Raw genomic sequence first — 57,671 nt, 5'->3', positions numbered from 1 at the left:
ATTCTTCAAAACGAGATTAAGGCGCTAAGCGATCCACGCTCCAACCCGCGTCTGCGTGGCTGTAGATGAAGCGGTCGTGCAAGCGATGTTCGCCGCCTTGCCAAAACTCCATACTTTCCGGTTTGATACGAAATCCACCCCAGAAACTCGGAACCGGAATTTCCCCTTTGGCGAACTTCTGTTTCAGCTCCAAGTATTTACCTTCCAACACACCGCGCGCAGAAATTCGACTGCTTTGATGGCTAGCAATCGCAGCGATTTGGCTCTCTTTAGGGCGAGAGGTAAAGTACTTCATGTTCTCCAGCGCCGTGAGTTTTTCCGCCGTGCCGGTAATGTGCACCTGACGTTCAAGCGGATGCCAAGGGAAATGCAAACTCACTTTGTTGTTGTGCTGAATGTGCTGCGCTTTACGGCTGCCTAAGTTGGTGTAAAACACAAAGCCGTCTTTATCGACGTTTTTCAGCAACACGATTCGTTGAAATGGTTGGCCGGTTTCATCGACCGTTGCCACCGTCATTGCTGTTGGGTCTGTTAATTTGGCATCAATCGCCTGCTGCAACCAAAAATTGAACTGGTCAATCGGGTCTGCAAGTAAGTCCTTTCTGCGTAAACCACCTTGAATGTACTCGCGGCGAATATCTGAAAGATCCATTTCTACTCCTCATTATTTTTTGCCGATTGTGCGCTTATACGCCTCAGAACTCAAGCCACAAGCGGACAAAAGGGTGCCTCACCAACGGCATAGAAAAAGGGAGCCACCGCTCCCTTTTCTCATTCCACTTTCGAGAAGATGGGGAAGTTAAATCCCGATATCCTCTTCATCGAGTTTCGATGACATCTGAATCTCATATTGATTAAACGTAAACACAGACGGGCCATGTACGCGTTTGGTTGTCACCCGTTCCTCGCCATATTGAATGCTGACATGGGTAAAGACTTTGCCTTTGGCTTCCACCGTGTTGCTTTCTAGCATCTGCTCAAACTCTTCGTTGAGCAGCTCCAGCGCCATTTTGACTTTTTCCATATGTTCAGAGGCATTCTGTTTCTGCTCATCGATGCTGAGCTCTTCTTCCTCCGTCCGTTCAGCTTTCGGGCGTTTTTTAAATTCCAGCTCACGACGAATCACATCCATCGTTTCTTCTTGTGCTTGTTTGTACTGATCTTTGTGTTTGGCGATACGCTCTTTGTAGCCACTAAAACGCGCAAACGCTTCGATGTTCGTCGCCGTATCTCCTTCTACCCCAAGATTGAGGCAGACAATCTTCCCGCCCACTTTGGCAGTGCCGCCACTGAGCGTGCCTTGCTTCTCAGAGCCATCCAGCACTATTAAATCGCCACCACAGCGCAATTCATTGCTCATGCTGTGCACGGCTAACTGAACGTTTTCTGCGGCTTGTAGCGTCGCATACTGCGCGTAGTTGGCTTTGATGCTGCCGCCCGATTTAACCACGCAACTTTTATCGTCCCCTTCAGACACGGTATGACCGATGATGCCTTTGCCCACTTCAATGTCACCCTGCGCCTGCACATCGGCCGATTCAACAAAGCCTCCAATGGTGACCGAACCGGTCGCACGCACAATCATGCCGGGTTCCACGTCACCCGCGATCACCACACAGCCTTTGAATTTTACGTGTCCCGTCGCCACGCTGACGTTGTTCAGACACAGCGCGTTATCGACATCAATGGTTTTGCCTTTGATGATTGGCATGCCAGATTGGTTGGCCAACAGCAGATTAGGATCGTGAGGAGAAATACTGGTGCCTTTGCCAGCCAACAGCGCCGAATCGTTGCCCGGTTTCGGCTCTATGACTTTGCCTTGCACGGTAAAGCCCGGCTCCCCTTTGGTTGCAGGTTTACGCCGCATGACTTCTTCATTGACGCCGACAGTGATGGTTTCGCCAAGGTTACGCATGTCGATTTTTTCATGGCTCTTACGCTCTTTGGGCGCGAGAACGCGTTTGGTCACGTCGTCCACCAGCGCAATAAATTGCGCATCCTGCCCTTGCACCGCCTCTTTGCCTTGGGCGACGGGCTGGGTAAAAGTTTCGCCGGGTTTGAGCGTGTTACTCATCAACAGCACTTTCTTGAGCGCCAGTTTGTTGATGCCTTTGATCACGTGCGATTGCGCCAATGCATGCACCAGCTCACTGCCGTAAAGGCCGCGTCCGCCATATGCCCCGGTGACCACCATGCTGGCCAGCATGTCCTGTTCACTCAACACCACTTCCACGCTGGCATTGCGCATTTCAGCGACCACGATGCCTTCGTAGACCTCTCCCTTTGACTCTTTGGCGCAGTTCACAAAGCGAGTCACTTCGCTGTCGAGCACCAAATACTTACGCGCGCCAATCTCGGCCAACGCTTCAACTAATCCGGCCGCCGAAAAAGATTTATCGACCGATTTATCTGAAGGCAGTTTGGCCATGACGCTTTTTTTGTTCTCAGAGAGAGCAATCAAATCCTTCCACATACTGCGTCACCTTACGGCATTCCTGTCGTTTACAACACAGTGTATAAAAAATGATACGGAGTCGAAATAATTCGATGTTCAAATTAAGGCTTGCATCACTTCTGGAACCAAAGTCTAGGTCGCGAATCAGGTTTTACAGTGTAAATGGTTAGGGAATGGATGACGGGAAAGGATGCGAACCGCTAAATACATACACGGCATGCACGCACTTGCCACCATTGGAATAGTGCAGCGACTCGCATAACTCAGACGCCAACAGGATACCTCGACCGTATGTGAAGTCGGCATCGACGCTGCGCTGCTGCTGACAATCAAACCCTCTGCCACTGTGTTCCAAGGTAAATTCAATCCGCGAACGGCTCGGCTGATAATCGACATCCAATCGAATCCAATGTGCATCATCGAGCGCGTTGAGTTTCTCTTCGCGCACTTGGTAGTAACGAATGAAGCCATCGGGATCGTCTTTGATGTCCGATTTCAGCGCCAGTAAGCCATGTTCAATCGCATTGGAAAACAGCTCCGACAAAATCGAACACAACAGATCCAAATGCGCACCGCCCAGCACAATGCCTTTAAGAAAGGTGCGCACTTCATTCATCACCACCACCTCACGCAACACTGAAGCTGGGAAACTGAGCGTACTTTTGACCGGCAACTTGCTCAACAGTAATGGCGGCGTCAATTGCACTGGGCTGATGTTGGTAATGGGAAACGTCATGGTCAAAATGGAGAGATCGTCGCTGGTGCCAGCTTTGGCAAATCGCTGCACTTCATCGTACAGCGTGGGAATCAGCTCGCCCTGCGGCACGCGGCCAAGCAGCGTTTCTAAACGTGCCTCACCATACAATTCACCAGCGGCATTTTCTGCTTCCGTGATGCCATCGGTATAACACACAATCCGCTGCCCCGGCTCCAATTTGACCTGCTGAATATCACTTTCAAATTCATGAACGTTGAGCACGCCAAGCGGCATGTGCGACGAGACTAAGCGTTTAATGATTTGGCCGGACTCATCCAACACATACCCTTCGGGTAAACCGCCGCCCCACCACGAGACTTCAAATCCATTGGCTCGCACTTCAAACACGCTCGCGGCCAACATCATGCCGGTCGGCAGGAAACTTTCCAGGGAGCGATTGAGCTCCGTGACGATTTCCCCCAGCGATAATCCCCGAGCAGCGGTCGAAAAGAAGGTGCGCGTGGCCGGAATGGTTGAGATGGCCGCTGGTAAACCACTGCCTGTCGCATCAGCAATCATCACATACACGCCGCCATAGGGTCGACTGGCCACCACAATCAGATCGCCATTGAAAATGGTGGAGGGGGTTGAAATGTATTCGATGCCAAAAATGTGCTCGACCTGCGCGCTCATCTCTTCCATCAAATTGGAGAAAATCGATTCGGAGATCGCGTAGTCGTATTGAACCTGTTCACGAAAGTGTTGCAGTTGATCGCGCTGCTCCGTCACCTCGTTGTGCATTTTCACCACTCGATAATGCGCCTGCACTTTGGCAATCAACACACTGCGTTCTACCGGTTTGAGAATGAAATCATCCCCCAGCGACAAGCAGCGTTCAAACGAGTCGTGATCATCCAGAACGGTGAGAAAGATGATGGGAATATAGTTGTCCGGAAATGCACGGCGAATGTCTTGCGCAGTGGCAAAACCATCTTTGATCGGCATCATCACATCCAGCAGAATCAAATCGGGCAGCGATGTCATCTGCTGCATCGCCTCGACCACGCCTTGTCCGTTTTCAAATACATCAATGTGTTCTGCCACATGTGCCAACATAAACCGGCACAGCTCTCGATTGGTGGCATGATCGTCGATCACCATCACTCGCATAGGGGTCGCCTCACGCTCTATTCAATGGAGAACTTCTTATCGAAGCGAGAAATCATCAGCACTTTCCTGACTTGCGGCAGCGTGTTGATGATGCGAATCATGCCATCTGGCTGTTCGAGGTAATTTTTCATGTTCAACAACATCCCCAAGGCCGCACTATCAATGTAGTTCACTTTGCGCATGTCGACGGTGTAACGGTGGTCAAAGCGTTTGGCATAACTGCTGCGAAAATCCTGCACCAAATTAAAACAGAACGAGCCTTCCACCGAGATAGTCACGTGCTTGTTCTCATTGTCGATATTGGTTTCAATGCCCATAGTTTCTCCTTAGAACAGCTCCACTTCACCTTCGTCCATGCAGCTCTGATTGGCCGCTGGCGCGCTGCGTTGGGACGAACGCTCCTCCAGCTGTTGAATTTGTGCCGTGACCGCTTCCAGCGCCTGTGTGTTGTGGCGCAGCATACTCAGCAAGCTAATGGCCTCTTCCAAGTAATTGAGTGAATCCTGCGCATAATCCCCTTGCTGAACCACGATGTCGGCAAATTGCAGCGAACGCACACCATCGCCAACGTGTTTAACCAACACTTGCCCCAGCTCTTGCATTTTTTGCACTTCACGCTCAATTTCGGTGTTCACCTGTTGTACCCCATGCAGCATGTCATCCACTTTGCCTTTGGAGGCTTCAACGTGTGACATATCAATGGATGCCATTTCACCCACAGTTTTATTGGCTTCTTTCACCGTTTGCTGCGCAATCTGAATCTCTTTTTCGATTTGGCTGTTGAGCGCTTCCGCTTTCACCGACAGGTTACGAACCTCTTGGGCCACCACCGCAAATCCGCGCCCAGCCTCACCTGCGCGCGCCGCTTCAATGGCGGCATTCAGCGCCAACAGATTGGTTTGCTCAGACAAGCCCCGCACCTGATCAAGCAACTGAAACACCACGTCCAACTTGAGTGACATGTCGCGAATGCTGTTGACGGCTGAGGTGCTCTTTTCCGACACATTCAACAGCGTAGAAACAAATTCATTGATGATGGCTTCGGTGCGCGGCAGCACCGTGGTTAAGCTATATTCACTGTTTTGGTTGGCCAGTAGGTTATTCACCAACGTACTGGAAATCGCCGATTGCTGTTCACTGACGGTTTGCAGGCCGAAAAAGCTCTCGTTGAGCAGTTCGACGGATTCATCGACGATGCGATGCTGCTTTTCCAACGGTTCGCGCACGCGTTCGATATTCAGGCTCACCACCGATTCAAGCCGTTCGCTGGACTGATGCGCTTGATTTGATGGCGGCTGTGATGTCTGGACGGCCCCGTTAGTTTGGCGCACCGAGGCTGCCGCAGGGGTGGCGTCAACCGTTTGCCTCGCCGACAACACTAACCAAGGCAATGCCGCTGCGACCATCGCGCCGAGCATGAACCACACGCTCTGTGCCAGCATCGCCAAACCGCCTAACACCACCACTTGGGCAAGCAGAATCAAGCCTTTTCTATTGCGTGTTTTTGTCTCTTTCATATCCGCTCCTGGGCACCACATCCAACGTCATTTTTTGTGCATTTGTATTTGTTCACAGATCCATTGCGGCACCGCATTGAGCGCGCGCACATCGAGCGCGCCGCCGAGCTCGACCGCCACTCTCGGCATGCCCCACACCACACTGCTCTTTTCATCTTGCGCCACCGTCGGAGCCCCTTGTTGGCGCATTCGCAACATGCCTCGCGCGCCATCTTGTCCCATGCCGGTCAGAATCACGCCGATGGCGCGATCGCCCGCCACTTCTGCCACCGAATCAAACATCACATCCACGGACGGTTTGTGGCGATTGACCGGGCCGCGGTCATCCAATTCGGCATAAAACTGCGCGCCGCGTTTGACCACCACCATGTGGCGATCGCCCGGCGCCAAATACGCGTGTCCTGCCAACAGTAACGTGTGCCCGCTGGTGACTTCCTGCACGTTGATGGCACTGTGATCATCCAAGCGTTTGGCAAATGATGGCGTAAACATGGCACTGATGTGTTGCGTGATCACAATCGGTGGCAACGTGGCGGGCAGCGCCGACAGCACACTTTTCACCGCTTCCGTCCCCCCGGTTGAAGCGCCAATCGCGAGCAGTTGGATACGCGTCTCCCCCGCCGTGAACGGCAACGGAGGCGCCGAAACCGCTTTGGTGGCAGTGGCGACATTTGCACCCGCCGCCATTTTGATTTTCTCGTTGACCAACGTTTTGTAATTGACCATGTCGGCGGTGTTGTCGACCGACGGCTTGGGGAAATAGTCAACAGCGCCAAGCTCCAAGGCGGCTAATGTGGCGTCTGCACCATGCTGCGCCAAGGTGGAAATCATCACCACCGGCATCGGACGTAGACGCATCAAATTGCGCAGAAATTGCACCCCATTCATCTTGGGCATTTCAATATCCAACGTCAGCACATCCGGGTTGTGGCGTTTGATCAGTTCACGCGCTTGATAGGGATCTTCAGCGCCTGCGACCACGTCAAGATCCGGATCCGAATCAATCAATTGCATCAGCAGCGCGCGAAACACCGGCGAATCATCCACGACCAACACTTTGATCTTTTTGCTCATTCAAACAGCTCCACTGGGGTCAACTCGGCATGTGTGGCTTGATCGAGTTGATGCGAATAACGCGCTTCATGACGTCGAATGGCCGTCACCTCAGCGCATGGAATACGCTTAATCCACACCTTGCCGCTTTTGGGATCAAACAGGACACGTCGCGGCTCAGACCCACCCAAATCCTGTGCTTGTACGCTGAGGTGCTCGCGTTTGACGTAATCGAGCACAAACTCCACGTTCTTAATCCCAATCAACGATTGAAAGCCCATCAATTGGGCACCACCAAACAACTTCACTTTCAAGCCGCGCCGGTCAGCCCCCATGTTAATCAGTTGGTTGATCAGCAGCTCCATCGCATAACAGCCATAGCGCGAAGCCGTCGAGAGAATCTCGTTGGGCTTCCAATGATGCAGTTGCGCGCTGGTATCAAACGGCAGCAAAAAGTGATTCATGCCACCCACGCCCGCTTTTTCATCCCAGATACACGCCGACACACACGAACCCAGCCCAGTACAAATGATCTCCTCTTGCGCTGTGGCATAAACACCGCCCGGCAGCACTTTAACCCACGGCATGTTGGGTTTTAAATTGGGAAAACGATCGTATTTCACGTTCTCCATTTTGATCGTCGAGGTGGCTGGGCTATCCATCGTGCTGCGCTACATCTTGACGTAAATCGTCTGGCCTAAATGGTGGAACATCGAACTGCAACGCCCCAAGCTTTCAGAATGACCCAGAAACAATACGCCGCCAGGTTTGAGTCGATCGTGAAACCGCGTGATCAACAGCTCTTGTGTCGGTTTGTCGAAGTAGATCATCACATTCCGGCACAAGATCAGATCGAATTCATCGCGCATCGGCCAGTGATCGACCAAATTTAACTGATGAAACTGCACAAATTGTTGTAACTTGCGCGCCACTTTGATCTTGCCAGCTTGGTCACCTTTCCCGCGTAGAAAACAGGGCTTGAGGTACGGCTTCGGAATGCTCGCCAGCGCGTCTTGCGAATAGATGCCGCGACGCGCGTGATCCAGCACTTGTGTATCGAGGTCTGTCGCCCAGATGTTAACGGATTCCGCAAAGTCGAACGTCCCCGACATCAGCAAAGATGCCGCCACGCTATACGGCTCCTCGCCCGTCGAGCAGCCCGCCGACCAAATGTTGATGTTGTGATTGCCCAAGCTGCGCCACCCCTCCACCACCACTTTTTCGAGGAATTCAAAATGATGATATTCGCGAAAAAATTGGGTCTTATTGGTGGTCAGCGTATTAATAAAGTGAATGCATTCCTGCTCATCGTGTTCAATCAACGCACGATATTCCGCAAAGCGGTTCAAGCCTCGGCGGCGCATCTGACGGCTGATGCGCCCGTAAACCATGGCTCGCTTGCGGTCAGACAGATAAATGCCAACCCGTTTGTGCATAAACCACTGGATGAACTTGAAATCTTTGTCCGTCAGTTCAAATTCTTGTTCATTCAAAGCCAACATCGCTGAGTCCCTTGTTAAAACTCTTCCCACTCATCACCATCGTCGTTCAAATCGAGCCTAGCATTCGCCACTTTGCCCGGTGAACGCAGGTCGCTAACATTGCTGCGTTTCGATTGCTTGGGCACTTCGGGTGCGGTCGACTTGCGTGTTTCAAACGTGGTGATGTTGCTGTCGGTGGTAAAGAAGTTCATCAGATTCAACAGCTCTTTGCCTTCGTCTTTCAGTGATTGGCTGGCCGCAGAAATCTCTTCCACCAACGACGCGTTCTGTTGCGTCATCTCATCCATTGCCGTCACTGCACGGTTGATCTCATCAATCCCGGTCGATTGTTCGATGCTGGACGACGCGATTTGGCCGATTAAATGCGACACTTTGCTGACTGCTTCTACGATCTCATTCAAGGTGGATCCCGATTCGTTCACCAAGCGCGATCCTTCGTCCACTTTCTCCACGCTGTCTTTGATCAAGCCTTTGATCTCTTTTGCTGCTGCCGCACTGCGCTGTGCAAGGTTGCGAACTTCGCCCGCGACCACGGCAAAACCACGGCCTTGTTCACCAGCGCGCGCCGCTTCAACCGCAGCATTCAGCGCCAACAAATTGGTTTGGAACGCGATTTCGTCAATCACACCAATGATGTCCGCAATTTTCTTGCTGGCGGTGTTGATTTCACCCATGGCGTTAATCGCCTGCCCAACCACTTCGCCTCCTCGCGTCGCTTTTTTCGCGGCATCGGTGGACACGCCGTTGGCGTCTTTTGCGTTGTCGGCATTCTGGCGCACTGTCGCAGTCATCTGTTCCATGCTGGCCGCCGTTTGCTCCAGATTGGAGGCTTGCGCTTCAACACGTTGGCTCAAGTCGTTGTTGCCTTCGGCAATTTCAGTCGATGCCGTTGCCACCCGCGCCGAGGATTTGGTGATCTTGTCAACCATGGCGCGTATGTTGGTGATGGACGTATTCACCGCTTCCGCCAACCGGCCAAATTCACCCTGATGTTCGTGCGGCATCTGGTTGTTGAGGTTACCCTCGGCGACCTGACTCATGACATCAATGCACTGCCCCAGCGGCTCCACTAAGGTATCCAGCAGGTTGTTAATGCCATCACCGAGTTCGCGCATAAAGCCGTTGTAAACTGAGGTATCAATGCGTTCGTGCAGCTCGCCATCAATCGCTTTTTGAATCAGGCTTTCCACCTGACGCTGACCATCACGCTGCTCGGTGATATCCACCCATTGCAGCGCCGGGCCAATATAGTTGCCTTTGCCATCACGCATCGCGATGCAAGTGAGGTTAAATTCTAATGAGCCCACTTTGATGTTCGAACTGAACGGCAGCCGATCCGGATTGCTGATGATGCTGCGCTGATGGGACGGATTTTTGTGGAAGGTGTCGATGCTGCGTCCAACCAGTTTGCTGACTTCAAAACCCGGAAACGCCTGCGCCAATTCGCTTTCTCGACTACGCAACAATGCCGCCAGCGACGGGTTGAGGTACTGAATGATGCCTTCTTGGTCGGCCATCATCAGGTTAGTGGTCATGCCCTCTACGGCCGACGCCAAACGGCCAATTTCGGTCTCTTTGGCCCGCTCTTCGGTGACATCGCGCCACTCCAGCGTGTTGCCAATGTAGGCGCCGCTGATGTCGAAAATCGCCGCGACGTTGAGCTCGATTTTCAACGGGCCAATCGTAATGTCGGTGCTGTAAGGTAAGTTATTGGGATCGCTGAGTAATTTGCGCTGATGCGCTGGATTACGGTGAAACTCATCGATGCAGCGTCCCATCAACCATTCCGACGACGCAGTAAAGCCCGACCATACCGTGCGCAGCGTCATTTCATGCTTGCGAAACAGCGTCAGTGTCTCTGTGTTGATATAAGTGATGTTGAAATCGCGGTCGATCATCACCATCGCCGTCTGCGCCTGATCAATCGCCGCCCGCAGACGCGCCACTTCATTTTCCTGCTGACGCAGCGCAGTCACGTCTTGCCATTCCAGCGTGTTACCGATGTAAATGCCGTTTTGGTCGATAATCGCCCCGACGTTGAGTTCAATCTTGACTCCTTTGATATCGATGGTCGTCACGTACGGCAAGTTGGCGGGCGTGGAGAGCATCTGGCGTTGATGCGCTGGATTGCCGTGAAAATTATCGATGCAGTAACCCATCAAAAATTCTTCATCGGCGCGAAAATTGGGCCACACCGATTTGAACAAACTTTCATGTTGCTGAAGCAAATTCATCGACTGCTTATTGAGATAGGTAATTTTAAAATCCCGGTCGATCATCATCAGTGCGGTCTGCGCCGCATTGAGCGCGGAGAGAAGCTGCTGATTGGAAATTCCCTTCTCGGCCTCGTTTTCAAACTCATCAAGCAATGAGTCGGCCGCAGGTGCGACATAGTGCTGTTCTTTTTGGGGGTTGCGATTCCAAAATGCCATGAGTGTTCCCTCACATGATTGCTTCTTCAATGGTGTGGTGATTGAGTTCTGCCACGTCAAACAGCGACTCAATATCAATCAAAATCAAATGACCGCTTTTGACGGCGGCAATGCCTTTAATAAACTGTTGTTTTGCTGCGCTCGATAAATGTGGGGCTGGTTTGATCTGCTCCGGATGCAGTTCGTACACTTCCGCGACCCCATCCACAATCAGCCCCAGCGGGCGTTTCTGACTGTCGTTGAGTACCACCACCACGGTGGTGGCCGTGATCTGTGCAGGCGACAGATGAAAACGCATGCGTAAATCGACAATCGGGACGTATTCCCCGCGAATATCCAGCACGCCGATCATGTAGTCTGGCGAATTGGGTACCGAGCGCACGTCATTCCAGCCGCGGACTTCGCGCACATCGAGAATCGACACGCCGTACTCATCCTCGTCCAAGACAAAACTGAGAAACTCTTGCGCCGCCATCACGCCTCCTCGCCCAGAATTCGGGCAATATCCAGCAGTGAATCGGTATCGAGCAGCGACATCACTTCCTCGCCAACGTTCAGTAATCCTTGGAGATACGGCGCCACGGACGTCTCGCCAATGGCGGGAAATAAGTCGTTATCGCCTTGACCAATCACATCGCTGACCGCATCGACCACCAACCCCATCAGCCGAGAGTGATCGCCCACATCACTGCGCAGCACCAGCACCACCGTCGTCGGTAAATAGTCATTGGTGCCTAAGCCAAAACGCAGGCGCAAATCCATGATCGGCACAATCATGCCGCGCAGATTGATCACGCCTTTCACAAAATGGGGGGAACGGGGAATCGGCGTGGGATGCTCCCACACGCGGATCTCTTCCACGTCGCGAATCGCGACGCCATAGAGTTCATTGGCTAAGCGAAAGCTGAGAAAATCGGCGCCACGTGACGAATCATCGTGGCTGGCCATCAGTGCAGCATGCACCATCGATTCATGTTGAAGTGGGTGTGCGTGTTCGATATCCATTCGTCGCTCTCCTTCACAACTAGGCGGCCATGCCTTTTTGGCCACCGAGACTGCGGCGTTTCATATACGTGGTGATCAATCCCTGAATGTCCAAAATCAGCGACACAGAGCCATCGCCCAAAATGGTGGCGCCAGAAATACCGGCCACCTTGGCGTAATTCGATTCGAGACTTTTGATCACCACTTGTTGTTGATCGAGTAGTTCATCGACCAGCAGCCCAACCCGATTGCCCGCGGCTTCAACAAAGCAAAGTAGCCGTCTGCCGAGCGCGCCACTGCTGCCCATTTCCAGTTCATCTTGCAAACGTAAAATGGGGATGTTCTCGTCCCGCAGGCGATACAACTCAACGCCGCCGGACGCTAACTTGACGCATGATGGATTGATTTGAATCGATTCCACGATGGTCAGCAGAGGAATGATGTAGACTTCGCTGCCGACACGCACCAGTTGGCCATCGAGAATGGCGAGCGTGAGCGGCAAACTAATGGTGAAGTGACTGCCCTTACCAAGGCTTGATTCCACTTCAATGTGGCCACCCAGCTCTTCAATGTTGCGTTTCACCACGTCCATGCCGACGCCGCGACCGGAAATGTCAGAAACTTGATCGGCGGTCGAAAAACCGGGCGCGAAAATTAGGTTGAGCACTTGTTTATCTGATATTTCATCCCGGCGGGAGTCGGCCGGTAACACCCCTTTTTCAACCGCTTTGCGCCATACGCGATCGCAGTCAATGCCCGCACCATCGTCTTTCACTTCGATGATGATGGAGCCGCCCTGATGATAGGCGTCGAGTTCGATCAGCCCCATTTCCGGTTTGCCCGCATCCAAACGTTGCTGCGGGCGCTCAATCCCATGGTCAATGCCATTGCGCACCAAATGCACCAATGGGTCGACAATGCGTTCGAGCACGGTTTTATCCAGTTCGGTATTCTCACCTTGGATCTGCAAATCGACTTTCTTTTCCAGACGACCGCACAAATCGCGCACCAAGCGAGGAAAGCGGCTAAACGCAAAGCTCATCGGCAACATGCGAATGTTGAGCACGTTTTCTTGCAGGTCTTTGCTGTTTTGCAATAGCTGCGCGAGCCCCGCTTGCAGTTTTTCCAGTTTATCCATCGAGAAGTCGTTGCCGATTTCAGTCAGCATCGATTGGGTGATGACCAACTCCCCAACAAGGTTAATCAGGCTGTCGACCTTATCGATATCGACCCGAATCGACGTCACGCTCGACTCCGATTTCGCCGCTTTCACGGGCGCTTTCTCTTTGCTTTCCTGACTTTGCGTTTCGGGGCGTTTTGTTTCACTCGGGGAAGTATCGTGGCATCGCCCATCGTCCATACTGGCTTTGGGCAGATTGGCGTCATGTGAAGGCGCAGCATGGCCGGTTTGAATGGGCGCTGCTGCCGAATGGTCAACTGTGTCGCTCGCCTTCGCGCTCACGGCTGGCGCCAACGATGCGCTCACCTCATCTGCACCAAGGGATGAGTCAACGGGCGTTCGCGTCAGAAGCAAATCACACTCATCTTCCACCCATTCGAAGATTTCACGAATAGCCGCCTCTTCCACCGCCCCATCGAGACGTGCTCGCCACGCGAGGTAGCAAAGCTCGGCTTCCATTTCGAGCAACTCCGGCAGTGCAGAGGCATCGGCTTCAATCTCACATTGCGGGTCAAGCTCATGCAGCTCGCGCAAAATACGCAGCGGATCGTTGCCGCTAAAAAACAGTTCTTGATGAGGCACAAAGCTCACCATCCAAGGGCCTAAGGCCTCATCGCACGCCTCATCCGAAGTTTGGTCACTCACCGGTTGCGCCGCCGCGTCAGGGGCAGCAACGGCCTGAAGTAACGCAGCAAGCTGATGACTTACCGAGGCTTTCAAGTCAACATCGACATCCGATCCGGTTTCGTGTCCTTCCAACATATCTCGAATCACGTCGCAGCTTTTCAGCAGCACATCCACGCTTTGCGCTGACAATTGTGTTTCCTGATTGCGAACTTTGTCGAGATACGCTTCGACCGAATGAGTGAACTCACTGATATCAAGCAAATTGAAGGTCGCGGCCCCGCCCTTGATGGAGTGAGCGGCGCGAAAAATGGTGTTAATGGTTTCGTGATCTCCCTCTTGTGGGTCAAGATGGAGTAGCACATTTTCCAGCACTTCAAGATTTTCACGACATTCTTCGTAAAACATCTTACGCAGCTGTTCCATGTCTAAAGCCATATTCAGTCCTGCCAATTGACGTTATCGAGTTTCAACACTTCCAAGTCGAAGCAAAAATTACAGCACGCGTTTTAGAGTTTTTAGTAACGTGTCCGGGTTAAACGGTTTGACGAGCCAGCCGGTTGCGCCCGCCAGTTTGCCTTCTTGTTTTTTCTCCATGCTGGTTTCTGTGGTCAGCATGAGGATGGGAATAAATTTGTATTGTGGGTTACCGCGAATCGCTTTGACCAATTCAAAGCCGCCCATGTTGGGCATGTTGACATCGGAAATCACCACATCAAATTTGGTGCTCTGCGCTTTGGTCAGGGCTTCGCGACCATCATTGGCAGTTTCGACGTCATACCCTGCATCCTTAAGGGTGTGGCTAACCATCTGACGAATAGAAATGGAGTCATCTACAGCGAGAATTTTTGTCATTACGTCTTCCTTGTTGCATCTTGAGATTCCATAAACCAGCGCTCTAGGCCCAGCACATCGATGCCTTCCTGTAACGCTTCAGAGATGTTTTCTAAACGGATGTCGCGCTCTGCCAAACGTGCAGACTCAACAAACGAGACCAGAAGCTGAATGCCCGCTGCGTCCACACGTGACACATGCGTGGCATCAATGACCAAAGGGGTGGCTTGTTGCAGCCATTCTTGATATTGGACTTTGCAATCAACCACATTGCTGATGTCCAGACTCTCATTTAAGGTGAACACAAGCCGAATTCCTTGTCATTGTGCGCTAATGAAGGTTCCTTTTTTTCTTTTGTGAGTGTAGAAAGGAATGCTTAATTAGCAAATTACATAATAGGGATTCATTTTGCTGGTCAATACAACTTTTGAGTTAGACGAGAAGATAAGACACTTAATCTAAAGGATTTTTTTTGGCGGTGACCAAAAAGGAAAAGCCCTACGAAAGTGAAGTAATACATAGGACTTTTTTGACATGGAAGCGCGGAGGGAAGCATTTACACTGTAAATCAACCTCACTCAAACCGATCTCATTGCGACGTTTTACACTGTAAATTTGTCAGTAACTTAGCGAGTGATTCACGAATTCTGGCTTCGATTTGTTTTCGGCCCGAACCATCAAATGCATTGGCACATTCTTGCCAAGTGTGTCGTTGCAAGACTTTGGCAATCAATACATCCGGCACCGCTAACCATTGTTCTGCGCTTAAACTCAGTAAAAGTTGTTCAATCCACGCGGCAACGCTTTCATAGTTTGCGCCGCCATTGGCGTAGTGCTGCAATAACGTCAGCGGGATGGTCGTTGTGACTGGCGTTTTGGCGTGGCTCATTAACTGACGCACCAATGCAGGCGTTAAGGTTCGTAACGTCTCACTGAGTTCATAGCTCAAATGAATCGGGAATTGCGCCGTCGCCTCTTCCACCCAAGGTTGTGAATGATGTTGAATCATCAACAGGGAGTGGCAGCCGCTGGCTTGGTCGCGCTGCGAGCCGATTTTGACGGCGAAAAATTGGTTGTGTTGCCAAAAGCGAACCAGTTCAGAGGTGGCGCCAAAGCTGGTGGCGTAGTAATCGGCAGGATGACTCGCCACAAAGTGCGATAACAACGACGAACCGACACCGCGCTGCTGTAACTGAGGATGGATGGCAATGCGCATGATCCGCAAACACGTTTGCTGGGCGGCGACGGCCATGCCCAGTTGATTGGCTAACGTCACCGGTGCAAGATGACCTTTAGGGCGACGTTGTCCGCGCTGAATCTGTTCAATCAATGTGTCATCCAATCCCCCTTCCCGCACCGCCAATATGCAGCCAATTACGCGCTCGTCGGCGCGCGCAACGAACACGCACATCGCATCGTCTCCCAGAAGGTGCAGCACATCATTGGGCGATGTTTGATAATGGGCGTTCACCAGCAAGGCAAAGATGTCAGCCAGCAAAGCGGGTTGTTGAAGTAACTCAACTTGGGGAATGGCTTGATAGCGCAGTGACGTCAGGTTGAGATCACGGGGCAACAATGCAACATCAGAATCAAGTAAGAACGCGCGCCGATGCCATGCTTCCAGCGAATCATCAGGGCTCCAGCGTATCGGATGGTCAAGGTGCAACGTGCGCATCTGCGGTCGCTGCTGTTGCAACCACTGTTGGAACTTCAACGTGAATCCTCGCCCACACCCTTCATAGCCGTGGATGGTGGTCGAGAACACCGCGCGGTGATAACGCTCAGCAAAAGTCATCAACATGGGTAACGGCAGCGCTGCCGCTTCATCAACCAATAACACATCACATTCTGGCTGATGCAAGATAATCTCATCCGGCGCCATAAAACGCAGTTGCGATGCCTGATAATGCAGCGCATCTTTGGATGCCTGCGCCAACGGAAGACATCGCGCGGCGTGCTGAAATAGCGGCGCAACGTTGGCCAGTGTGGGAGCCGTCACGATGATGTTCAGCGAGCGGGACTGCATCAATTGCGCCGCAGCGATCCCTAACGCACTGCTTTTACCTCGCCCGCGATCAGCTGTCAGCACCAGCGGTCGTTTACGGTGCCCTTCCACCACGCGGACGACCAGTGCAATCGCCTCGGCTTGCTGAGCAAAGGCATCTTCAGGCGCAGCCACGTCGACCTTCGGCAAAGACGGCAGCGTGGTTGGAGTAACTTGCAGTAATTCTGCAAGCGCGGCGGCCAGCCATTGCTGAGCCGGATTTTCGCTCGCCACTTGGTCGCCAATCAGCAGCAAGAGACCACCGCCGGTCAAGGTTCCCAACGCAGCGCTAAAGCTGTTGGCATCAAATCCCTCGCTGACATCGCAAATCAGCCATTGGCATTCACGCCCCAAGAGATACTGGCCTTTATTGAATGCCACTGGCGTTACGCCCGCACGAGCCTTGCCGCCCAATTGAAACACTGTGCTATCGCTCGCGAGCTGCTGCATCAACGCATCCACAACGGCGTGTTGCCATTCCAGCGTTCCTTGTAGACGCACACCGAAACGGCCATTGCACGTAACGGCTAAATGCTGAAGCTGATCAAAAAATTGCAAAATAGTTGCGGTTGGATTTGCCATAAAAAACCGTGAGTTGTTGCCATTGCACCATGGTAGCACACGCGTGCACCTGCGCCATATTCCGTCCTGATTAGCCTGCACGCGGTTGCACCAAATTCGTCATTTGAAGGCTAAAATCTTTTTCCATAACGACAAATTATATTTGCTTTATTGCGCTTCTCATTTCACTAATGATGCATGCGAAATCCAGCGTGGTGCTGGCCTTTAGGAATCAAAATACAATGAAAAATTTCATCAAAGGATTGGTACTCGCTGCAGTGGTCGCTTCTAGCCAAGTGAATGCAGAGACAAAAACGCTGAATGTCTACGCTTGGGGAGGTTACCTGCCCGAAGCATCACTGAAGAAATTTGAGCAGCAAGAAGGCGTCACCATTAACTATTCAACCTTTGAGAACAATGAGTCAATGTACACCAAACTCAAACTTCTGAAAGGCGGCGGTTATGACGTGGTGTTTGCATCAGCTTACTTTATCGAAAAGATGGGCCGTGAAGGCCTGTTGGCTGAACTCGACCACGCACAAATCCCCAACATGAAAGATACGATGCCTTCCCTACTCGGCCAGGCGCACGATCCACAAAACAAATATTCGCTGCCGTATATCTGGGGCGTTACCGGTCTGAGCTACAACGAAGCCATGATTCCGGAAGGCATTACCCAGTGGAAAGATTTGTGGAACAGCAAATACGCACAGCAAGTGATGTTGATTGACGACATTCGCGATGTATTTGGTATGGCACTGAAACTCAACGGCTACAGCATCAACACCAAGAACGAGAAAGAAATTGAGCAAGCGTATCAGTCGCTGGCGGCGCTGAAAGATAACGTGCTGCTCTACAACTCAGACGCACCGCACGTGCCGTATGTGTCCGGCGAAGCGTCACTGGGCATGCAATGGAATGGCAATGCGTATCAAGGCCAACAAGAAATGCCAGAGCTGAAATTCGTGATGCCGGCGGAAGGCGCGGTTTTGTGGATGGACAATTTCACGATTCCATCAGGTAGCGAGCACAAAGCGTTGGCGCACAAGTTCATTAACTTTATGTACCAACCTGAAAACCAAGCGGAGATCGTGAACAGCCTTGGCTACGCCTCAGCGACCAAAAGTGGTCGCGCGTTACTGCCTGAAGCGCTGCGCAATAACGCCACCATCTTCCCTGCAGAAGAGGACATGGCGAAGGGTGAATTCATCAATGATGTTGGCCCCCAAGCACTGGCCATTTATGAGAAGTACTGGCAGCGCCTAAGAAACCAATAATTGCGATAAGCAGTAAAAAACCACCGGCATAGCAGGTGGTTTAGGAATAGAAAATACAAAGCCCGCGAATGCGGGCTTTTTGTTTAACTCAGTTTTTGTTCGACAAAGGCAAGAATTTCTTTCATCAGCGCGTCATCGACTTTTTTCAGATTCAGCGCCAAATTGGACCCTTTGCGCGAGTAACTGACGCGCCCTTTGACCAAATCGACTTTGTTGCTGACCGCGCGTTTTGGCGGTACCAACTCCGCAATCCACTGTTCAATCGTCTCAGTCACCTCTTTGGTGATACGAGCCACGCCTTGTGATTGGCAGCGCTGCCACACCAAACCTTCCGCCTGATGGCACTTATTGAGCAACTCCGTTTGTTGCTCGGCGCTCAAATCGTTGAACTGCTTGTGCAGCTTCACGATGGTCGGACGGCCCAGTTCAACCACATTCGGGTACGCTTGCAGCAGCTCAAGGGGCAATGCCGCAGCTTTCAACGCGCCGCTCACCAACGCTTCGCTGCATTGGAACATTTTCGCGAGCGCTTTTTGATCTTCCGCTTCACCGCTATCGAGTTTGGCCTGCATTTCGCGCCCTTTCTCGTACAGCGACAACGGTTTATGTGCGTTCGCGACATCCGACAGGAATTTCGCATGTTCGCCATTGATGTTGTCAGCGACGTAAACCAGGAACTCCTGATTGGCCAAAATACACGATTTACGACGACGGCTGCCATCAAGCACTTCGATTTTGCCATCGGCCGTTTTGCGGCCCACAGCTGGGTATTGCTGACCGCGTTCACGCAGTGTGCTCAGCACGTCCGACAGTGCGTGTTCGTTGAGAAAGGCTTGTTCACGGGCATTTTCCGCAAACACCGTGGTACGTGTCGCCACCTCTGCGGCCGGAATACGCACCAGTTCAAACGTCACCAGCTCTTCACCAGCCACAGACAGCTCAATCACTTGCGCTTGGGCCTTCGCGGCCGCCTGCGCTTCCTGTGGGGTTGACGCACGACGCTTGTCCGCTTTGCCAAAAAGTTTTGCGTTCAGATCCGACGTTTTAATTGCCATGTGTTACTTACCCCTGATTAAGTGAAGTCCAGTGTGAATGAAGTACGCGTTCCAGTTCCAGCGCGCTCTTTTGTACCGCATCTTGCGCGGTGGCCAAGGTTTTCTTACCCCCTTCAAAATCGCTGGTGGTTAAGTCAAACACGGTACTGTAGGTGTCGGCACACGTTTCAAAGGCGCGGCTGCGGGGAATGGTTGCCATCATCACTTGGTCGCCCAGCAGGTAGTTCATTTCCGTCAGCACGGAGACTTGCTTCTTGTTGTCGTCTTCAAACATGGTCGGCATCAAACGTACAAACTCCAGCCCTTTCCAATCGTCCGGGAACATCTCGTATACGGTTGGCAGGTGTTGGAAGAAGTTCACGGTTGACGCCCAGTCCAGACGCTTGGCCGCACATGGGATCAACAAGGCATTCGACGCATACATCGCGTTCCAAACCAGTGGGTCCACGTGGGGGCCAGTATCAATCATGATCACGTCAAATTCGTCAGCGATTTTGTCAATCAGCTTCTCTTTCAGCAGACGCACGATATCCAGCGACTGATTTTGAGACAGGTATTGCCAAGCTTCGGCGTTAAACATGGCATCTTCTGGGAACGCAGAGATGGTCTTCAAGTTGGGATACTGTGTTGGCAGCATGACGTTCTTTTCCAAAAACGCCTTATCCACTTCAACATCTTCCGGCACGTTATCCAACATGATATCGACGGCAGAATAAATGTTACTGTGTTCAGCCAAGCTAATTTGTGGGTTTAAGAACAAACGCAGCGACCCTTGCGGGTCCAAGTCGATCAGGCAGATACGGTAACGCTTGTCGAGATTCAGCGCCAAGCAAGCCGCCAAATGCACAGCCGTCATCGATTTACCGGTGCCGCCCTTCTGGTTTTGGACGTTGATAATCCACGGTTTGTTTTCAGTATTCTTTTTACGCTGATGGAATTTAGGCACGCCCGCCGCATCCATGAGCATGTGCGCTTCCGCCAAAGAAATGGAGTAATGGTTCGCGTTGTTTTTAGTAAATTGATGCCCCGCTTCTTCCATCTTGGCAATGGCTTCATCAAGCTTACGACGCGTCAGTCCTGAACGGGTTTCCATTAAGGCTTTCGACATCGGAGGGAAATGCTCATCACGACGCTCTTCCAATACAATCTCAATGCGGTCCGCTTGAACCTGTTGAGTCAGTTCAGCGAGCGTATAGAGATTATCTATGGTTTGTTCTCTTTTCATAGCCAAATTCCGTAATTAGTGCCTATCAGCAAATAGTACAGCAATATTAACCATATACAACAAAAAGGTGAACAGACAATTTTAGATAAAAATCACATTAAATAGATTTTTAACACGAAATTCATTGAATCATGAAGATTTGCTGAATAAACCGCCCCAAAACTCAGCGGATAAATCCTCTCAAACTGCGTCAGATTTTAAATGTTACATCGTCACTTATTTACATTGTAAACCTCATGAACCACCTCGTGGATGACATCATCTCGATTTCCCACCGGAACGATTAAGTCAAGTGGTTAAATTACGGCGCGTGTCATTTCAATCTCCATTTCGTAACACTCGTTGCATTTCATCAACATGATGACGCATCCATACACACTCATGCCATACGCTATACTGATTTGATCCAAAGAGGGCTCTGCCGAAAGCATGATCAAGGGGGCTCTCATGATCATGTTTCCGTTTGAAATCTATCGCAAAGGAAGAATGATCAAGGGATTTTAACGCATCACACGTCATCGCCGAACCATTGTTTCAAAATGATCCAAGATCGGATCAATGATCAAGAGATCATGCGTGCCGGAAGCATGTAAATTTCGCGCTGAATTACGGACGATGTCAGACAGAATAGGGCTTGTGGGCAATTCGCTGTGTCATTGGCCCGCCGCAAGCGCCAATTGAACCAACAGGCCTAGCCTGCCATTCACCATGATCATGCTTTCGTCAATTCGTCGTTTGTGCCTTGTATCACGGCATTCGTCAGTCAACATGCAGACCAACTGCACGAACGATGGAATCTTGTACGAAAATGGTCTTTTCAGCGCTTCTCTTGATCATGTTTCCGACCCCGTGTGTCGATGAAACGACAAAACAGCCCGTCGATAGGGGAGAAGAACTCGAAGATGAATCAGGGGGTTGTGGATAAGGTGTGCGTCCACCTTGATCATGGTTTAGGGAGTTCGTTGATCATTGATTCGTGATTGTCATGATCATTGATCGGGAAGGGTTTGATCATGCTTTCAATGACTTAATGATCATCGTTTCAGTAAACTCATGATCATGCTTTCGCGTGTCATTTTTAAAAGCATATTGAAAACAGTAAGTTACAAGCAATCTTTCGCTCGGATCATATAATCATATAGATCACTCTATATCAGAATAATCAAAAAGATCAGTTATTTAAAACCAGCAATTTTTTCTTTATTTATGATCTCTTTTTCTTTATTCTCTTGGAACTATAGCGATATTACGGCTAGTGTGATACGGATCTAATAATGACATCAGAAGAAAAGTTGCTGATCAAAGCACCCAGAAGCCACAAAGATGGTCATCTCTTTGAAGTTTCTGAAACCGCAGTGGACTGGATTGAACAATATCAGCATTTCAAAGGGGTGACGAAGAGTATCGTCGAACTCCTGAATTTGATCTCGCTGCGTGGCTTTCGCAGCAAAGATGGTCTGGTATCCACTACCGAATTGATCGATGCAACCGACGGTCAGTTAACACGGGCGGCCATTCAGCAACGCCTCAGAGCTGCGGTATCGATCGGGTTATTTAAACAGATCCCAGTGCGTTTTGAAGAAGGCCTCGCGGGCAAAACCATGTTGCACCGTTTCGTCAATCCCAACCAATTGATCTCGGTATTAGGATCCACCAGCTTGGTGACCGAATCGGTCAAGCAAAGTGAAAAGCGCAAACGTTCAAAAGCATTGGCGCAAACGCAGGTCAATCAACGCTTGCTCACCGAGCATGGCTTGAATACACCGCCAGCGATGAAAGACGAGGCGGATCAGTTTGTGGTTTCGCCCACCAATTGGGCGGGGATTATTGACCAAGCACTGGCGCCACCGCGTACGCGTAAAAGCTACCAAAAATCCATGGTGTCGATTTCAGGCACACGTGCGGTGATCGAAACGCGATCGTCTAAAAATATCATGACGGTCGACGATCTCATGACCCTGTTTGCGCTGTTCACACTGACGGTTCAATACCACGATCATCACCATGAAGATTATCAGCTCAACGCAAGCCACGTGCCAAACAAAACCCCGCTCTACATCACGGATATTTTGTCGCTGCGCGGCAAAAAGGACAGCGGCCCTGCACGTGATTCGATTCGTGACAGCATTGATCGCATTGAGTTTACCGATTTCCAACTGCATGAACTGACCGGGCGTTGGTTGAGCGAAAACATGCCGGAAGGATTCAAGAGTGATCGTTTCCGTTTTCTGGCGCGCACGATCACCGCTTCGGAAGAAGCGCCCACGGAAGGCAGTGATGGTGAGATCAAGATCAAACCGAACCTGTACATTCTGGTGTGGGAGCCGTCGTTCTTTGAAGAGTTGATGACACGTGATTATTTCTTCCTGTTCCCGCCAGAGATTCTGAAACAGCACACCTTGGTGTTCCAGCTGTACTCCTATTTCCGAAGCCGCATGTCGCGTCGTCATACCGATGTGATGCTGCTGAGCGAGCTGAATCAAAAACTGGCACGCAACATTGAATGGCGTCGTTTCTCGATGGATCTGATCCGCGAGCTGCGCCGTTTGTCGGAAGGCAAAGGCAATGACGATCTGTTTGTGGTCAATCTGTGGGGCTATCACCTGACGATCACCACGTTGATCGACAAAGGCAAGTTGAGCGATTACCAAGTCGACATCAAATGCGATGTTGAGGAAGTGCTGCGTTATTCGCGGGCGAAAACCACCAACGCGGGTAAACGCAACATGGCGCCGACGTTGCCAAACCCGCTGCGTCACGAAATGGTGTCGAAACAGAAATTACAAGAGCTATCAGAAATCATCGATGGCGAATTTGAACCGATTCAGCGTAAATCCCCGTCACCACGAGGCAAATTGGGCCGTCGCGTGAAGCTGCGTAAGCACTTGGTCGAGATCAACGCAGACGAAATCACCATTACGTTATCGAAATATACCTCTCCAGAGGCCCTAGAACGCAGTATAACGGCTTTAGCGGCGATGACTGGACATGCGCCTTCATCAATCCGAGAAGAGTGTGTAGAGCTGATTGACAAGCTCGATTGGCTGCGCGTGGATGAGAATGTGATCCCGTATGAGACGTTGAGCAAGTTGATCGAGCTGTATAACACCCAAAATGACAACAAGCATTTGTCGATCGAGCGTTTGATCTCGGGGCTGGCCGTGCGACGGAAAGTGTGTAAACAGGTACACGAAGGGCATCTTGATGAATCTGTTTTTCGGGCATTAGATGAAGTTGCCATTGGTATTTGAAACGGAAACTACAGTATTGATACACAACGTTGACATATGTCTGACAATGTTAAGCCGTCGAGTGGTTAAAGTTTATCTCGAATAGACAACCTTTTGTCCTATCTGATGAATTAATAGATTGGCTCATATTGTTACATTCGTTCTGAATTAGTTTGCGAGTTCTTCCTGAGAGCTCGCTTTTTTTTGCCTGAAATTCAGCTGCTTACCGAAATAGACCTCTTTTACGCCTTGATCATGCTTGCGGATCGCCCGCCGATCAGCGCTTTTCCCTTGATCATGTTTCCTTGTTCCTCATCGCGATCCTGATCCGCTCGTTGCTGCTTGCCGTGATCGCGTGCCTTGATCGAGTGGTGTCATGACTCGCTATCACCCCGGCGCCGACGCGGGCATCAACCCCCCATGATCATCGTTCCGTCTGTAAACGGGGAGAAGAGGATAGGTTTGCCGAGAGACGACCTGGAAACCTTCGTTGGGCGTGCTAAAGTCAGAGAAACATCGCGGGTATTCTCGGCGGTGTAGGTGTGTTTAATATGCCCACTGAGCATGCTAAAAAACTGAATGAAAAATCACCGCTGAGGCTAAGGGACACAAGGGATGGTGAGTGAAGAAGTGAGAGGTTGATCGGCTTCTTTTTTACGCGGGAATCCTTTCAATGTACTTCGACATTTTGGGGAGCGCAAAACATAATTGAGCCATTTGTAGATTAGATGTCTGAATCCTCGTTGGAATCACATTCTTGCTCAAATCTTCTTAACAAGAATTTGGGGCTTTGCTACAGATTACATGTCCCTGGCATGGTTTGTTCGGAGGTTACAATGTCCATTAATTCAATTGACCATGATGAAATGACTAACATCGCAAATAGTTGGGACTTCACGGAAGAAGTCGTCGCTCCACGCCCAATGAAAAATCTGAAATCAGCGGAAGCTCGTCGTCGTATCGAGACACTAAGAGAAATCCGTGAAAGTGGATTAACCATTGAAGAAGCAAAGGAATTGGGCCTGCTTCACTAAGCAGGACCAGTTGGCGAATTGAGAAGGGTGGCGAAAGCCACCCTTTGTATTTTTAATGCTTTTATTGATTAAAGCCGCTTAAACCGACATTTTGACTCTTAATTTTTTCCATTCCTATGATATATTTCGCTCCACGTTTTTATCGACTGTGGGCTTACTAATGTCTTTCAACCTCGCATTGCTAGATGCTTCAGAGAAAAACAAAATAGAACTCGACAAACAGGCTTCTTTTTTAGTTTGGAAGATGAAGCAGGCAAAAAGTGGATCAGAAGAGATCACTAAGCAGCTAACCAAACTGACTTCCGAGCAGGAAAAAGAGTGGTTTCAACATTCGATAGATAAATACAAACGAGTGATGGGCGTGGCATAACGCTTGGCTCTCAGCAGAAGCGAAGACTATCTGCTAAAATCCGTCGCATCAAATTTGAACTAGAGAGAACATCCCGATGGGAAGAAGTTTTGAAGTGCGCAAGGCCTCTATGGCGAAAACTGCAGGCGCAAAAATTAAAGTTTATTCCAAATACGGTAAAGAAATTTACGTGTGTGCAAAGAACGGTGGCAGCGACCCAGACATGAACTTGTCTCTGCGTCACCTGATCACCAAAGCGAAACGCGATCAGGTTCCTGCGCACGTGATTGAAAAAGCACTGGATAAAGCAAACGGCGGCGGCGGTGAAGATTACCAACCAGCACGTTACGAAGGCTTTGGTCCTGGCGGTACAAGCGTGATCGTTGACTGTCTGACTGACAACGGCAACCGTACGTTCCAAGATGTTCGCCAATGCTTTGTTAAAGTGGGCGCGAAGATTGGTGTGGAAGGTTCTGTATCGCACATGTTCGATCATCAAGCGGTATTCCAATTCAAAGGCGAAGATGATGAAATCATTCTTGAAACGCTGATGATGGATGATGTTGATGTCACTGACGTTGAACTCGAAGATGGTGTGATCACGGTTTTTGCGCCTCACAATGAGTTCTTTAAAACCAAAACAGCACTGAACGCTGCATTCCCTGATCTGACCATTGATGTGGAAGAAATCACGTTCGTGCCGCAAACCCCAACACCAGTGACGGGTGAAGACGCAGAGAAATTCCAGAAGTTCCTTGACCTTCTTGATGACTGCGACGATGTTCAGCAGGTATACCACAACGCTGAAATCGAATAAGCACGCAAAACAAAGAAACCGAGCCTTACGCTCGGTTTTTTTGTCTCTGCTGCTGCGGTTTTTTGACGTGATTGGGCGTGGAAAGCCAAGCGGCCAACTTGCGGATCTGCGGCAAGGCGGTGAGGTTAAGGAGCAATGCGACCGGCCAGGCCACGCTAAAGCCACTGAACCACACGGGTGGCCATTGGGCATTGAATCCCTGCTTGTACCCTGACAACACGCCAGACATGATCACGGCCATGACAAACGACGTCATCAGCGCTGTTAGCCAAAACTGTTTTCGACTCATCATTCAGAAGTTTCTCTTTGGTTTCATCTTGGTGATATCTAGGATATAACTGTCCATAACTGAGAAAAATCACCAAGAAAAGAAGTATGAATTCCATATTCGGAAACATTGATGATCTTTACTTATTCTTCTGTGTGGTGGAAGAGGGCTCGTTGGTTTCGGCGTCAAAGAAACTGAAGTTACCGGTCTCAACCATGTCTCGCCGTTTATCGGCACTGGAATCGCGCCTCAACCTGCGCTTGCTGGAAAAGCAGGGCCGAGAACTGGTGGCGACGCAAAGTGGTCAGCAAGCCTTTCTGGCGATTCGCAGTGGCATGGAGAATTTGGAAAGCACTTTCAGCCAAATGCTCTCGGAGAGCCAAGACGTGACAGGCAGCGTCAAATTGGCGATTCCGCATAATTTTTACCGCGCGTTTGTTGGTCGCGTGGTGGAAGAGTTCGTGCGTCAGTATCCAAAAGTGAATGTGGAATTGGCGCTTAGTCAGGAGTCTGTGGCGCCGGAAACCAACCGCGATCTGTTGATCACGTTCGAGATTGATCATCTCGAAGGTATGATCGCGCGGCCGCTGTTTCAAGCGCATCACGGCTTTTTTGCCAGCCCAGACTATTTAGCCACATGTGGGCCAGTCACGACGCTGGATCAACTGGAAGCGCTGGATTGGATCTCGGTCGATCGCGCACAAGCCGTCCCAGTTTTCAGCGGTGACACGTTTGTGCGCTTGATTCACATCAAGCCCAAATTGGTCGTCAATGATATCCAAGCCATTGCGGGCGCTGTTGAACGCGGGTTGGGCGTGGCATCACTGCCATATCGCCATGTGTCACCCAACATGAATATTGTACAGTTATTGCCGGATTATCATCGCAGTGCCAAGCGAGCACATCTGGTTTATCGGGATAGAAAGTATCAGCCCAGGGCGCTGACCTTGTTGGTGGAGGCGTTGCTTGACGCTGTCAGCACACGTGAGCAAGGCGCGCCCGTTGTAAAAGGAGATTAACATGAAAGTCAGTTTTATTGGTTTAGGGGTCATGGGGTATCCGATGGCAGGCCATTTGGTGAGCGCCGGATTTGACGTTTCGGTGTTTAACCGCACGCAGGCGAAAGCGCAGGCATGGGCAGCGCAGCACGGTGGGCGCGCAGCACCGACTGTGGAAGCGTGTGTGCGTGAGGCGGATGTGGTACTGATGTGTGTCGGCAACGATGACGATGTGCGGAGCATGGCCACCAGCGAACAGGGCGCGTTAGCGTTTATGAAGCCCGGAGCGATTTTAGTCGACCACACCACGACGTCTGCGTTGTTGGCAGAAGAGCTGGGTATTGCAGCGCAGCAAGCGGGGGTTCGCTTTATGGATGCTCCCGTGTCTGGTGGTCAGGCGGGCGCGGAAAACGGCGTACTCACCATCATGTGCGGTGGCGAAGCGGATCTGTTTGATGCACTGCAGCCTGTATTGAACGCGTATGGTCGTTCTTCGGTGCTGATGGGCGGTGTGGGTCAAGGCCAGCGGGCGAAAATGGTCAACCAGATTTGTATTGCGGGGGTGTTGAACGGTTTGTCGGAAGGCTTGATTCTGGCTGAAAACGCTGGGCTGGATATTCCCACGCTGGTCGCGTGTTTGAAAAACGGTGCGGCGGGCTCATGGCAAATGGAAAATCGCGCCGTGACCATGGCAGAGAATAAATTCGACTTTGGTTTCGCCATTGATTGGATGATCAAAGATCTGGGCTTTTGTTTAGATGAAGCTGAGCGTCAGGGCGTGCGTTTACCGATGACCGAAAACACCATCGCAGCCTATCGCAGCCTGTCTGCTAATGGGGAGGGTCGTATGGACACCTCGGTATTGATTAAAGCGGTCAAGCAGGCTGACAAACAATAGCCCACCTTGTCGTGTAAAAAGCCCCCGAATTCGGGGGCTTTTTCATGGCGGTTTACAGTGTAAAACTGGTTAAACTTTAAACCGGGCAACCAGATCATACAGTTCGTGCGCGCGGCCGTTCAGCCCCTGGCTGCCTTGACGGTTTTCATTGGCCAGATCGGCGGATTGGCTACTTTGATCGGAGATCACCACGATGCGCTGTGAAATTTCTTGCCCAACCAAACTCTGCTCCTCGGTCGCCGTGGCGATCAGCGAGTTCATATCCATAATCGTCCCAATCGACTGCTGAATCTGCTCCAGCGCCTTGGCTGCGGCGTTGGCTTCTTGCACCGTAGAGACACTGCGATTTTGGCTGGAATCCATCGCGCGCACCGCTGCGTCGGAGGCGGCTTTCAACTGCTCAATCATGGTGTGAATTTCGCCGGTGCTGTCTTGCGTGCGGCTCGCCAGTTTACGCACTTCGTCGGCAACCACCGCAAAGCCGCGTCCTTGATCGCCTGCGCGCGCTGCTTCGATGGCGGCATTGAGTGCCAACAGGTTCGTTTGTTCAGCAATGTCTTGAATCACCGCCAGAGATGTTGAAATGTTCTTCACATCGCTCTCCAATTTGGAAATCACGCTGCTCGCTTCTGCGACTTCCTCTGCCAGCGATTGCACCGAGCGCGCTGCGGTATCGACAATGGAATGTGCTTCTTTGGCATTGTCATCCGCCTCTTTGGCCGATTGGGCAGCCTGGCTGGCATTATTGGAAATTTCGTGCGCGGTGGTGGTCATCTCCGTCATGGCGGTGGCAACCTGTTCGGTCTCTTCCCGCTGACCGGAAGCTAAATCATCGACCTGAGTCGCGCGCTGGGTCATGGAGTTAGTTTCGTCCACCACTTGCTGGCCGACCAAGTTCACTCGTTTGATGATGTCTTGCAGGCTGGCGACAAAGGCGTTGAAGTTGTCACTTAACTGGGCAAACTCCGGCACGCTAAAACGTTCCATGCGCGCGGTGAGATCGGCATCGCCGCTGGCAAATGAGCGAATCGACTGATCAAACAGGCGCAGCGGATGCAAAATACTGCGGTTGATGAACATCGCGACAATCCCCACCAGCACCAGAATCACCACACTAACCGTGGTTAACGTCCATAAGCTATGGGTCAACTTTTCCGACGCCAAGGCTTCCATTTCAGCAATTTCCGCATCGACATCATCGGTATAGAAGCCGGTGCCGATGATGAGATCCCATTGCGGCAGATAGACGGAATAACTTAATTTGGGTAACGGTTGGCTCTCCCCCGGTTTGGGAAAATAGTACGTGGTGAAGTCGCCGCTTTTGGCATTTTTGATCAGATCCCGCACCAGATAATTGCCTTGCGAGTCTTTCAAGTCCATGAAGTTATCGCCGAGGCCCGTTTGCCCTTTGCCGAGTAGCACACGATTCCCTTGGCTGTCGTAACCAAACAGATAGCCATTTTTACCAAAGGCGATTTCTTGCAGAATGGTTAATGCCTCTTCGCGACTGGCTTGGCGATTTTTCAGTGGGGTGAGGGCGCTCTCTGCGATTTGCAAATAGGCTTTCAGCTCTGCTTTTTTCATGTCCATCATCGCTTCGCGCGTGTTGGCCATTTGGGTTTTGCTCAGGCTTTGGGTTTCAGTGAAGGTCAAATACATCATGCTGATGGCAATGATGAGCAGCGGCACGATCGACAAAATGTAGAGTCGATGACGAATGGTTAAACTCATAGCGTTTCCCGTCCAGTAACAAGTGGGTGATGGTCTCGCGTTCTGATGAAGCGATTTATTGTTGTTTTACTCAGTAAGCGTAGCGCAGTTTTTCGACGGGGGAGGGGCGTTGATTGGATTTTGTTATTTGGGTCGACATTGGCCCTGCGGGCAGCGGCGCTGACCAGTCAGCCAGCCGGAGAGGGTGTAGCGGTGACGCGCAAACCATAAATAGGCGCGATCGGCGAGAGGGCGAATCAAAGGCCAGCGCGTGAGGGCATATAGCCACGGTTTTCCAACCAGCGTCCATGCCAAATGCAGCGTGTCCAATCCGCGTACCAAGCGACCTTGTGCATCGTAGGCCAGCAAAATCCGCTGCGCTTCTTCAAGATCGATCGCCGGATAATCTGCCATGTCGGGGCTGTGGATATCAATCAGTGTGATGCAATTGTGAACATCTTGTTGTTTTAATGCGCACATTTCGCGAAAACAGAGCGGACAGCGCCCATCAAAAAAAATCGTAATTTGTGACATATTTCGAGCTTATTAACTTTTTTTCTTAGCACAAAAGTATGACAGTTTTTGATCTAAATCAAAGAAACTTTTTATAGATAACAGGTGTTTGAGGGGGATATCCCTGTATTAGTAAAGGATTTATTTTACTAATGATTCCATTTATGAAAGGTAAGATTGCAATTTGATCTACTGTGATTCGGGTGTATTGCCCGCATAATGCGCCGGATGTAACAAAATGTTTCCGACTGTGACATTTGTGTTTTGGCGTGAGTTGAATTGTTGGACGTATGTCGATGTTCATGACTTGCGTGCACGCGAATGTTACCTCAAGTAAACATTTGTTCAAGCTCAACACACATAAAAATACTCATAAACATCAACCGCAGATTCCAAAAAGTGCCAACTTTTGTCGGTGGAAATCTGCAAATACAGTCGAGAAAGTCAATGGAAGCCTCAAGATACAAAAACATCTTGTCGAGAGCGGGATTGTTTTTTGCAATTTTGCTCCTCTCAGGATGTCAATCTGCTTTGCTTGATCCCAAGGGCATGGTAGGGGTACGTGAAAAAGAGTTGATCATCACCGCTCTTGTTCTGATGTTGATTGTCGTCATCCCCGTGATTCTGATGACAATTTACTTCTCCTACAAATACCGTGCGAGCAACACTGACGTAGAGTACACACCAGAATGGTCTCACTCGACCAAAATCGAAGTGGTGGTTTGGACGATTCCAATCATCATCATCGCGATTTTGGGTGTGATTACCTGGCGTTCTACGCATGAGCTGGAGCCATCCGTCCCACTCCAAAGCGACGTCAAACCGATGACGATTGAAGTGGTGTCACTGGACTGGAAATGGCTATTCATCTATCCAGAGCAGCAGATTGCTACCGTCAACTACGTCGCATTCCCGAAAGATGTTCCGGTGAAGTTCAAAATCACGTCTGACAACATCATGAACTCCTTCTTTATTCCGCAACTGGGCAGCCAGATCTACGCGATGCCTGGCATGGTGACTCGTCTGCACCTGATTGCGAACCACGAAGGTGAGTTCAAAGGTATGTCTGCCAGCTACAGCGGCGAAGGTTTCTCTCACATGAAGTTCGTGGCCAATGCATTGCCTGATCAACAGAGCTTCGACAACTGGGTGAACGACGTGAAATCACAGCCAAACAAGCTGCATGATTTCAGCGATTACCAAGCGCTAGCGAAACCAAGTGAAGACGTTCCTGTGACCTACTTCTCCAGCGTGCCTCATGATTTGTTCTCGGCTGTAGTGATGCAGTTTATGGGTTCTCACGACATGGGTGGCGAAGCGAAAGAAGCGCACGGTCATATGAACATGGCAGAACATAAAGGGTAACAAACGATGTTTGGAAGACTAACACTAGATTCCATTCCATATCATGAGCCTATCATCATGATCACGATGGCCGTGATTGCGATTGTGGGCCTTGCGGTCGTGCTGACCATTACGCGTATGGGCAAATGGCAGTACCTATGGAATGAATGGTTTACTTCAGTAGACCACAAAAAACTGGGCTTTATGTACATTGCGGTTGCGATGATCATGTTAATTCGTGGTTTTGCTGATGCCGTGATGATGCGTAGCCAACAATTATTGTCGTCAGCGGGTGAAGCGGGCTACTTGCCGCAGCACCACTACGACCAAATCTTTACTGCGCACGGCGTGATCATGATTTTCTTCGTGGCCATGCCGCTGGTCATCGGTTTGATGAACATCGTGGTGCCGCTGCAAATCGGTGCTCGTGACGTGGCGTTCCCTTACCTGAACAACTTGAGCTTCTGGCTGTTTGTTGTCGGTGTCATTCTGACCAACATGTCGCTGGCTGTGGGTGAGTTTGGCCGTACGGGTTGGTTGGCTTATCCGCCACTATCGGGCATTGATGCTAGTCCGGGGGTCGGGGTCGACTATTGGATATGGGCGCTGCAGATCTCCGGTGTCGGTACGACGCTGACCGGTGTGAACTTCTTCGCGACGATTCTGCGTATGCGTACGCCGTCGATGCCGCTGATGAAAATGCCAGTATTCACTTGGGCATCGTTCTGCGCCAACATCCTGATCATCATCTCATTCCCGATTCTGACCGTGACCATCGCACTGCTGACGCTCGACCGTTACCTCGGGATGCACTTCTTCACCAATGATATGGGTGGCAACATGATGATGTATGTCAACCTGATTTGGGCTTGGGGTCACCCAGAAGTGTACATTCTGGTGCTGCCGGTGTTCGGTGTGTTCTCAGAAGTGACGGCAACGTTCTCGCGTAAGAAACTGTTCGGCTACACCTCGCTGGTGTGGGCAACAATCGTGATCACGGTTCTTGCGTTTATCGTGTGGCTGCACCACTTCTTTACCATGGGTGGCGGCGCGAACGTGAACGCGTTCTTCGGCATCGCGACCATGATCATCTCTATCCCGACAGGGGTGAAGATTTTCAACTGGTTGTTCACCATGTACCGTGGTCGCATTCAATTCACCACGCCGATGATGTGGACGGTTGGCTTCCTGATTTCGTTCTCTATCGGCGGGATGACTGGCGTACTCATGGCCGTACCGGGCGCGGACTTCGTGCTGCACAACTCGGTCTTCCTGATTGCGCACTTCCATAACGTGATTATCGGTGGTGTGGTGTTTGGCTGTTTCGCAGCGATCACGTACTGGTTCCCGAAAGCGACCGGTTTCACGCTGAATGAAACTTGGGGTAAACGCGCGTTCTGGTGCTGGCTGACTGGCTTCATTCTGGCCTTCCTACCGCTGTACGCGCTGGGCTTTATGGGGATGACTCGTCGTATCAGCCAGAACATTGACCCTGAGTTCTTCCCGTTTTTGGCGGTGGCTGCCTTTGGTACCGCGATCGTCGCACTGGGCGTGCTGTGTCAGTTCATTCAGATCTACGTGAGTGTGCGTGACCGTAAACAGAACCTAGACCTGACGGGCGACCCATGGGGTGGCCGTACTCTGGAATGGGCAACGTCATCACCACCGCCGTTCTACAACTTTGCCGTGTTGCCAAAAGGCGACGAGTTGGATGCTTTCTGGTACCAGAAAGAGCGTGGTGAACACGATCTGAATAAAGAAGTGGAATACCAGCCAATTCACATGCCGAAAAACACGCCAACGGGCATGTACGTTTCTGCATGGGCGCTGATCTTTGGTTTCGCGATGATTTGGTACATCTGGTGGCTGGCGGCGATTGGCTTCATCGGTATCGTCGTGACCAGTATCAAGCACAGCTTCAATGAAGACCTCGACTACTACGTTCAGGTGGATGAAATTAAAGCGATTGAAGAAGCGCATCGTCAACGTGCCGCGCAAGCGACAGCGAACCCAGCGTCTGGCGACCAGGGTGACGATGAAGATATGGAGGTGACCTATGCACGCTAATGCTCACAGTGCACATGACCACGATCACCACGACACTGGTGGCATCAAGCTGTTCGGTTTCTGGATCTACTTGATGAGCGACTGCGTTCTGTTTGCAAGCTTGTTTGCAACGTTCGCCGTGCTGTCGAATGCGACCGCAGGCGGTCCAACCGGCAAAGAGCTGTTTGAACTGCCATTCGTTTTTGCTGAAACCATGCTGCTGCTGTTCAGTAGTATCACGTTTGGTTTCGGGATGATTGCGATGAAACGCAAAGACATCGCAGGCCTGAAACGCTGGCTGGCGGTGACCTTCCTGTTGGGTGCTGGCTTTATCGGCATGGAACTGTACGAGTTCCATCACCTGATTGCAGAAGGTGCAGGTCCGCAGCGCAGTGCATTCCTGTCGGCGTTCTTTACGCTGGTGGGCACGCACGGTCTGCACGTGACCTTTGGTCTGATTTGGTTGGCCGTGTGTTACTGGCAGCTGAATACCAAAGGCCTGAACGACATGATGGAAACCCGCTTTAACTGCTTAAGCTTGTTCTGGCACTTCCTCGATATCGTTTGGATCTGTGTATTCACCATCGTCTACCTACTGGGAGTAATGTCATGAGCAACCAACATGTAGATTCTGGTAAAAGCGATTACATCAAGGGCTTTATTGCGTCACTGATCCTGACCATTATCCCGTTCTACTTTGTCGCGACTCAAAGCCTGCCTGAAGCGGTGACTTTTGCACTGATGTTTGGTTGTGCGATTGTGCAAGTGTTTGTGCACTTTGTGTACTTCCTGCACATGGAAACGCGTACCGAAGATGGCCGTTGGAACCTGGTGTCTTTGATGTTTACCGCCCTTGTGGTCCTGATCTTGATTGGTGGTTCAATCTGGATCATGTGGAACCTCAACATCAACATGATGATGTAGTAGGTCATCTATGATCAAAGGTTACATCTCTATCACCAAGCCGGGCATCATCATCGGTAACCTGATCTCAGTCGCTGCGGGGTACTTCCTCGCAGCGAAATCTGAGGCGGCCGATGTGGCTTTGCTGGCATACACCTTGGCGGGTGTGGCAATGGTGATTGCGTCAGGCTGTGTGGTGAACAACATTTTCGATCGTGATATCGATTTGCGAATGGATCGCACCCGTGGCCGCTTGCTGGCGCAAGGGGAAATCAATGTTGACCACGCGTTTGTCTACGCCATCGCATTGTTGCTCGGTGGCACGGCTCTGCTTTATCGCATGGCGAACCCGCTGTCCACCGTGGTGGTGTTGCTGGGATACGTGTTTTACGTGTTCTTCTACACCATGTGGTACAAACGCACCTCGGTGTACGGCACGTTAGTCGGCAGCGTCTCTGGCGCTGTACCACCGCTGGTGGGTTACTTGGCTGTCACCAACTACATCAGCTTAGAAGCGGTACTGCTGTTTGCACTGTTCTGCCTGTGGCAGATGCCGCATTCTTATGCGATTGCGATGTTCCGTATGCAAGATTACAAGGCTGCTGGCATTCCTGTATTGCCGGTTGTCTCTGGCATTGAAAAGGCACGCAAACACATGATGGCGTATGTGGTGGCATTCAACTTGGTGGCTTTAGCTTTATTCCTGCTTGGGGAGTGTGGCTATGAGTACCTGGTGATTGCGGCTGCCGTATGCTTCATGTGGACCAAAGTGACTTTCAAACCGGTGACCGAAGACAACTATGTCGCGTGGTCAAAAACGGTGTTTAAAGTGTCACTGCTGGTGGTGATGGGCATCAGTTCTGTGCTTGGCTTGGAACTGATTCCTCTGACTATCTAGCTTACAACCCGTCACAAGCTCAAAGGCGCCCTTTCTGGGCGCCTTTTCTTTTCTGCGGTCGCGGAATATTTGTTGGTGAGAAAACCGTTACGCATTGGCGCATTGTGCTATACTCCGTGCCCGATCTACAAAGAGGGTTTTTCCATGAGTCTAAAAAACGACATTCAACAAATGCATAACCGTCTCGATACCTGCCGTCACAAGTTGGATGCTGCTAAGACTCGCGGCGATGACGCGATGATCAGCAAATTCACCGATGAGGTGGAAGAGCTGTCGAAGAAGCTGAACGGCCTGAAAGGCAAAAACGATTACGAGACCAATAAAGAGCGTAAGAAATTGGCGGATATGCCTTTCTCGCGCGAAATCACCAAAGCTGAGCAAGCGGATCTGGGGAAACTGAAAAAATCAGTCAAAGGTCTGGTTGTGGTGCACCCGATGACTAAAGTCGGTAAAGCGCTGCGTTTGGAAGTGATGACCGGATTTGCGCCAAAGCCGTTCTAAGGCGACGCCGAAAACATAAAAAAGAGCCAGCGATTGCTGGCTCTTTGCGTTTCTGAAGGTGGGTTAGTACCCCATCAATTGCAGCAGGTTCTCTGCGGTGCGAATCGCCTCTTTGCGGTTGGCGATGTTGAGCTTTTGATACAGGTTGCGAATGTGGGTTTTGATGGTGGTGCCCGCCACATCCAGCTCTTGCGCGATCTGTTCATTACTAAAGCCAGAGTAGATGAGGCCCAACACCTGCCATTCACGCTGCGTCAGCGGGCTAGTGCGCACTAACTCCGGAATGTTCGGGTGGTTGATGAGCTTCTCGACAAACTCCTCGTCAAAATGCACTGAGCGGCTGCGCTGGGTGGTGGAGATTTCTTTCATCAACTGCTGCGCGCGGTGGCGCTCCAAATCACCTAGCTCAACGCGATGTACTAGTTTTTCCAGCAGATGACCAATCTTGTGTCCATCAACTAGGAAGTTGCCGATCATGCCGGTTTGGTTGGTCAGGCGCAGCGCCTCTTTGATTTTTTCGCGCGCCAACTCTTCTTGGCCACATGTGGTCGCTAGGTTCGCTTCCACAATCAGGTTGCGGTTGATGTCGGTGATGAGCTGGTACTGCTCCGCTTGCGCTTGCATGAAGGTCAGCGTGTGCTGCGCATCATCAAACTGCTCTAGGTTGATTTGCACGCGTGCAATGTTGCGCCACTGCAATTGAGAGAAGTGGTTGCAGGCGCGTTCTGGGCGTGTGGTGGTTTCGAGCCACGTTTCCATCGCATCCATATCACCACGCGCTTGCCAGTAAAGGATCAGCGACAGCGACGCGTTCGCCGTCCAGTCGACGTGGTAGTTCGACTGTTTCATTAAATGCTGAATCTGTTCGATAAAGCGGCCGGCTTTATCCAGCTCACCGCGACCAATGGCAATGCGCGCCAGCATGGAATAGCTGTGCAAGTGCTGACTTGGCGAGTGATTGCCAAGCACATCCAGCCCTTTATAGGCGCACTCTTCGGCTTCATCTAACCGGTTCCAGCACCACAGAATTTGCGCGCGAATACGCAGCAAGAATTCGTGCAGCGGCACTTGGTGCAGATGCTGCTCTTCGACCAGTTTGAACGCATTGTCTTGCACCTCGAATGCAGCCTGCACGTACCCTTGTGCGATCAGAATCTCGCTTTGTTGCAGCAGGGCCCACAATGCTTGATGGTAGACCTGATATTGACGCGCCAGTTTCTCGGTTTGCTGCATCATCGACAGCGCGCGGCTCAGTTGCCCCAGCACGTGATTGACTTCGCCTACCACCGAGGTTGCCACGATGCGGCTGCGATAAATGGTGTTGTCGAGCTGGCTCAGGGCCAGTTCCGCCAGCTCCAAGGCTTTTTCCGGGGCGTTTTGGTTGATGGCCACTTGCGCGCGCAGCGCATTGAACTCCCCTTGTTGCCTGTTGCTTGGCTCGACATTCAGCGCTTTCATCTCTTTGTCGGCGCGAATCAGCATGTCGCCGACATCTTCATAGCGGTGTTGGCTCTGGGCCAGCCAAGCTTGCAGCAGGCACAGCTTCGGTTCGCTGTAGAGCTGCGTGGGTGTGAGTAGGTTAATCGCCGCTTCCAATACTTCCAATTCGCCTTGGTTGAACATTTTCCAGCCGTACTGGGTCAGAATACTGGCCAGCAGATCGGTGTCTTGCGCAAGGTGGGCATGGCGCAGCGCTTGATGTGGTGTGCTGGCTTCCAACCACGCGCGTGCAGCGGCGCGGTGCAGCTCTTGTTCTTGTTGCGGAATGCGCGCCATGCGTTGGTGAGCCAGAAATTCAGCAAACAGATTGTGGAAGCGATACCAGTTTTGCTCGCCTTCCAGCGGGTAGATAAACAGGCCGTAGCGATTGAGCGACTCAATCATACTCAACGCGTCGTCACGTTTGGTGAGGGCGGCGACCAAAGCGTCATTAAAGTGATCCAGCACCGAGCACTGCATCAGGAAGTAACGGGTCTCTTGGTCAAGCAGATCAAACACCTCTTCCACCAAGTAATCCCACAAATGCGCATGGTTAAAGTGCGACACCGATTCGGCGGTTTGCGCCAAGGTGCGTTTTTGATGCTGCGCTTGCAGGGCGATCAACTGCAGCGCAGACGGCCAGCCTTCAACATAATTACGCAGGCTCACGGCCGTGGTGTCGTCGATGCCATCCGCAACACGCTGATTAAAAAAGCGGGTGGTCTCTTCGTTATCAAACGCCAGCAGTTCGTTGCCGATCTCAATCATCAGGTCGCGCACGCGCAGGTTGGCGGTCCCCAGTGGCGGCGTCATGCGACTGGTGACCACTAAGGTGAGGTTATCCGGCATGTGCTTGAGGAAAAAGCGCATCGCTTCATGGATCTCTTCATCGGAAATCAGATGATAGTCATCGAGCACCACGAAACACTCGTGATGCAAATTCGACATTTCGGCGAACACTTCACTGAACAGCGAATGCAGCGATGAGAATTGGCGACGCTCAGCCAGCTTTTGCGCATTGGGGCAGCTTTGCGATGTGGCTTTATTCAAGGCTTGCAGCAGATAGTTCATGAAGCGGAACGTGTCGTTGTCGCTTTCATCGATGCTGTACCAACCCACATTGGGTTTGTCTGCCAGCCACTGCGCTGCCATGGTGGTTTTGCCATAACCCGCAGGAGAACGGAACAATACGAGCTTATAGCAAGGTGCTTGTTGCAACAGTTCTAACACGCGCGGCCTGACGATGGCGTTATGCAGCCGTCCGGGGCGAGTTAATTTCGAGGGTATCCACATCGTTGTACTTCCCGTTTCCGTCTCGTGGTAATCAGTAGTGAGGGCTAGCTCACGGTTTAATGATGAAGATGTTACTTGATGTCTTTCCCTACGTTTATTGATCGCCCACGAGATTCCTGCAGGTTTCACACTTCCCGGACAACTACGCCCCAAATTTGTGAGGTTTGTCACCAAAGTGGTGCGTGAGGGCCAAGGTGAAGTGTCCACCCTCTACGAGATTTCATGAAATCTGCGTAACGAATGCGAAGATTTTGTGAATCCCGCCGCACATTGAGCAAATGGTTTCAGAGCCAGAAACCTCTCTTTCATAAATCTCCACTAGGGTTAGGAAGATGATTGTCGTGATCCCAGTCACTCATAATTTCGCTCTTTGCTAAATCATTGAGAGGCAGATCACTCCAACTCAGGTGCGCCTCCTTCTACGCCCTTGCTCCTCCTCCCAACTTCGGCCGGAAACAGGAGGATGTTTTGCTGGCAGAGCAGATGCACGATATGTCGCAGATGGATTAGAACCGAAAAGTGAGATTTCTCAATGAAACCTACTCAACAAAAAAGTTTTGATAAAGCTTTGTTCCAAGAAAACGTAAAACGCCACCTGACTGCAACCTATGCCACCACGATTGAGCACGCATCGAGCCGCGCTTGGTATTTGGCGATGGGCCGCGCATTGGCAGAATTAACCACGTTTGACCTGCTGCAAACCGAGCAGGACGAGCGCATCGTGAACGCGAAAAGCCTGAACTACTTGTCACTGGAATTTCTGATTGGCCGTCTGACAGGCAACAACCTGATCAGCATGGGTCTGTACGAAGAGATTTCAGCAGCGATGACCGAACTGGGTCAAAGCCTGACTGATCTGCTGGAAGAAGAGCGCGACCCGTCATTGGGTAACGGCGGTCTGGGTCGTCTGGCTGCATGTTTTATGGATTCTTGTGCTGCACAAGAATACCCAACGGTCGGTTACGGCCTGCACTATGAATACGGTCTGTTCAAACAGTCATTTGATGAAGGCCACCAAAAAGAAGCACCAGACGCATGGCGTGGTGTCGAAGGTTACCCTTGGGAAGTCGCTCGTCCTGAATTGAAACAGGAAATCGGTTTCTACGGCCACGTGGATGTGTACCAAGACAACGGCAAAGAAAAACGCCGCTGGGTACCGGGCATGATGGTTCAAGCCATGCCGTGGGACTTACCGATTGTTGGCTACCAAAGCGAAACGGTTTACCCGCTGCGTCTTTGGGAATGTCGTGCAATTGCGCCTTTCTCTCTAGAAAGCTTCAACAACGGTAACTACTTTGAAGCGCAGCACGCGTTGATTGACGCGGGCAACATCACCAAAGTGCTGTACCCGAACGACAACCACGAAAAAGGTAAGACACTGCGCTTGATGCAGCAGTACTTCCACAGTGCCGCGTCGATTCGCGACATTCTGCGTCGCCATGAAGCAGCAGGTTTCACACTGGCAGACTTGCCAAAGCAAGAAACCATTCAGCTCAACGACACGCACCCAACCATCGCGATTCCTGAGTTGATGCGCATTTTGATCGATGAACGCGATCTGTCATGGGATGCCGCGTGGGCGATCTGTTCAAAAACTTTCGCTTACACCAACCACACCTTGTTGCCAGAAGCTCTGGAAACATGGAGCGAGTCTCTGATTCAGCGTCTGCTGCCGCGTCACATGGAAATCATCTACGAGATCAACCACCGCTTCCTGCAAGAAGTGCGTGCGAAATGGCCGGGTGATGTGGCGAAACAGCAAAAATTGTCGATCATCCAAGAAGGTTTCCACCGCATGGTACGCATGGCGAACATGTGTGTGATTGGCTCTTACGCGGTGAACGGCGTTGCGGCGCTGCACTCTGAGTTGGTGAAACGCGATCTGTTCCCTGAGTTCAATGAACTGTATCCGGGCCGTTTGCAAAACGTGACCAACGGCATTACGCCGCGTCGCTGGTTGAAATTCTGTAACCCAGGCTTGTCTGCGCTGATCACCGATAAAATTGGTGACCAATGGCCGGCAGATCTGGATCAACTGGAGTCGATTGCTCAGTTCGCTGACGACAAAGCATTCCAGAAGCAATTCATGGCTGTGAAGAAAGAGAACAAACAGCGTTTGGCGGATTGGGTGCAAGAGAACATGGGCATCGAACTCGATACCAATGCGATCTTTGACGTCCAAATCAAGCGTCTGCACGAGTACAAACGTCAGCACCTGAACATGCTGCACATTCTGTCGCTGTACCACCGCTTGCTGAACGATCCAAGCTTTGACATGCATCCTCGCGTGGTGTTCTTCGCTGCGAAAGCGGCACCGGGTTACCACCTAGCGAAAGAGATCATCTACGCCATCAACAAGATTGCCGAGAAAGTGAATAACGATCCGCGCATCAACAACAAGTTGAAAGTGGTGTTTGTGCCGGATTACCGCGTCAGCATGGCTGAAATCATCATTCCAGCGGCGGATGTGTCTGAGCAAATCTCGACTGCAGGTAAAGAAGCATCGGGTACCGGCAACATGAAGATGGCGCTGAACGGTGCATTGACCATCGGCACCATGGACGGCGCGAACGTTGAAATTCGTGAAGAAGTGGGCGACGACAACATCTACATCTTCGGTTTGGAAGTGGATGGCGTGGAATCACTCAAAGCCAACGGTTACAACCCGTACGACTTCTACCACGCGGATCCGCTGCTGAAAGCGTCGCTGGATCTGCTGGTGGGCGACGAGTTTACGCCGGGTGCACCGGGCAAACTGCGCGCAACCTACGACAGCTTGCTTGATGGCGGCGACCCGTACTTGGTTCTGGCGGACTTCGCGTCTTATGTGGCGGCTCACGAAGCGATTGACCAGCAATACCGCGACCAAGCGGGCTGGGCGAAGAAAGCCATTCTCAATACCGCGCTGGTCGGCAAATTCAGCTCAGACCGCAGTATTCGGGATTACGTCAATAACATCTGGAAACTGGAAGCGGTGAAACGCTAAATCAGCCCAAAAAACAGCCAAGGCCCGTGCCTTGGCTGTGTCACAACCATATTAATTACAACACCCTACATGTTTTGAAGGGGAGAGTTGTCCCTTCGGAGAGAGCGATGAAAGAACAAAATGCATTAAAGCAAGTCGCAGCGATGGCAAAGATTGCCGATCACTATGTGAGCGCATGGGGCGATGAAGCGCGCGTTGAAGACGACACTATCCGTCGTCTTTTGGCGTCTTTGGGGTATGACATCACCAATGATGACACCTTACTGAAATCGGCAGAGAAAAAGCACAAGAAAGACGTGTTGGATCCTGTTCTGGTGATTCGTGAAGGTGAAGCGGTGGAAGTTCCGCTCTATCTGGGCGTGAGCGCACGCGAAAGCGAATTTAACTGGCGTCTTGAAACCGAGCAAGGAGAGGTACTTGAAGGCTATCTTCAATCTCAAATCGTTCGAGACGAGCGTGCCGAGGGTGGCCCTCTAGTGTTTGCCCTGCCAAGCGATTTGGCGTGGGGCTACCATACGTTGCACATCACACGTAAACGTCGCAAAGCGCCATATGAAATGACGCTGATCATCACGCCGCCGGCCTGCTTTAAGCAACCCGCTCTGGAACAAAGCAAAAAACTGTGGGGCCCAAGTGTACAGCTGTACACGCTACGCACTCAGCATAACTGGGGTATTGGTGACTTTGGCGACTTGAAACAACTGGTTGCCGACATCGCATCGCGCGGTGGCGATTTTGTGGGTCTTAACCCCATCCATTCCCTGTTCCCAGCCAATCCGGAAGGCGCGAGCCCATACAGCCCGTCGTCTCGCCGTTGGTTGAACATTCTTTACATCGATGTGAGCTCTGTGCCGGAATTTGCGCTGAGCGGTGAAGCGCAGCAACGCGTCGGTAGCCCTGACTTCCAGCAACGTCTGCAAAAAGTGCGCGAAGAGCACTGGGTGAATTACACCGAAGTGGCGCAAATGAAGATGAGCGTATTGCCGCTACTGTTTGCGGAGTTTAAGACACGCCATCTCGATAAAAATACCGATCGCGCCAACGCGTTCCTCAACTTTGTTGAAGAGGGCGGTGAGAGCTTGTTGCATCAAGCAACATTTGATGCGCTGCATGCTGATCTACATGCCAAAGACAGCCAAGTGTGGGGCTGGCCGGTATTCCCTGAGAAATATCGCCGTTTTGACAGCCCTGCCGTGCAGAAATACATTGAAGAGAACCAAGACAGCGTGCATCTCTACATGTACCTGCAATGGATTGCGGACACGCAAATCAATGAAGCACAAGCGCTGGCGGAAGAGAAAGGCATGTCTGTTGGCTTGTACCGTGACTTAGCGGTGGGCGTGTCGGATTCAGGTTCCGAAACGTGGGCGGATGAAGGCAACTTGATCCTCGATGCCAGCATTGGCGCGCCGCCAGACATTCTGGGCCCACTGGGTCAGAACTGGGGGCTGCCACCGCTGAACCCGCAAGTGCTGCAAGCCACGGCGTACGATGCGTACATCAAGCTACTGCGTGCCAACATGAAACATTGCGGCGCGCTGCGTATTGACCACGTTCTGGGTCTGCTGCGTTTATGGTGGATTCCTAAGGGCGAAAACGCGACCAAAGGCGCGTACATCTACTACCCAGTGAAAGATATGCTGGCGATTTTGGCGCTGGAATCTCACCGTCATCAGTGCAGCGTGATCGGCGAAGACTTGGGCACCGTGCCGGATGAAATCGTTGAACTGCTGCGTGATGCAGGCGTGCATTCGTACAAAGTGTTCTTCTTTGAAACGTCAAAAGATGATGGCGGCTTCATTTCGCCGAAGCATTACGCTGAGCAATCTATGGCAGCGCTGTGTACGCATGACATGCCGACGCTGCGTGGTTTCTGGCATTGCGACGACCTGAAATTGGGCGGTGAAATTGGTCTGTATCCAGACGCAGAGCAATTGGCGGCGCTGTTTGACGATCGCCTGAAGTGCAAGCAAGGCATTTTGGATTCAGTGGCATGGCACGGTTTCTTGCCTGACGGCGTTGGCCGTGATGCCAGCCTCGTCCCGATGGATTCCTACCTCAGCGAAGCGCTGCAACTGCATGTTGCGGCAGGTGCTTCAGCATTGCTGAGTGTTCAGCTTGAAGATTGGTTGGAAATGGATAAACCGGTCAACATTCCGGGCACGGTCAATGAGTACCCGAACTGGCGCCGTAAGTTGTCTATGAATCTGGATGAGATTTTCGCCCGTGACGACGTGAACCGCATTGCGTCGAAACTGACGGAAGTCCGTGCGAAAGCGAGCCGATAAGATTGACGGAGTGATTTAGCATTTTCTCATGAATTACAACGAGAAGTTGAGCTTAGGTCACTCCAAGTCAAACATGAGTTCGATAAGATGGTTTAACGCTAGCAAGCCCGCACTTTAGCGGGCCTTTTTTTCTTTTTAGTGAGTTAAGGTTAGGAGTCGATATATTGAAAACGACAAAAAAGAAGCCGTCCAAACAGCAACAGGCCTATCTACAACTTTCCCGTGCCGCGTTTGCTGATCCCTTCGCTTTTTTAGGTCCTTATATAACGGGTGAACACGACGCGTTGCGTGTTTGGATGCCCGGTGCTGACGGCGTTGAGCTGGTGATTGACGGCGAACCCCGAATCGCGCTGGCGCGCGAAGATGAGTCTGGATTTGTTCTCAAATCATCCCGTGACCTTCGTTTTACTCATTATCAACTAGCGGTGAATTGGGCGGGTGTTGAGCAGCTCATTGATGACCCGTACCAATATCATTCGATTTATGCTGAGTTTGATGATCTGCACACTCCTAAGCAGATGTATCATTTCCTAGGGTCGCATTTCACGACACAAGAACGTGATGGCAAACAGATTACCGGGGTTCGCTTTTTAGTTTATGCGCCGCACGCGTCATCGTGCAGCGTGATTGGTTCGTTTAACCAATGGGATGGTCGCCGCCATCCGATGCAACGTCTGGACTACGGCATCTGGGGCTTGTTTATTCCCGGACTCGAAGCGGGCGCGCAGTACAAATTTGAACTCAAAGGTCCAAACGGTGAAGGCTTGCCTCACAAAGCAGACCCTTGGGGCAGTTATGCCGAGCAATACCCATCGTTCGCCTCCGTGGTTTACGATCACGATGCATATCAATGGCAGGATGCGGTGTGGCAAACTCGCCCGGTGACTGAAAAACGCAAAGAAGCCCTGTCGTTTTATGAGCTACACGCGGGTTCGTGGAAACGCGGCGAAGATGGCCGTTTCCTCAACTATCGTGAATTGGCGGATCAACTGGTGCCTTATTTGGTCGATATGGGTTACACCCATGTGGAGCTGATGCCGGTGTCTGAGCATCCGTTTTACGGCTCTTGGGGTTATCAGCCGGTGGGTTTATTTGCGCCAACCAGTCGCTACGGCACGCCTGATGATTTCAAATACTTCGTCGATGCCTGTCACCAAGCGGGGTTGGGCGTGGTACTTGACTGGGTACCGGCTCATTTCCCATCGGATGACCATGGTTTGGCTAACTTCGATGGCACGCCGCTCTATCACGACCCGGATCCACGCCGAGGCTGGCATCAGGATTGGAATTCCTACATCTATGATTTAGGGCGCGAACACGTGCGCCGTTTCCTCGTTTCCAACGCGCTGTACTGGTTTGAGATGTTCCACATTGATGGCATTCGCGTTGATGCAGTGGCATCGATGCTGTACCTCGATTACTCGCGCAGTCACGATCAGTGGATTCCCAACGTCGATGGCGGCCGTGAGAACTACGATGCGATTGCGACGTTGAAATGGATGAACGAGGAGGTGTACAAATACTTCCCCAATGCGATGACCATTGCCGAAGAATCCACTGCGTTTCCGGGGGTCTCTGCGCCAACCTTTATGGGCGGTTTGGGCTTTGGCTTTAAATGGAACATGGGTTGGATGCACGACAGCCTGTCGTACATTCAGGAAGATCCGGTGCACCGCAAGTATCACCACAATACGCTGACGTTCCCGCTGATTTACGCCTTTAGCGAAAACTACGTTTTGTCGCTATCGCACGATGAAGTGGTGTACGGCAAGCGCTCTCTGATCTACAAAATGCCGGGTGATGAATGGCAGCAAACCGCCAACATGCGTGCTTATTTGGGCTACATGTATGGTCAGCCGGGCAAAAAACTCAACTTTATGGGCGCAGAAATCGCTCAGACGGCGGAGTGGAATCATGACGATCAGCTGCAATGGTTCTTGTTGGACTTTCCTCGTCACAAAGGGGTGCAAAGTCTGGTGCGTGATTTGAACCATCTGTATCGCCATGAAGCGGCATTGCATGAGTTAGATTGCGATCCGAAAGGATTTGAATGGCGTCTGCAAGATTCTGCTGAAGCCAGCGTGATTGCCCATGAACGCTTTAGTGAAAATGGCGAGCGCATTCTGGTGGTCACGAACTTCACGCCTGTACCGCACGAATCGTTCCGCCTTGGCGTTCCGAATACTGGGCGTTATCAGTTGTTGCTTAACAGCGATGCCACTCAGTACGGTGGCAGTGGTTTTGAGGTCAATACGCTGGTGGCGACGGAGAAGGTAGCCAGTGAGGGGCTGCCTCAGTCACTAAAACTGCGTGTGCCGCCTTTGGCCACCTTGATGTATAAGTTGATCGATTAACGTCATCATTCCGCGATTCAAGCCCGATTTTACAATGTAAATCGGGCTTTTTTGTATCGTAGGATCCTTGCCCGACAAGCAAGATCTTGCTTGCATAAAGGCAGTTTGTTGCTCTAATGGCAATGGTTTTAATATAACTGATTGATTTTAATAGAATGCTAAAGTGGCATCGACTTTGCTCCCTTACTCACTGAATTCGCGCTGAGCGCACTTACATCACGAACGTTTTATCGAATGGCAAAGGTTGTCTTAACCCGTTGCCTGATAAACAACCAGTTAGAAAGGAATTAGCAATGCCAACTCCATGTTATATCTCTATCGAAGGTCAAACTCAGGGTCTTATCACTGCAGGCGCTTGTACTGCGGATTCTATCGGCGATTCATTCGTTGAAGGTCATGAAGACGAAATGCTGGTTCAGCAGTTCGACCACATTGTCACCGTACCGACTGACCCACAATCAGGTCAGCCTTCAGGTCAACGTGTGCACAAACCATTCAAATTCACTGTGTCTCTGAACAAAGCCGTTCCTCTGCTGTACAACGCACTGGCTTCAGGCGAGAAGATGACGACTGTTGAACTGAAATGGTACCGCACGTCTATCGAAGGCAAACAAGAAAACTTCTTCACCACCAAGCTGGAAAACGCGTCTATCGTGGATATCCAGTGTGAAATGCCACACTGTCAAGATCCAGCAAAATCTGATTTCACTCAGAACCTGACTGTTTCGATGTCTTACCGCAAAATCACGTGGGATCACGTGAACGCGGGTACTTCAGGCTCAGACGATTGGCGTAAACCAGTCGAAGCGTAATTTACGCGCGAGCTGCGTTGCCCGTCTCAAGGCGGGCAACCTTGTGAACCTTAAGCACAAAGCATCCAACCCGCACCCTAGCATCCGCTCGGTTTCGGGTGTTTTGCGCTTAAGGTTTCACCATTTTTACTGAGTATGAAGGAATGGCAGGATGGCGACGTTAAAGTATCAGTTTCATGTGGAGGGTCTGGAGGACGACACGCTGGTGGTGCGTGGGTTCGACGGGCAGGAAACGCTTTCCAGCGAACGCATGAATGGGCAGCTATGCCACGGTTTTCGTTATGAACTGGAATTGGCCAGCCGGCTTGCCAATTTAACGCCGGAGATGGTGGTGGATCAAGTCGCGGAGCTGACGCTCTATCGCGACGATGTGCTGGTTCAGCGCGTGAACGGCATCGTGCGCCGCTTTACTCAGGGCGATACCGGCCATCACCACACCTTCTATTCACTCACGTTGGTGCCTGCTTTAGAGCGTTTGTCTCTACGCCACAACAGCCGCATCTTTCAACTCAGCACCGTGCCGGAAATCATCTCCATCCTGCTGCAGGAAATGGGCATCAACGATTACGCCTTTGCGCTGACCCGCGACTGCGCGCAGCGTGAATTCTGCGTTCAGTACCGTGAAACCGACTTAGATTTTCTCCATCGTTTAGCGGCCGAAGAAGGGTTGGTGTACAGCTTCATTCATGAAGAAGGCAAACACACGCTGATATTCAGCGACGCCTCCGACAGCCTACCGAAGCTCGGTGAGCCAATCCCGTATAACACGCTGGCAGGCGGCATGATTGAATCGCCCTACATCTCGGCGCTGAGCGTGCACACCCAATCGGAGGTGAGTCAAACGGCGTTGCAGGATTACAGTTTTAAAAAGCCGACATACTCGTTTGCCCAGCAAGCGGTCGGGACCGAAATGGACTACCAGCAACCTGATTACGAACATTTCGATGCACCGGGGCGCTATAAAGACGATGTCAGCGGCAAAGCGTTCAGCCAGATCCGCCTCGATTACCTGCGCCGCAACGCGCACACCGCAACGGGCAAAAGCAATCAACCACTGCTGCGTCCGGGGGTGAAGTTTGACCTGCAAGAGCACCTCGACGACACCCTGAACCGAGATTGGTTGGTGGTGAGTGTCACCAGCCAAGGCACGCAGCCTCAGGCGCTGGAAGAAGCGGGCGGTAATGGCGCGACCACCTACGCGAACCAATTCACATTGATCCCGGCGCATCACACTTGGCGCGCCACACCGCAAGCCAAACCTCAGGTTGATGGCCCGATGATTGCCACAGTTGTAGGCCCAGAAGGCGAAGAGATCTTCTGTGATGAACACGGCCGCGTCAAACTGCATTTCGCGTGGGATCGCTATTCCAACGGTGATGAGCACAGCTCCTGCTGGGTGCGTGTCTCGCAGGGTTGGGCGGGCAGCCAATATGGCATGATCGCTATACCGCGCATCGGCCATGAAGTGATTGTGTCGTTTCTCAATGGCGACCCAGATCAACCGATTGTTACTGGTCGTACCTATCACGCCACCAACACCGCGCCGTATGCGCTGCCGGATAACAAAACCAAAACCGTGCTGCGCACCGAAACCCATCAGGGTCAGGGCTATAACGAACTCAGTTTTGAAGACCAAGCGGGCAGTGAGCAAATTTACCTGCACGCGCAGAAAGACTTTGATGGCCTGATTGAAAACGACCACACGAGCGTCATTAAGCACGACAAACACCTCACGGTGGAGAACGACCGCTTTACTCAGATCAAAAACAATCAGCATCTGACGGTGGGCGGCGAAAGCCGCACCAAAATCGCATTAGATCAAAGCATTGAAATCGGCGGATCGCTGCATCAGAAAGTGGCCGATAAGACCATTTTTGACTCCGGTAACGAAGTACACCTCAAAGCAGGCAACAAGTTGGTCCTCGATGCGGGCAGTGAACTCACCATCAAAGCCGCAGGCAGCTTTATCAAAGTCGATGCTGGCGGCGTGCATGTGGTTGGTTCTGCAATCAACCTCAACTCTGGTGGCAGCGCCGGATCCGGCTCGGGTTATGGCGGTAAAATGGCCGATTTGCCATTTGGATTAGAGGCACTAAGTGCACCAGATGAGATAGATTTTATCTTGCCGACAGCAAGTTTAATCCAGCAAATCATCGCTGATGTAAAAATAGAAATGCCGATCACTCAGGTATGTCAAAAGCGCTCTGATGGCACCTGCCCGTTAAGTGATTGCCCTTGTGGAAACAATAAATAATGTTAGTTCTCGATAGCCATTGTAATGGAGATCCAGTTAACTGGTTCGCACTAGTCAATCATTACCATAATATGCACGCTGAGGTTTATAACAGCATATCTGGGCATTTGGTCGAGCCGTTATATTTATCGACGCCAGTTGAGTCATTACTAGATCGCAGTCCTTTGTTGATTGCATTGTATGAGCAAGATCCAATGGCAAACATTTTACCTAAAGAGCATACACTGTATTTTTCTGCACCACTTAATGTCTCTTTTGATGTTGCCTTAGCTCAACTAAGGAATCGATTACATATTCAATTCTCAGGTAATCGAAGAGGGCTGTTTCATTATTATTTTCCTTCGGTGGCAAGTTATTTTTTTGAGCGTTCAGATACGATCGATACTGGCAAATGGTTGGGATGTTTCAGCAGCCTTTATTTTTATCGTCAAACATGCAGTGATTTAGCGAACTGGAGCAAAGTCGTTGGTGAGGGGGGGAAGTTTGTTTTAAACCTTTGGCTTCTTACAGAATCTCAGGAAAATGCGCTCAATGATAAATATCATGAAAATGAGATCGCGCAGTGGGCTACAGAAAACAATATTAAAGAGTTGAATTGGCAGAAACAGAAAATGGTTCATTTATTCTGCTCACAACACCAGATAACAGAGCCTCAAATTTTTTCTCGATTACGCCATTTAATACAGCGCTATGATGTCGCCCTCAATGATCTTAATTTTCATTCGAAATCGCATCAAACATCAGAAAATATTGTCGAACACATAGAACACTTAATGTCTAGGGAGAATGCATATGCCTACTAAGTTTGCTTCAAGTCCGAGCTGTGATGGTAAAAAGTTTTTTATTGAAGTAACGGGTATACAACATGGCTCCGAACAAGAATTTGAGTTTTATGACTTAACTGATATGTCACAGCAGGCCGCTCTAGAAGCGAAAAAGAGTATTGATCCTGAACTTGATGAAAGTACGGTATACAGTTGGGATTGGTGTGATGAGAGTGCCAATCGAAATGTTTGGCTGAAAATTGAAGCGGAAGGTGAACCAATCAAATTACCGCTTTTTCAAAATGTAGCAGACATACCAAGAAAGAAAGACGAGCAAGATTATTTGGTACATGCAGTTTTACCTTTAACGCTTTTACCTACTTATCAATCATCGTTAACCTATAAAGACAGGATTGCTCCTGCTCGAGCCGGTTTTATTTATATCTTTTACAACCATAAAGTATGGCGTGAAATTCAAATTAGCCCAGAAGATAGCGGTGATTACTCTCTTAAAGATGTCCATCTTTACCAATATCGTACTGGGAGAGATAAACCGTTTAAAGATGAAGCTCGAATCGCAACTGGCGTGGCGCTAAAAGAGATTTGGATACCGGCTAAAGAGAATAACAACGGTACACGGATCCATCTTGCCTTTTCAGAAGTTCAGTGGAGTGCACAATATCTTAATTATCTTGAGGCGAATCAAAACGAGTTAGTTCAACGAGCTGTTGCATTTCATCAGTTGAATGTGGATAGCAATGTCGATGTATTGAAAGCTAGCTTACTTCCGGCAATGCGAGTAAGAGCACCGGAGTTGGAGTTGTTTCTCGCTGAGCCTAGTAATCTCAACCGTGATCTCTCTGGGGAGTGGGTAACACGCACTTACCAAACCATCAAAGAGGACATATTATCCGCTAATGAAGATGGTGATAAGGCGGTACAGGTTTTTAAATATTCTCAACCTTATCGATATGAATACGCTATTAAGCAAGCCGCATTGATTGACATCATCAACTCAGATCCAAAACAAGCTAAGCTGTGGACTATTGGTGACTCGAAAGATTTTTTAGAAGACGCGAAAAAGCGTCATCTGAGAGCAATTGTATTGGACGATCCTCTGTTTGACTTAAGACATCACGCTTTTCTTACTCAATCTGCTGTTGGGTATTTACAGCAAGTCTATATCGATATGAGTCAGCAAAAGTACTATCGCAGTGCAGAGCTAGTGCAAAAGTTGGTGGTTCCAGCCAAGTTCGGACAACAAGAAAATCCTTATTATCAATATCGTAATGACATAGACAATTACTATGGAGGCGTTTTCCATAGAACATTACGTACCACTGAACGACAGTTTTGTTGCCAAGATGTAAAGGTATTGCAAGAGAAACTCCAATTGCAGGTGAACCAGAAGAGATTGGCTCAAGTGCTGCGTGATATCAGTTCAATGAACGATATTAACGCATCGGCTGCGCATGTGATTGTTGGCTATGCGCTGAGTGCTCTGAGTGTGAATATTGATAAATTGGATCAAATGTCAAACCCTGAAAACGACGTTCGTTCGCCTTATTTAGAAACCGCTAGACAAATCCTCTCTCCAAAAGATAACCATCATTTGCACCGAATATTATTTCCAGAAGAAGGTACGATAAATTTGGAGCAAGCTAGCTATAGCGCACCACCGCCATTTAACTCGGGATCTGGATTTGCAACGCTTGAATCATTAGCTTTGTGGTCGAAAGAGGAGATGCTCATTCAAGATGAGCAGTTACAAGTGATGGATCTGGCTTTTATGTCGCCTTCCAATAGCAACCAGGAAAAGGCTTTTAACCTTGAACGGCGTATTGCCGGTATCATGAATGATATTTTAAAGGGTTACTTTGATACGTTGCTGAGCCTAAGCCAAGATCTCATCAGTGAAGCGAAAGTGATCCAATTTAACGCCGCTTATGCCCCTGTACTCGGTTTAATGAAAGCCTCTAATGCCAAAATGTGGGGTGATATCACTTATGTACCCGTCAGTGGTTCAGAGTTGAAAGGTATTGTCGTTGGTGTACACGGTCATGGTTTGAGCTATGGGCTAAGCGCTGCTGATCGTGAATTTGTCGACTCGAAAAAGAAATCAGCGTTTGGTCGTTTGTATGATCGTTCGGGTAAATTGGTGGTATCGACCAATAAAAATGCTTTTAGCTCCAGTGATCTGATTTCAGAAAGTCGAGGTTCAGTCGGGGCTAAATCACCACTTAAAGTGGTGGTGGTCTCTCAAGAAAGCCGCATGGCGGCGGCCCTCAATCAAGCGAATACGCAAAGAGCGCTACGCGATATGAATCGTACGGATCTCAACGTCAGTAATGCTTATGAAAAATTCAGAATTCCTTACTTTATTGCTGTAGTGGAATTGATTAACCTGAAAATTAATCAGCAGCATTTTGAGAAAGCGTTTAAGCGCACAGATACTCTCTACTCTTCTGCTAACGCGCTAAGTATTGTTCTGGATCTTGGTATCGCCATTACCCATGCTTCAAATCTTTATACGAGAAATGCCTCTGGTTTGGCGACAGCCTCACATAAAACCGCAATTGTTATGCCTGATTTCCTTGTGAAAAAAATGACGTTTAGAAATGATAAGGTGCGTTTGGTTTCCAGCATCAGTCGATTAGGTGTCATAAGTATTGCTGCTGGTTTTTTAACTGCGGGTATTGCTGGTTGGGATGCGATGCGCCGTTGGCAAGAAAATGATCTTGATGCCAGTGTTGCGATGGGGATGGTGGCGATAGGGACGCTGACCACCACGGTTGCAACAGGTTTTTTTACCACCAGCGCTCCGGTGTTATTTGGTATGGGACCGGTGGCATGGTTAGGGATTGGGTTGTCTGTTGCAGGTTTCGCGCTCTACATGTTTTGGAAAGATATCCCAATGGAGGCGTGGCTGAAAAATGGCCCGTTTGGTCAGTCACCCTCGGCGACTTACGCACATTTGCAAGACCCGACGACGGCGTTTGAGCGGTTTATTGGGTTGATTTTCAATCTATCGGTTAAAGCGTACCGATTAGGCGCACAGACCGAATTCTCCGAAGCGTTTACTCAGCAGATGCAAGCATTAGGTGCTACCCATGTTATCCATGTCAACACCAATTTAGCGGCGTTACTCAATGCTCAATCGGTCACGGTTGAGTTTTATGCTCGACAAGCGATTGAAAAAAAGACCATAACAAGTAGCCGAACAGGTTCAAGGGAAAGCAGTGAACTGATTAACTTAGGCTCGCACAATGTCGCTGTTATCCATCAAGAGCAGCGTAATGAAGGTACTGCCTATTTTGTTAAATATGATTTAACCGTACCAGAATACAGTACCGATTTTAGCCTGCTGATGATGCGTTCATATCAGTACAGCTACCAGCCCGTTTTTGTGCTCAGAACCAAGCTGCACGTTGAACAGGCTTGCTTTCCGACATTAGCATTAGAAGAGCGTGATGATTCGCGCGCTGTGAATGTGGTTCCAACGTTTGCTTTAGATAACAACAGTGATCAAGATTGGGCGCAAAATACCGTATTGGCGTAAAGCGTAGCATCGGTCATCAAAAACATTAGGAATGATAATGGCTTATAACTCAGAGCAATTAACCCTCCAGTCGCCTAAAGAAGCGCAAGGTTTTTTACGGCGTGTCTTAACCAAAGGGCAGGTATTTCCTTTTACGAAAGCCAATGAGACCATTGCTCTCTCTTTAGCTGGGGAAATTACACCTTCGTATATCAAAGAGACTGAAAAGGAGGATAAGCTCTCTTATTGGGATGAAAATTCTCTAGAGAGTGAAACTTTTTCGAATTGGACTCAGTTGTACTTATTTATTGTAGGTTTAGCAAAAATGTCGCTAGTGGTTATCTTACCGCTTCTCTACCTGATCATGATTTCTGGCATGATATTTGGCCCGTATGGATGGAAAGATTGGTCTGGCGATTTTGGCACTGTTACTTTGTATACAACACTTCCTTGTTTACTTATTTATGGTCATTTTAAGTTGGTTAGTGCTGGGCTTCTTTTTTTGGCCCCCTTTTTAAAAAGTAAACGAGTGTATAGCCTTAATCGCCAAACTGGCATGGTGACGCTGTTTAAAAAAGGCAATAAAGAGCGTTTTAGTCATCCATTTATTGAGTTTGATTGTGTGCTGATGTCCGCCCCTAGTCCACAAGGGCACTTAAATTACAACCTGATGTTGGTGCATCGATACCATGATTATTCCGTTGGAGTACCGATTGGCAACCTGATCGGCAGTAATGAGAGGGTAGCAGAGTATTATCGGTTGTGGAATATGATCCAACGTTATATGGATATCAGCCAACCCATGCCCGATATTTTAGTGCTTGAGCCTGCACGTGAAAGAGACCCAACCACTGCCGCCTATGATAAGCAGACTGGACGCAATCCGCGATACTGGCGTGATATGAGTGATGAAGAATATCAGCAAACCCTGAAAAAAATCGCAGAGCAGCAAAAAAATCAGCCAGATAGTGGCCCAGCATTGAATGTTTTTTCACCATCTTAGTATGGATACTGCCTTTATCTAAACGAGGCCGATTAATTATAATTTGTATGGTTTGTGCAGTATGAGCAAATAAGTTTCCCCTAGCGCCGCATTGCGGCGCTTTTGCTTCCTCTGATTTGCACTTACACTAACTGCGTCAAACTGTAAACTTCCCCTAAAATAGTGGCAAACCTATCAATCCCAGTGGCTAAGATTGGCAAGGTTTGTGAAAGCGTCTGATTTAAGTGGTGAGAATAAGTTAATTTCTCGGAAGTTTGATGAGGTTAGTGAGAAACTTTGTAAGAATATGGTGCTAACTCGTTATGATGAGTCATTCCAGAGCGGCCTGTTGGCTGGAATTAAAAAGCCAACCCAGTATTTTGCTTACCCGATCGGTCTTGTGCAAAATCCGGTGGTCGGTCAAAAATTGCAAATATGGCTAGAAACAGAGTCACAAAGTGAGCTAGTGAAAAAGAACGAAACTATTATCAATTGGAGTATCCATGAAGCCTTATCCTAATCGACTTACCCAGTTTGTCTTGCTGCTGAGCATTATGATTGGGTTGGTGGGATGCAAGCCTAACCCACAAGACGATATTGCCCTATTTCAGCCATTTATTACTGAAAATATTAATAAAAAACCAGCTGATCCTTATATCTCGAGCACCGTAAAACCGGGAGATAAGATGTATGACATATTGGTCAATATTCAGCATGGAAAATGGAGTGTAGCAAAGAGTGGATTACTTGTTCTAATCGAAGAAGGTAATTCTGATGCTATGTTGTGGTACGCAAAAATGATACTTTTAGATAATTATAAGAGACGTGAAATTACCAATTTAATTTTTAAATCATTAGCCTTGGGCAATCCATACGCAGCTTTAGCTATTTCAAAAAATAGCCTTGCTTGTGCTTATTTAGGGTCAGGTTCATTAGATAGTCAGGTTGCTCAATCCTTAGGAATTAGTGATCCAAATTCAGCTCGACTTTGCACAGACGATAATTTTAAAAAAGCCATCGAACTTTTTAAACCTCTCGCTGCGCAAGGGGATCTGCGTGCTCAATATTTTCTACTACAACAGCAAGAGTTAGAGAAATCGAAGGAGACTCGGGCTCAGTATATTCAAGAGGTGATTCGCTTTTCTCAAAATCATTATTACCAACCCTTAATGGACTATGTAAATACTATTTTAATTTATTCGCCGAGTAAAAATAAGTCTGAAGCCAAAACTGTAGAACAGTACCAATTAGCCATCGATTTGTTAACAATTGCTGCCAATAATAATTATATACCTGCTATATATAAATTATCTTCTTTGTTAAAAGATACAGCACAGGAAGAAAGTGAGAGATTAATAAATATAGCTTTAAAATTGGGATCTACAAAGACGGTAGAATATAAATATCTTTATTCTGAAAAAGAATCTGAAGAGAAATACTTCTATAATGCTCTTTATAAAGGCTTGTCAGGGAAATATGCTTTTGATGTTCATACCTTAAATGAGGAAGAAAAGGCTAAGGTAAATGAAAAAGTTAAGTTATTTATGAAAGATATAACACCAATGGTATACATAGATGGTTTTACTAGCCGTGATGATTGGGTGGACTGACAAGATATGCCCATGAAGTTTTTTCAATCGGCCCGTTTTGTCTTGCTGATTAGCTTTATAGTTGGGCTGGTTGCTTGCAAGCCTAACCCACAAGACGATATCGCCCTGTTTCAGCCATTTATTACTGAAAATATTAATAAAAAATCTGATGACCCTTATATCTCGAGCACCGTAAAGCCGGGAGATAAGATGTATGAGATATTAGTCAACATTCAGCATGGTCAATGGGATGTCGCAGAAGGTGGCTTATTAAGCTTGATAGACGAAGGCAATCCAGATGCCATGTTATGGTACGCTCGTATGTTGCTGTTAGATAACTACAAGAGACGCGAAGTTACTAACTTAATCTTTAAGTCGTTAACCTTGGGCAATCCATACGCAGCTTTAGCCATCGCAAAAAATAGTCACGCTTGTGCCTATTTGGGCACTGGTTCATTAGATAGTCAGGTTGCTCAATCCTTAGGAATTCGTGATCCAAATTCAGCTCAACTTTGCACAGACGATAATTTTCAAAAAGCCATCGAGCTTTTTAAAACTCTCGCTGCGCAAGGGGATCTGCGAGCCCAGTATTTTTTACTAAAACAGCAAGAGTTAGACCAATCGAAAGAGACTCGAGCTCAGTATATTCAAGAGGTGATTCGCTTTTCTCAAAATCATTATTACCAACCCTTAATGGACTACGTAAATACCATTTTAATTTATTCGCCGAGTAAAAATAAGTCTGAAGCCAAAACCGTGGAGCAGTACCAGTTAGCCATCGATTTGTTAACAATTGCCGCCGATAATAATTATATACCTGCCATAAATAAATTATCCTTCTTGTTAGAAGATGCAGCACAGGAAGAGAGTGAGAGATTAATAAATATAGCTTTAAAGCTGGGTTCTACAAGCACAGTGAAATATAAATACCATCGTTCTAATGAAGGCAGTGAAGATGAATACTTCTATAATGCGCTCTATAAAGGCTTGTCAGGGAAATATGCTTTTGATGTTCATACCTTAAATGAAGAAGAAAAGGCTAAGGTAAATGAAAAAGTTAAGTTATTTATGAAAGATATAACACCAATGGTATACATAGATGGTTTTACTAGCCGTAATGACTGGGTGGATTAAATTGTTATAGAGCTTTCAACTATATTCAATTTTCTAGATATTCGTGTTTAGGAACGGTTATGGTCACAACACGATATGC

The 57,671-nt window shown here is 49.8% G+C and carries 44 protein-coding genes and 1 pseudogene; 24 read left to right on the top strand and 21 right to left on the bottom strand.

Going from position 1 to position 57,671, the window contains the following annotated elements:
• Window positions 1-16: 16 nt before the first annotated feature.
• The 15 genes from pdxH to ACF8PK_RS10995 form a co-directional block, all read right to left on the bottom strand.
• The gene (gene pdxH / locus ACF8PK_RS11065) at window positions 17-652 is read right to left on the bottom strand and encodes a pyridoxamine 5'-phosphate oxidase (protein WP_014257860.1); all 636 of its coding nucleotides are present in this window, start codon (window positions 650-652) and stop codon (window positions 17-19) included.
• Between the two features lie 147 nt (window positions 653-799).
• Window positions 800-2,473, bottom strand: a complete 1,674-nt coding sequence (locus ACF8PK_RS11060; protein ID WP_392441286.1) for a FapA family protein — start codon at window positions 2,471-2,473, stop codon at window positions 800-802.
• A 148-nt stretch (window positions 2,474-2,621) separates the two neighbouring features.
• Window positions 2,622-4,313, bottom strand: a complete 1,692-nt coding sequence (locus ACF8PK_RS11055; RefSeq protein ID WP_392441821.1) for a SpoIIE family protein phosphatase — start codon at window positions 4,311-4,313, stop codon at window positions 2,622-2,624.
• Between the two features lie 26 nt (window positions 4,314-4,339).
• Complete coding sequence (locus ACF8PK_RS11050) at window positions 4,340-4,639, bottom strand: STAS domain-containing protein (RefSeq protein WP_158141608.1); 300 nt, start codon at window positions 4,637-4,639, stop codon at window positions 4,340-4,342.
• A 9-nt stretch (window positions 4,640-4,648) separates the two neighbouring features.
• Complete coding sequence (locus ACF8PK_RS11045) at window positions 4,649-5,839, bottom strand: methyl-accepting chemotaxis protein (RefSeq protein WP_158141607.1); 1,191 nt, start codon at window positions 5,837-5,839, stop codon at window positions 4,649-4,651.
• Window positions 5,840-5,866: 27 nt separating this feature from the next.
• Window positions 5,867-6,913 (bottom strand): chemotaxis response regulator protein-glutamate methylesterase, encoded by a 1,047-nt coding sequence (locus ACF8PK_RS11040; protein ID WP_392441283.1) that lies wholly within the window; start codon window positions 6,911-6,913, stop codon window positions 5,867-5,869.
• Window positions 6,910-7,554 (bottom strand): chemotaxis protein CheD, encoded by a 645-nt coding sequence (locus ACF8PK_RS11035; RefSeq protein WP_392441281.1) that lies wholly within the window; start codon window positions 7,552-7,554, stop codon window positions 6,910-6,912. Before ACF8PK_RS11035 ends, ACF8PK_RS11040 begins: the two co-directional genes overlap by 4 nt.
• 9 nt (window positions 7,555-7,563) lie before the next feature.
• A complete protein-coding gene (locus ACF8PK_RS11030; protein WP_004727393.1) occupies window positions 7,564-8,394 on the bottom strand; it encodes a protein-glutamate O-methyltransferase CheR in 831 nt (276 codons plus the stop codon).
• 14 nt (window positions 8,395-8,408) lie between these two features.
• Entirely contained in the window at window positions 8,409-10,826 is a 2,418-nt protein-coding gene (gene aer2 / locus ACF8PK_RS11025; protein WP_004727392.1) for an aerotaxis transducer Aer2, read from the bottom strand.
• 10 nt (window positions 10,827-10,836) lie between these two features.
• Window positions 10,837-11,301 (bottom strand): chemotaxis protein CheW, encoded by a 465-nt coding sequence (locus tag ACF8PK_RS11020; RefSeq protein ID WP_055465421.1) that lies wholly within the window; start codon window positions 11,299-11,301, stop codon window positions 10,837-10,839.
• Window positions 11,301-11,792, bottom strand: coding sequence for a chemotaxis protein CheW (locus tag ACF8PK_RS11015; protein WP_392441819.1), 492 nt, complete (start codon window positions 11,790-11,792; stop codon window positions 11,301-11,303). Before ACF8PK_RS11015 ends, ACF8PK_RS11020 begins: the two co-directional genes overlap by 1 nt.
• Window positions 11,793-11,850: 58 nt before the next feature.
• Window positions 11,851-14,052, bottom strand: a complete 2,202-nt coding sequence (locus tag ACF8PK_RS11010; protein ID WP_392441277.1) for a chemotaxis protein CheA — start codon at window positions 14,050-14,052, stop codon at window positions 11,851-11,853.
• 57 nt (window positions 14,053-14,109) lie between these two features.
• Entirely contained in the window at window positions 14,110-14,469 is a 360-nt protein-coding gene (locus ACF8PK_RS11005; RefSeq protein ID WP_004727389.1) for a response regulator, read from the bottom strand.
• Window positions 14,469-14,753, bottom strand: coding sequence for a lipid asymmetry maintenance protein MlaB (locus ACF8PK_RS11000; RefSeq protein WP_055465418.1), 285 nt, complete (start codon window positions 14,751-14,753; stop codon window positions 14,469-14,471). The genes ACF8PK_RS11005 and ACF8PK_RS11000 overlap by 1 nt, the downstream gene beginning before the upstream one ends.
• A 284-nt stretch (window positions 14,754-15,037) precedes the next feature.
• Window positions 15,038-17,074, bottom strand: coding sequence for a GNAT family N-acetyltransferase (locus ACF8PK_RS10995; RefSeq protein ID WP_392441274.1), 2,037 nt, complete (start codon window positions 17,072-17,074; stop codon window positions 15,038-15,040).
• Between the two features lie 221 nt (window positions 17,075-17,295).
• On the opposite strand from ACF8PK_RS10995, the gene ACF8PK_RS10990 reads away from it, so the two are divergent.
• The gene (locus ACF8PK_RS10990) at window positions 17,296-18,330 is read left to right on the top strand and encodes a PotD/PotF family extracellular solute-binding protein (protein WP_004727386.1); all 1,035 of its coding nucleotides are present in this window, start codon (window positions 17,296-17,298) and stop codon (window positions 18,328-18,330) included.
• Between the two features lie 83 nt (window positions 18,331-18,413).
• Here the strand turns inward: ACF8PK_RS10990 and ACF8PK_RS10985 are convergent, their stop codons facing one another.
• Complete coding sequence (locus ACF8PK_RS10985) at window positions 18,414-19,385, bottom strand: ParB/RepB/Spo0J family partition protein (RefSeq protein WP_014257872.1); 972 nt, start codon at window positions 19,383-19,385, stop codon at window positions 18,414-18,416.
• 7 nt (window positions 19,386-19,392) lie between these two features.
• A complete protein-coding gene (locus ACF8PK_RS10980) occupies window positions 19,393-20,610 on the bottom strand; it encodes an AAA family ATPase (protein ID WP_004727384.1) in 1,218 nt (405 codons plus the stop codon).
• Between the two features lie 1,274 nt (window positions 20,611-21,884).
• On the opposite strand from ACF8PK_RS10980, the gene ACF8PK_RS10975 reads away from it, so the two are divergent.
• The 4 genes from ACF8PK_RS10975 (at window position 21,885) to ACF8PK_RS10960 (ending at window position 26,040) form a co-directional block, all read left to right on the top strand.
• Entirely contained in the window at window positions 21,885-23,861 is a 1,977-nt protein-coding gene (locus ACF8PK_RS10975) for a replication initiator protein RctB domain-containing protein (protein ID WP_004727382.1), read from the top strand.
• An 815-nt stretch (window positions 23,862-24,676) separates the two neighbouring features.
• Window positions 24,677-24,874, top strand: a complete 198-nt coding sequence (locus ACF8PK_RS10970) for a PA3496 family putative envelope integrity protein (RefSeq protein WP_004727381.1) — start codon at window positions 24,677-24,679, stop codon at window positions 24,872-24,874.
• A gap of 160 nt (window positions 24,875-25,034) precedes the next feature.
• On the top strand, window positions 25,035-25,244 hold the full coding sequence (locus ACF8PK_RS10965; RefSeq protein WP_004727380.1) for a DUF3283 family protein: 210 nt from the start codon (window positions 25,035-25,037) through the stop codon (window positions 25,242-25,244).
• Window positions 25,245-25,320: 76 nt separating this feature from the next.
• Complete coding sequence (locus ACF8PK_RS10960; protein WP_004727379.1) at window positions 25,321-26,040, top strand: YebC/PmpR family DNA-binding transcriptional regulator; 720 nt, start codon at window positions 25,321-25,323, stop codon at window positions 26,038-26,040.
• A 25-nt stretch (window positions 26,041-26,065) separates the two neighbouring features.
• Here ACF8PK_RS10960 and ACF8PK_RS10955 read toward each other — a convergent pair whose 3' ends face one another.
• The gene (locus ACF8PK_RS10955) at window positions 26,066-26,329 is read right to left on the bottom strand and encodes a DUF2798 domain-containing protein (protein ID WP_392441817.1); all 264 of its coding nucleotides are present in this window, start codon (window positions 26,327-26,329) and stop codon (window positions 26,066-26,068) included.
• Between the two features lie 86 nt (window positions 26,330-26,415).
• Between ACF8PK_RS10955 and ACF8PK_RS10950 the strand changes: the two genes are divergently transcribed.
• Window positions 26,416-27,327 (top strand): LysR family transcriptional regulator, encoded by a 912-nt coding sequence (locus ACF8PK_RS10950; protein ID WP_172562706.1) that lies wholly within the window; start codon window positions 26,416-26,418, stop codon window positions 27,325-27,327.
• Window position 27,328: 1 nt separating this feature from the next.
• A complete protein-coding gene (locus ACF8PK_RS10945) occupies window positions 27,329-28,204 on the top strand; it encodes an NAD(P)-dependent oxidoreductase (protein ID WP_392441269.1) in 876 nt (291 codons plus the stop codon).
• A gap of 69 nt (window positions 28,205-28,273) precedes the next feature.
• Here the strand turns inward: ACF8PK_RS10945 and ACF8PK_RS10940 are convergent, their stop codons facing one another.
• Together ACF8PK_RS10940 and ACF8PK_RS10935 are read right to left on the bottom strand one after the other, a co-directional pair.
• A complete protein-coding gene (locus ACF8PK_RS10940) occupies window positions 28,274-29,935 on the bottom strand; it encodes a methyl-accepting chemotaxis protein (RefSeq protein ID WP_392441267.1) in 1,662 nt (553 codons plus the stop codon).
• Between the two features lie 123 nt (window positions 29,936-30,058).
• Window positions 30,059-30,448 (bottom strand): thiol-disulfide oxidoreductase DCC family protein, encoded by a 390-nt coding sequence (locus tag ACF8PK_RS10935; RefSeq protein ID WP_392441264.1) that lies wholly within the window; start codon window positions 30,446-30,448, stop codon window positions 30,059-30,061.
• 426 nt (window positions 30,449-30,874) lie between these two features.
• On the opposite strand from ACF8PK_RS10935, the gene cyoA reads away from it, so the two are divergent.
• The 6 genes from cyoA (at window position 30,875) to ACF8PK_RS10905 (ending at window position 36,119) form a co-directional block, all read left to right on the top strand.
• Entirely contained in the window at window positions 30,875-31,792 is a 918-nt protein-coding gene (gene cyoA / locus ACF8PK_RS10930) for a ubiquinol oxidase subunit II (RefSeq protein ID WP_049781848.1), read from the top strand.
• A gap of 6 nt (window positions 31,793-31,798) precedes the next feature.
• The gene (gene cyoB / locus ACF8PK_RS10925) at window positions 31,799-33,838 is read left to right on the top strand and encodes a cytochrome o ubiquinol oxidase subunit I (RefSeq protein ID WP_038151782.1); all 2,040 of its coding nucleotides are present in this window, start codon (window positions 31,799-31,801) and stop codon (window positions 33,836-33,838) included.
• Entirely contained in the window at window positions 33,828-34,430 is a 603-nt protein-coding gene (gene cyoC / locus ACF8PK_RS10920; RefSeq protein WP_004727371.1) for a cytochrome o ubiquinol oxidase subunit III, read from the top strand. Before cyoB ends, cyoC begins: the two co-directional genes overlap by 11 nt.
• Window positions 34,427-34,741, top strand: coding sequence for a cytochrome o ubiquinol oxidase subunit IV (gene cyoD / locus ACF8PK_RS10915; protein ID WP_004727370.1), 315 nt, complete (start codon window positions 34,427-34,429; stop codon window positions 34,739-34,741). The genes cyoC and cyoD overlap by 4 nt, the downstream gene beginning before the upstream one ends.
• 10 nt (window positions 34,742-34,751) lie before the next feature.
• Entirely contained in the window at window positions 34,752-35,618 is an 867-nt protein-coding gene (cyoE, locus tag ACF8PK_RS10910; protein WP_014257879.1) for a heme o synthase, read from the top strand.
• 144 nt (window positions 35,619-35,762) lie between these two features.
• Entirely contained in the window at window positions 35,763-36,119 is a 357-nt protein-coding gene (locus tag ACF8PK_RS10905) for a YibL family ribosome-associated protein (protein ID WP_004727368.1), read from the top strand.
• A 63-nt stretch (window positions 36,120-36,182) separates the two neighbouring features.
• Here ACF8PK_RS10905 and malT read toward each other — a convergent pair whose 3' ends face one another.
• On the bottom strand, window positions 36,183-38,891 hold the full coding sequence (malT, locus tag ACF8PK_RS10900; RefSeq protein WP_392441259.1) for an HTH-type transcriptional regulator MalT: 2,709 nt from the start codon (window positions 38,889-38,891) through the stop codon (window positions 36,183-36,185).
• A 532-nt stretch (window positions 38,892-39,423) separates the two neighbouring features.
• Between malT and ACF8PK_RS10895 the strand changes: the two genes are divergently transcribed.
• The 11 genes and pseudogenes from ACF8PK_RS10895 to ACF8PK_RS10845 all read left to right on the top strand — a co-directional run bounded on the left by ACF8PK_RS10895 (window position 39,424) and on the right by ACF8PK_RS10845 (window position 57,592).
• The gene (locus ACF8PK_RS10895) at window positions 39,424-41,877 is read left to right on the top strand and encodes a glycogen/starch/alpha-glucan phosphorylase (protein ID WP_004727366.1); all 2,454 of its coding nucleotides are present in this window, start codon (window positions 39,424-39,426) and stop codon (window positions 41,875-41,877) included.
• Window positions 41,878-41,984: 107 nt separating this feature from the next.
• On the top strand, window positions 41,985-44,165 hold the full coding sequence (malQ, locus tag ACF8PK_RS10890) for a 4-alpha-glucanotransferase (RefSeq protein ID WP_014257880.1): 2,181 nt from the start codon (window positions 41,985-41,987) through the stop codon (window positions 44,163-44,165).
• 164 nt (window positions 44,166-44,329) lie between these two features.
• Window positions 44,330-46,519: a 1,4-alpha-glucan branching protein GlgB gene (gene glgB, locus ACF8PK_RS10885; protein WP_055465409.1), complete on the top strand. Its 2,190-nt coding sequence runs from the start codon at window positions 44,330-44,332 to the stop codon at window positions 46,517-46,519.
• A gap of 293 nt (window positions 46,520-46,812) precedes the next feature.
• A complete protein-coding gene (hcp-2, locus tag ACF8PK_RS10880; RefSeq protein ID WP_004726027.1) occupies window positions 46,813-47,331 on the top strand; it encodes a type VI secretion system effector Hcp-2 in 519 nt (172 codons plus the stop codon).
• 151 nt (window positions 47,332-47,482) lie between these two features.
• Window positions 47,483-49,585 (top strand): type VI secretion system Vgr family protein, encoded by a 2,103-nt coding sequence (locus ACF8PK_RS10875; RefSeq protein ID WP_392441255.1) that lies wholly within the window; start codon window positions 47,483-47,485, stop codon window positions 49,583-49,585.
• Window positions 49,585-50,388, top strand: a complete 804-nt coding sequence (locus ACF8PK_RS10870) for a DUF4123 domain-containing protein (protein WP_392441253.1) — start codon at window positions 49,585-49,587, stop codon at window positions 50,386-50,388. Before ACF8PK_RS10875 ends, ACF8PK_RS10870 begins: the two co-directional genes overlap by 1 nt.
• Window positions 50,378-53,908: a hypothetical protein gene (locus ACF8PK_RS10865; RefSeq protein WP_392441251.1), complete on the top strand. Its 3,531-nt coding sequence runs from the start codon at window positions 50,378-50,380 to the stop codon at window positions 53,906-53,908. The genes ACF8PK_RS10870 and ACF8PK_RS10865 overlap by 11 nt, the downstream gene beginning before the upstream one ends.
• Before the next feature lie 37 nt (window positions 53,909-53,945).
• Window positions 53,946-54,890 (top strand): hypothetical protein, encoded by a 945-nt coding sequence (locus ACF8PK_RS10860; RefSeq protein WP_392441250.1) that lies wholly within the window; start codon window positions 53,946-53,948, stop codon window positions 54,888-54,890.
• A gap of 163 nt (window positions 54,891-55,053) precedes the next feature.
• Window positions 55,054-55,389 (top strand): annotated as a pseudogene (locus ACF8PK_RS10855) (hypothetical protein); the annotation flags it as partial.
• Complete coding sequence (locus ACF8PK_RS10850; RefSeq protein ID WP_392441247.1) at window positions 55,373-56,479, top strand: sel1 repeat family protein; 1,107 nt, start codon at window positions 55,373-55,375, stop codon at window positions 56,477-56,479. The pseudogene ACF8PK_RS10855 and the gene ACF8PK_RS10850, both read left to right, overlap by 17 nt.
• 6 nt (window positions 56,480-56,485) lie before the next feature.
• Entirely contained in the window at window positions 56,486-57,592 is a 1,107-nt protein-coding gene (locus tag ACF8PK_RS10845; RefSeq protein ID WP_392441245.1) for a sel1 repeat family protein, read from the top strand.
• The last annotated feature ends 79 nt before the right edge of the window (window positions 57,593-57,671 follow it).

It is taken from the genome of Vibrio sp. CJQ_6, assembly GCF_043106745.1.
In the GTDB taxonomy this organism is placed as follows: Bacteria; Pseudomonadota; Gammaproteobacteria; order Enterobacterales; family Vibrionaceae; genus Vibrio; species Vibrio furnissii.
The sequence above is the reverse complement of the archived record's forward strand: the minus strand, read 5'-3'. Positions and strand labels throughout refer to the sequence as shown.

Excerpts from the sequence above, each read along its gene's own strand:
- ACF8PK_RS10975 (WP_004727382.1), top strand. The coding sequence starts at position 21,885 with ATGACATCAGAAGAAAAGTTGCTGATCAAAGCACCCAGAAGCCACAAA.
- cyoE (WP_014257879.1), top strand. The coding sequence starts at position 34,752 with ATGATCAAAGGTTACATCTCTATCACCAAGCCGGGCATCATCATCGGT.
- ACF8PK_RS10995 (WP_392441274.1), bottom strand. The coding sequence starts at position 17,074 with ATGGCAAATCCAACCGCAACTATTTTGCAATTTTTTGATCAGCTTCAG.
- ACF8PK_RS10980 (WP_004727384.1), bottom strand. The coding sequence starts at position 20,610 with ATGAAAAGAGAACAAACCATAGATAATCTCTATACGCTCGCTGAACTG.
- hcp-2 (WP_004726027.1), top strand. The coding sequence starts at position 46,813 with ATGCCAACTCCATGTTATATCTCTATCGAAGGTCAAACTCAGGGTCTT.
- cyoA (WP_049781848.1), top strand. The coding sequence starts at position 30,875 with ATGGAAGCCTCAAGATACAAAAACATCTTGTCGAGAGCGGGATTGTTT.
- ACF8PK_RS10970 (WP_004727381.1), top strand. The coding sequence starts at position 24,677 with ATGTCCATTAATTCAATTGACCATGATGAAATGACTAACATCGCAAAT.
- ACF8PK_RS10895 (WP_004727366.1), top strand. The coding sequence starts at position 39,424 with ATGAAACCTACTCAACAAAAAAGTTTTGATAAAGCTTTGTTCCAAGAA.
- ACF8PK_RS10870 (WP_392441253.1), top strand. The coding sequence starts at position 49,585 with ATGTTAGTTCTCGATAGCCATTGTAATGGAGATCCAGTTAACTGGTTC.
- ACF8PK_RS10985 (WP_014257872.1), bottom strand. The coding sequence starts at position 19,385 with ATGGCAATTAAAACGTCGGATCTGAACGCAAAACTTTTTGGCAAAGCG.
- malT (WP_392441259.1), bottom strand. The coding sequence starts at position 38,891 with ATGTGGATACCCTCGAAATTAACTCGCCCCGGACGGCTGCATAACGCC.
- ACF8PK_RS10850 (WP_392441247.1), top strand. The coding sequence starts at position 55,373 with ATGAAGCCTTATCCTAATCGACTTACCCAGTTTGTCTTGCTGCTGAGC.
- ACF8PK_RS11020 (WP_055465421.1), bottom strand. The coding sequence starts at position 11,301 with ATGGCGGCGCAAGAGTTTCTCAGTTTTGTCTTGGACGAGGATGAGTAC.
- ACF8PK_RS10960 (WP_004727379.1), top strand. The coding sequence starts at position 25,321 with ATGGGAAGAAGTTTTGAAGTGCGCAAGGCCTCTATGGCGAAAACTGCA.
- ACF8PK_RS10905 (WP_004727368.1), top strand. The coding sequence starts at position 35,763 with ATGAGTCTAAAAAACGACATTCAACAAATGCATAACCGTCTCGATACC.
- ACF8PK_RS10875 (WP_392441255.1), top strand. The coding sequence starts at position 47,483 with ATGGCGACGTTAAAGTATCAGTTTCATGTGGAGGGTCTGGAGGACGAC.
- ACF8PK_RS10965 (WP_004727380.1), top strand. The coding sequence starts at position 25,035 with ATGTCTTTCAACCTCGCATTGCTAGATGCTTCAGAGAAAAACAAAATA.
- ACF8PK_RS11055 (WP_392441821.1), bottom strand. The coding sequence starts at position 4,313 with ATGGTGATCGACGATCATGCCACCAATCGAGAGCTGTGCCGGTTTATG.
- ACF8PK_RS11015 (WP_392441819.1), bottom strand. The coding sequence starts at position 11,792 with ATGGTGCATGCTGCACTGATGGCCAGCCACGATGATTCGTCACGTGGC.
- malQ (WP_014257880.1), top strand. The coding sequence starts at position 41,985 with ATGAAAGAACAAAATGCATTAAAGCAAGTCGCAGCGATGGCAAAGATT.
- pdxH (WP_014257860.1), bottom strand. The coding sequence starts at position 652 with ATGGATCTTTCAGATATTCGCCGCGAGTACATTCAAGGTGGTTTACGC.
- ACF8PK_RS10845 (WP_392441245.1), top strand. The coding sequence starts at position 56,486 with ATGCCCATGAAGTTTTTTCAATCGGCCCGTTTTGTCTTGCTGATTAGC.
- ACF8PK_RS10990 (WP_004727386.1), top strand. The coding sequence starts at position 17,296 with ATGAAAAATTTCATCAAAGGATTGGTACTCGCTGCAGTGGTCGCTTCT.
- ACF8PK_RS11060 (WP_392441286.1), bottom strand. The coding sequence starts at position 2,473 with ATGTGGAAGGATTTGATTGCTCTCTCTGAGAACAAAAAAAGCGTCATG.
- cyoB (WP_038151782.1), top strand. The coding sequence starts at position 31,799 with ATGTTTGGAAGACTAACACTAGATTCCATTCCATATCATGAGCCTATC.
- ACF8PK_RS10860 (WP_392441250.1), top strand. The coding sequence starts at position 53,946 with ATGGCTTATAACTCAGAGCAATTAACCCTCCAGTCGCCTAAAGAAGCG.
- ACF8PK_RS10945 (WP_392441269.1), top strand. The coding sequence starts at position 27,329 with ATGAAAGTCAGTTTTATTGGTTTAGGGGTCATGGGGTATCCGATGGCA.
- ACF8PK_RS10940 (WP_392441267.1), bottom strand. The coding sequence starts at position 29,935 with ATGAGTTTAACCATTCGTCATCGACTCTACATTTTGTCGATCGTGCCG.
- ACF8PK_RS11045 (WP_158141607.1), bottom strand. The coding sequence starts at position 5,839 with ATGAAAGAGACAAAAACACGCAATAGAAAAGGCTTGATTCTGCTTGCC.
- ACF8PK_RS11040 (WP_392441283.1), bottom strand. The coding sequence starts at position 6,913 with ATGAGCAAAAAGATCAAAGTGTTGGTCGTGGATGATTCGCCGGTGTTT.
- ACF8PK_RS10950 (WP_172562706.1), top strand. The coding sequence starts at position 26,416 with ATGAATTCCATATTCGGAAACATTGATGATCTTTACTTATTCTTCTGT.
- ACF8PK_RS11050 (WP_158141608.1), bottom strand. The coding sequence starts at position 4,639 with ATGGGCATTGAAACCAATATCGACAATGAGAACAAGCACGTGACTATC.
- ACF8PK_RS11010 (WP_392441277.1), bottom strand. The coding sequence starts at position 14,052 with ATGGCTTTAGACATGGAACAGCTGCGTAAGATGTTTTACGAAGAATGT.
- ACF8PK_RS11005 (WP_004727389.1), bottom strand. The coding sequence starts at position 14,469 with ATGACAAAAATTCTCGCTGTAGATGACTCCATTTCTATTCGTCAGATG.
- ACF8PK_RS11035 (WP_392441281.1), bottom strand. The coding sequence starts at position 7,554 with ATGGATAGCCCAGCCACCTCGACGATCAAAATGGAGAACGTGAAATAC.
- cyoD (WP_004727370.1), top strand. The coding sequence starts at position 34,427 with ATGAGCAACCAACATGTAGATTCTGGTAAAAGCGATTACATCAAGGGC.
- aer2 (WP_004727392.1), bottom strand. The coding sequence starts at position 10,826 with ATGGCATTTTGGAATCGCAACCCCCAAAAAGAACAGCACTATGTCGCA.
- ACF8PK_RS10935 (WP_392441264.1), bottom strand. The coding sequence starts at position 30,448 with ATGTCACAAATTACGATTTTTTTTGATGGGCGCTGTCCGCTCTGTTTT.
- cyoC (WP_004727371.1), top strand. The coding sequence starts at position 33,828 with ATGCACGCTAATGCTCACAGTGCACATGACCACGATCACCACGACACT.
- ACF8PK_RS10865 (WP_392441251.1), top strand. The coding sequence starts at position 50,378 with ATGCCTACTAAGTTTGCTTCAAGTCCGAGCTGTGATGGTAAAAAGTTT.
- ACF8PK_RS10955 (WP_392441817.1), bottom strand. The coding sequence starts at position 26,329 with ATGAGTCGAAAACAGTTTTGGCTAACAGCGCTGATGACGTCGTTTGTC.
- ACF8PK_RS11030 (WP_004727393.1), bottom strand. The coding sequence starts at position 8,394 with ATGTTGGCTTTGAATGAACAAGAATTTGAACTGACGGACAAAGATTTC.